This is a genomic window from Leisingera daeponensis (assembly GCF_019801465.1).
Lineage (GTDB): Bacteria > Pseudomonadota > Alphaproteobacteria > Rhodobacterales > Rhodobacteraceae > Leisingera > Leisingera daeponensis_A.
Genome location: NZ_JAHVJA010000010.1, coordinates 54,551 through 111,692, shown reverse-complemented (window position 1 = coordinate 111,692; position 57,142 = coordinate 54,551). Strand labels below are relative to the sequence as shown.

Below are 57,142 nucleotides of genomic sequence, written 5' to 3'. Positions count from 1 at the left end.
TCCAGCCGCGCTGCCTGGCGGCGACGCGGCTCAGGTCCTTGACGAAATCGATCGCTTCCGGATGGCCCCAGTTGCGGTTGCGGCTGAGCCGCATCGCCTGCCAGGTGGGACCGGTCTCTGGCAGCTGCGCGGCGCCGGCCACGCAGCCCTTGGCGTAGGATCCGAACGGCGCGGGCCGCTGCTGCGAGGCGCTCGGCTTGGCGCCGAACAGCGCCTTGGCGGGGGTCTGCGCGCTTGCCGGAACACTCCATCCCGCCACCGCCAGACAGATGGCTAGTAACAGTCTCAACTCTGATCTCCTTCTCCATGAACCCAGAATAACAGTACCAATCCGATCAGAAACAGCGCGATGACCGGGGTGATCCCCAGCCGGGCGCTGCCGGTAACAGTGGTGGCAACGCCGATCAGCATCGGCGCCAGAAAAGCGGTGGCGCGCCCCGACAGGCCATAAAGGCCAAAGCTCTCGGTCGCTTTCAGCGGGACGGTGTGGCGCACCATCAGGCTGCGGCTGGCCGATTGTAGGATGCCGCCGAAACCGCCGATCAGCACGCCGCAGCCGAAGAACACCGCATCCGGCAGTGTTGAGCCCTCAGCCAGGGGGATGCCGTAGATCTGCTCGCGCGACATGCTGACGATGGTCAGGCAGACACAGCTGAGGACCAAGATGGAGGCGATGATCACCGCCTTCGGCCCGAATTTCCGGTCCGCCTTGCCGCCGATCCAGCAGAACAGGGTGGCCGCCAGCGCCGCCACGATGCCGAACACGCCGATCAGGGTGATCTGCCAGCCCAGCACCAGCTTGGCGTAAACTCCGCCAAACCCGTAAAGCCCGTTCAGCGCGTCGCGGTACAGCATCGAGGAGCCGAGGTAGCTGGCGAGGCTGATCCGGTTGCGCAGGTTCTTCACCGATTGCACCACCAGCGCCACCGCCTGCCCGATCGTGCCGCGCCGGCCGGTGGCACGGCCTTCGCGCATCCACAGAAAATAGGGGATCATGAAGACGGCGAACCACAGCGCGGTGAAGGGGCCGACGGCGCGGGTGCCCTCGCGCGCCTCCGCGTCCAGCCCGAACAGCGGGCTGAGGCCGATCAGGGTCTTGCCGCTGGCCTGCTCGACAAACAACAGGAGCATGATGAACAGCGAAATCACCCCGCCCAGATAGCCAAAGGCAAAGCCGGAGCCGGAGACATCGCCGACGTCCTCCCTGCCGGCCAGCGACGGCAGTTGCGCATTGACGAAGATCAGCGCGAACTCCGCGCCGATGAAGCCGGCGCCGAAACTGATCAGCATCCACCACAGGTTGCTGCCGCCCGGGTCCATGAACCACAGGCCGCAGGCGCCCAGCACATACAGCAGCGAGAACATCATGATCCAGGGCCGCCGCCGTCCGGAGATATCGGCCAGCGCCCCCATGAACGGCGCGCCGAAACCGATGATCAGGCCGGTCACCGTCAGGCACATCGACCACACGGTCTGGGCCTGCGCCTTGGCGGCCTCGTCGTCCAGCCCCAGGTCCATGAAATGCTCTGCCGCCACCGCGGCAAAGAACGGGCTGAAGACAAAGGTGACCAGCAGCGTGTGATACGGCTGGCTGGCCCAATCGAAGAACCACCACCCCCAGATGCGCTTGCGCAAGGATACCTGCTGCATGCCCGCCCTCTTGTTATTGTTGCCTTCAGGTATGGCAGGCGGGCAGGGGCCTAGGCAAGCCTGTCCTGCATCGGCGGCCAGGGCCGGCCGGCATCCGCCGCGCACCAGTCCCGAATCCAGCCCGGCAGTTCGGGAGAGGCTTCCGCGTGCTGCCCCAGCGCCTCCAGCACCTTTTGCGGCGGCACGATGCCGCTTTTGTCCGTGACCGCGGTGCGCAGCATCACATGGCTGGCGCAGTCGCCGTTCTTTTTCCACATCGACTGCTCGACATAGATGAACTTGTCGTCCCAGCCGGCGGTGCGGCTGCGCATCTCGAACTTCTCAAAGCCGCGGATGCGGCGGCGGTAGCGGACCGAGGACCCCGCCACCGTCAGCCCCCAGCGGCGTTCGCGCAGGCAGCGGATCAGCCCCACCCGCTGCGCCAGCATGGTGCGCCCCAGATCATAGAGCGTCATGGTGCGGCCGTTGTTCAGCTCCATCCACATGTCGAGGTCCCAGGGCCAGCAGATGTGGCTGGACACATGCATGCCGGTGATCGGCAGCCGCTCCATCCGGCTGGCCAGAACGGTATCCTTGATCAGGCGGACAATCGGGTACATCGGCGCGCGCTCCTGTGCTGCATGTGCCCGTGATGCCACCCGTTTACAGCGCGTCAACCGCAACCTCGCGGAAGCCTTGCGCATTTCGCCGCGTCTGCTTACCTGTGAGGCTGTTCGAAAAAGGGAAATACCGATGGTCTCGCTGTTCCAAATCCTGATGCTGATCCTGGACGTGGTCTGGTTCTTCATCATTGCCCATGTGATCATGAGCTGGCTGATCAACTTCCAGGTCCTGAACCTGCACCAGCAGCTGGTGGGGCAGATCTGGTACGGCCTGAACCGCATTTTGGAGCCGCTTTACGCCCCGGTGCGCCGCATCCTTCCCAGCATGGGGGGCATCGACCTGGCGCCGCTGGCGGTGCTGATCGGCGTCTACGCGCTGCGCATCATTCTGGTGAACAACGTCTCGGCGTTCTATTGATCTGAAAATCCCCGGCCCGGCGTTTCCTGCCGGGCTTTTTACCTGCGGGCCTTGCCGCCCCATGCCTCCTGTGGGATTGTGCCTGCCAAAGAAGAGCAGCACTGACCGCGAGGCCCTCCGCCCCCATGACGGATATGACCGCCCTGACCGGCGCGACACCCATTCTGCGCGAGATTTTCGGCTTTGACGCCTTCCGCCCGGGGCAGGAGGAAATTGTAGACGCCGTGACCGCCGGGGAGAACGTGCTGGCGATCATGCCGACCGGCGGCGGCAAGTCGCTCTGCTACCAGCTGCCCGCCCTGCTGCGCGACGGCATCACCGTGGTGATCTCCCCCCTCATTGCCCTCATGCGCGACCAGGTCCGCGCCCTGCAGGAGGCCGGCGTCAATGCAGGCGCGCTGACTTCCGGCAATACCGACGAGGAAACCGAAGCCGTCTGGCAGGCAATCGAGGCGGGCCAGCTGAAGCTCCTCTACATGGCCCCGGAACGCCTCGCCTCGGGCGCGGCGATGGGCATGCTGCGCCGCATCGGCGTCAGCCTGATCGCGGTGGACGAGGCCCATTGCGTCAGCCAATGGGGCCACGATTTCCGCCCCGATTACCTGCGCATCGGAGAGCTGCGCCGCGCACTGGACGTGCCGCTGGCCGCCTTCACCGCGACGGCGGATCAGGAAACGCAGGAAGAAATCGTCCAGAAGCTGTTTGACGGCGAGGCCCCCCGCAGCTTCCTGCGCGGTTTTGACCGGCCTAACATCCACCTCGCCTTTGCCGCCAAGGACAGCCCGCGCCGCCAGATTCTGGAGTTCGCCGCCGCCCGCAAGGGCCAGTCCGGCATCGTCTACTGCGGCACCCGCGCCAAGACCGAGGCGCTGGCGGCGGCTCTGCGTGACGTCGGGCATTCCGCCTGTTTCTACCACGGCGGCATGGAGGCCGAGGACCGCCGCATCGTCGAAACCCGCTTTGCCCGCGAGGACGGCCTGATCGTGGTCGCCACCGTTGCCTTCGGCATGGGCATCGACAAGCCCGACATCCGCTGGGTCGCCCATGCCGACCTGCCCAAAAGCATCGAGGCCTATTACCAGGAAATCGGCCGCGCCGGCCGCGACGGCGCGCCTGCGGAAACCCTCACCCTGTTCGGCCCCGACGACATTCGCCTGCGCCGCAGCCAGATCGACGAGGGCCTCGCCCCGCCCGACCGCCGCGCCGCCGACCACGCCCGCCTGAATGCGCTCCTGGGCCTGGCCGAGGCGCTCCGCTGCCGACGCCAGAAACTGCTGGGGTACTTTGGCGAGGACGCAGAGCCTTGCGGCAATTGCGACCTCTGCGACACGCCTGCCGATGTGTTCGACGGCACCACCGTTGTGAGGAAGGCGCTGTCGGCGGTGCTGCGGACCGAGGAATGGTTCGGCTCCGGCCACCTGATCGACATCCTTTTGGGCGCCGATAACGACCGGATCCGCGCCAAGCGCCATGACGAGCTGTCGGTCTACGGCTGCGGCAAGGAATTCGGCAAGCGCCAGTGGCAGGCGGTGTTCCGGCAGATGATGGGCCACGACCTCTTGCGCCCGGACCCGGAGCGCCACGGCGCCCTGCGCTTTACCGAGGCGGCGCTGCCGATCCTGCGCGGCGAGCAGTCGATCGAGCTGCGCCGCGACACGATCAAATCCGCCGACCGCCGCCCGGCGGTGAAGGCGCTGGTGTCGGAGGAAGACGCGCCCTTGCTGTCGGCGCTCAAGGCCAAGCGCCGCGCGCTGGCCGAGGCTCAGAAAGTGCCGGCCTATGTGATCTTCCCCGACCGCACCCTGATCGAGATGGCCGAGATGCGGCCCGAAACCCTCGACCAGATGGCCCGCATCAGCGGCGTCGGCGCCAAGAAGCTGGAACGCTACGGCGATGATTTCCTGAGCGTCATCACCGGCGCGTCCGAACAGCTGCACCCGGCGCGGCGTAAGCTGGCGGGGCGCAATTCCGGCTCGGTTTACGACGGGCTGCTGGAGGTTCAGGCGCAGCTGGCACGCGGCGAATGCGGCACGCTGAAGCCGCTCACTTGCTCGGCGTCGCTGCTGGCCAAGGTGGCGCAGCTGCGCGAGGGCGACGAGGACGGTCTCGCAAGGCTGCTGGGGGAGCGCCGCGCGGAACGTTTCGCATCGGCGTTTCTGGACGTCCTGCGCGGCGCGGGATAGGATCGCGCCAAGCAACATAAGGCAGATATTCGGGGGCAGACATGCTGGTAGTGACCTCTCCGGCCAAGAAGCTGGACTGGGCGGAACGGGATCAGGACGTGACCTGGCCCGCGCTGCATGACGACGCGGTGGCGCTGGCCGAGGTGGCGCGCGGACAAACAGTGGCGGACCTGATGAAGCTGATGCACATCAGCGAGGATCTGGCCAAGCTGAACTATGACCGCTTTCAGGAATTTGCCGCCGACCCCAGGACGGACGCCACCCGCCCGGCGGCACTGGCTTTTGCCGGCGACACCTACCAGGGGCTCGAGGCGTCTTCTCTGGATGCCGATGAAATGGCTTGGGCGCAGGATCATTTCCGCATCCTTTCCGGCCTCTACGGCGTGCTGCGGCCGCTGGACGCCATGCAGCCCTACCGGCTGGAGATGGGGTCGCGGCTGAAGAACCCGCGCGGCAAGAACCTCTATGAGTTCTGGGGCCGCAAAATTTCGGATGCCTTGAACGCACAGGCCGAGGCAGTGGAAACGGATGTGCTGGTCAACTGTGCCAGCCAGGAATACTTCGGCGCGGTCGATCAGGCGGTGCTGAAGCCGCGGGTGGTGACGCCGGTGTTCATGGAAGACAAGAACGGCACACCGAAGGTGGTGAGCTTCTACGCCAAGCGCGCCCGCGGCGCGATGACGCGCTTTATCATCCAGCACCGTCTGACGGATGCGCAGAGTCTCAAGGACTTCGATGCCGGCGGCTATGCCTATCAGCCGCAGATGTCGGAACCGGACAAGCCTGTCTTCCTTCGCAAGGCCTGAGGCAGGGGGAAGGCTCGCCGCGCCGGGACCTGCCGGAAATTTTCGGCTCAGCTCGCGCCGCCCGCTGCGGCCTGGGCCGGCGGCGCGCCGGCCTCAAGCGGCTGGGTGCCGTCGGGCGCATGTGTCCGGATCTGATCGTGAATCAGCGCTTTTCGCAGCGGTTTGGTCAGGTAGTGGTCCAGCCCGGCCGCCAGAATGCCCTCGGAATCGCCGGCCATTGCATGGGCGGTCAGCGCCACCACAGGGACATGGCCGCCGCTCTCCGCCTCCAGCCTGCGGATCTCCATGGTGGCTTCTTTGCCGTCCATCATCGGCATCGAGATGTCCATGAAGATCAGATCCGGCTGAAAGGACCTGAAGGCCTCGACGGCCTCCAGCCCGTTGCCGGCGAACTGCAAGTCGATGTTCAGCTCCTTCACGATCTTGCGGAACACCAGCTGGTTGGTCTTGTTGTCCTCCGCGGCCAGCACCCGCATCTTGCGGGCAGCGGGAGCAGCGGGAGCAGGGGGCGGCTTTGGCGCCGCAGCAGCCGGCGCGGGGGCGGCCGCCGCAACCGCCGCAACTGGTGAAGCCGGCGCGGCCGCCGGAGCCGGGGAATCGCTGCCCAGCCGGGCCAGCTGGCTGAACAGATCGCTGCGCGGCGCGGGGCTTTGCAGCACGCCGCTGACCAGCTGCCGGACGTCCGGTCCGATGGCCGCCTGCGGGCTGGAATTCATCAGCAGCACCGGCACGCCGCCCCAGCCGCCGGATTTGAGTTCCCGTGCCAGCTGCAGCCCGTCCAGCCCGGGCAGGTTGTGGCCGCTGATCACCAGGCTGATGCTGTCGTGCATGGCTGCCAGCGCGGCCGCAGACGTGCCGGCCGTGGTGACCTTGATCCCTAAGATCAGCAGATGCTTCTGCAGGATCTCGCAGTTGAGCGGCACGTCATCCACCAGCAACACATGACGCAGGCTGGCAGGCAGCTTCGGCGGCGTCTGCTCCGCGGCGCTGCCTGCCACCGGCATTGGCAGGCGGAATCCGAAACAGGAGCCCTTGCCCTCTTCGCTGTCGACCCAGATCTCTCCGCCCATCATCTCGATCAGCCGCTTGGAGATCGCCAGCCCCAGGCCGGTGCCTTCGAACTTGCGGTTGCGCTCGTCCTCGACCTGGTTGAACTCGCCGAACACATGCTCCAGCTTTTCCGCGGGGATGCCGATGCCGGTGTCCTCAATGGTGACATGCACTGCGCACTGGCCGTCTTCGGGGGAGGAAATGCCGGTCACCCGCAGGGTCACATGGCCTTGCTTGGTGAATTTCACCGCATTGCCCGCCAGATTGGTCAGCACCTGCCGGATCCGGCCCGGGTCGCCGACGAAACGCGTCGGCAGGAACAGGTCGTAATCCACCAGCAGCGCCAGCCCCTTGTCGCGGGCGGTCGGCTGCAACAGCATCACTACCTCGTGCAGGCTGCGCTCCAGGTCGAACTCCTGCGGATGCAGCTCCAGCTTGTCGGCCTCGATCTTGGAGTAATCCAGCACGTCATTGATGATGACCAGCAGCGCTTCGCCGGAGTTCTTGATGGTATTGGCATAGAGCCGCTGCTCATCGTCGAGGCTGGTGTCGCTCAGCAGTTCGGCCATGCCGACCACGCCGTTCATCGGGGTGCGGATTTCGTGGCTCATGTTGGCAAGAAAGGCGGATTTGGCCCGGTTTGCTGCCTCGGCCCGGGCGCGGGCGTCCTGCAGCTCCTGCTCATAGCGCACGGACGAGGTGATATCGAGCGCCAGCGTCACCACGTCGCCGCCGTGGCCGCGCTGGTCGATCAGGCGCAGGTACCGTTCATCCCACAGCTGGATGACCACCGGCTCGGGGGCGTCGGACTTCCAGCGCTCGGTCATCATCGCGCGCCAGTCACGGGCTTTCATGCTGCCGGTATTGATCAGCCCTTCATCGGTCAGCAGTTGCAGGATGCGCCCGTAGGTGATGCCGGGCGTGACCTCCTCCAGCCCGTCGAAGATGTTGAGATAGGCGGTGTTGGCGCCGATCAGATGGCCCGCGGCATCAAAGAAGGCAAAACCGTCCTGGAACGCCTGAATCGAGTGCCACAGCCGCCGCTCGGCAGTCTCTATCTTCTCGTTGGCGGTGTGAAGGTCGGATTTCACCTTGGCGTTTTCGTCGCGCACCGTGGCGACCTCGGCCTGGGTCTGGCCGATCTGCTTGGTCAGCGCCAGCGCATGGCGGCCCAGCTTGCGGTTGGCAGCGGACAGTTCGGCCTGCTTGAGCTCAAGCAGCCGTTCTGCGGCGAGCCGCGCCCGCCTTTCCTCCGCCAGTTTGTCAGCAAGGCTCATCCCTGCAAACTCCGCAATACATCAATACAAAAACGGCGCGCAGCAATCTCTGCGCGCAGGGCAGCCGTGCCGCTCTCCCTTTTTGTTACGCGGAGGAATCTTGCTATGACGTTAAGCCCGTGCCAGCCTGCCTCCAGTATTGGAGGGTGCCATGCCGCGTCTGTTTGCTTCTGTTTTTCTCTACTTTATTGCTTTTCTTATGTTTCTGCCGGCTGCCCGGGCGCAGCAGGCGGTTCCTGATTTCCGCTACCGCGCCTATGCGGACACCGATTTTTTCGGCTCCGACCTGCAGCCGCTGTTCGACACGGATGCCGGGTCCTGCGCCCGCGCCTGTTCTGTCCAGGCGGATTGTGCGGGGTTTGTGTTCAATCAAAGGGCGAACGCCTGCTTTCCCAAATCCGCGCTGGGGCAATCCAGCTCCTATGCCGGCGCTTTGTCAGCCGTGAAACAGCCCGCCGCACCCGGTCTGGCAGCGGCGGCGGCACAGCGCGCCGCCCGGCTGGAGTTCATTCCGGAGCAGGAGCTGCAGCGCGCCGCTCATCTCGCCGCCACCCTCGGGCTGGATTATCCGCTGGCAACCGGCGATTCGTCGGAGGCCCGCGCCGCCGCCGGCAATTTGCTGCGGGGCGGCGAGACCCTGGCCGCGCTGCGCTGGATGGCGCAGGCGGCGGTGCTGAGCGACGCGGCTGAGGATTGGACACGGCTTTCCGGGTATCTGCTGCGCGCCGCCGGGGACAGCGGCAGCCGCAGCCAGCAGCGGCATTACCGCACTGAGGCGTATCTCGCCGCGTTGAACGGCTACCTGCGGGCCGCGGCCCCCGCGGCGCAGGCAGAGGCGCTGGCTGCAGCCGCCCGTGCGCAGGAGGTGCAAGGCCGGGGCCGCGCCATGCTGCCGCTGCTGCGGCTGGCGCAGGACACCGCGCCGGATGCCGCCCGCGCCGCGCAGCTGGAGGATGCCATTGCCAAATACGGCTTCCGGGTCACCTCCAGCACGGTTGAAAGCGACAGCGCCGCACCGCGCATCTGCGCCGAGTTCTCGGAGGATCTGGAACAGGCCGGCACCGATTACGAAAACTATGTCCGCCTGCCCGAGGACAGCCTCGCCGTGACTGCCCAGGGCCGCCAGCTGTGCCTGGACGGGGCGGAACACGGCAAGCGCTACCGCATCACCCTGCGCCGCGGCTTGCCGGCGGCCAGCGGCGAGCAGCTCTACAAGGACGTGGAGCTGACCCATTACGTGCGCGACCGCTCCCCCCTGGTCCGCTTCCCGGGCCGCGCCTATGTGCTGCCGACGGGCGGTCAGGCCGCGCTTCCGGTGGAAACGGTGAACCTGACGGAGCTGGACCTGCGCCTGCGCCGGGTCAGCAGCCGCAACGTGCTGCGCACCCTGCAGGATGGCTATTTCGCCAAGCCGCTCTCCCGCTGGGAGGACGAGCATTTCGCAGCCGACATTGCCGAGGAAATCTGGACCGGCAGCGCCGAAGTGGACACCGCGCTCAACCAGGCCATGACCAGCCGCCTGCCGCTGGATCAGGCTCTAACAGGGCAGAAGCCGGGACTGTATGCGCTCACAGCCCGGGTGCCGGGCTCCGATCCTTATGAAGATGCCGGTGCCACCCAGTGGTTTGTGCTGACCGGTCTGGGCCTCAGCACCATGTCCGGCAGCGACGGCCTCCATGTGCAGGTGCAATCCCTGGCGGATGCCAATCCGCAGGCGGGTGCCGAGGTCAGCCTGATCTCCGCCGCCAATGAGGTGCTGGCGACCCAGATCAGCGACGCCAGCGGCTATGCGCACTTTGTCCCCGGCCTCACCCGCGGCTCCGGCGGCGCGGCCCCGGCGCTGATCACCGCGCGGGCAGGGGAGGGCGACTTCACCTTCCTGCCCCTGAATGACGCCGCCTTTGACCTGTCGGACCGCGGCGTTGCCGGCCGCCCCGCGCCGGGGCCGGTGGACGTGTTCCTCGCCACCACCCGCGGCGCCTTCCGCGCCGGTGAAACCGTGCATGTGACCGCGCTGGCGCGCGACAGCCAGGCGCAGGCCATCGAGGGCCTGCCGCTGACCGCGGTCCTGCTGCGCCCGGACGGCGTGGAATACACCCGCCAGACCTCCGCCGCAGGCCATCAGGGCGGCCACGTCTTTGCGCTGGAAACCGGCCCCGCCGCCCCCCGCGGCACCTGGCGCATCGAGATCAGGAGCGACCTCAAGGCCCCCGCGCTCGCAAGCCGCCAGATCCTGGTCGAGGATTTCCTGCCCGAGCGCATCGATTTTGCGCAGCAGGTCACTAATGCGGATGCGCTTCAGCCCGGCAGCGCCGCCCAGATTTCCCTGCAAGCCGACTACCTGTTCGGCGCACCGGGCGCAGGCCTTAAGGTGGAGGGCAGCATCCGCCTCACCGCGGCAAACACACTGGAGCAATGGCCCGGCTTCCGCTTCGGCCGCCATGATGAGGCCTCTTCCGCCCAGACCGAGCACTATGGCGGCCAGGAAACCGGCCCCGATGGCAGCGCCGCCTTTGCGGCCAGCCTGCCCGCCGCCGTCCCGGCGGAAGGCAAGCCGCTGCTGGCCACCCTCACCACCCGCGTCGCTGACGGGTCTGCCCGGCCGGTGGAACGCAGGCTGGAGCTGCCTGTCCGCCCTGCCGGCCCCGTTCTCGGTATCAAGCCGCAGTTTGACGAGGCCGCGGCGGAAGGCTCCGAGGCAGGCTTTGAATTCATCGCCCTGTCGCCGGACCTGACGCCCATGCCGATGCGGGTCAAATGGACCCTGAACCGCGTTGAAACCCGCTACCAGTGGTATCAGCTCTACGGCAACTGGAACTGGGAGCCGGTCACCCGCCGCACCCGCGTCGCCACCGGCGAGGCGACGCTGGGCAGCGACCCGCTGCCGCTGTCGCAGCCCGTGGACTGGGGCCGCTATGAGCTGGTCGTTGAACGTCTCGACGGCGCATATGCATCCGCCGCTTATGACTTCTACGCCGGCTGGTACGCGCCCGAAGGCAGCACCGAGACCCCGGCGAGGCTGGAGTTGTCACTGGACCGCGACAGCTACACCCCCGGCGACACCGCCCGCCTGCGCATCGTGCCGCAGGCCGCAGGCACCGCGCTGGTCTCGGTGGTCTCCAACCGCCTGATCCACCGCCTGGCAGTGGAAGTTCCGGCAGGCGAAACCGTGATCCCGCTGGAGGTGACACAGGACTGGGGCAGCGGCGCCTATGTGACCGCAACCGTGATCCAGCCGGTGGCAGGCGACAGGGGCCGCACCCCGCTGCGGGCCCTGGGCTTGGCGCACGCCGCTGTCACCCAGCCCGGCCAGCAGCTGCAGGTCGCCATTGACGTACCCGAAGTCACCCGCCCGCGCGGCACCCAAGTGGCGAAACTCCGCGTGGATGGCGCGGCGGAGGGCGAAGAGGTCTGGCTGACGGTTGCCGCGGTGGACCTCGGCATCCTCAATCTGACAGGGTTCGAAAGCCCCGATCCCAGCGCGCATTACTACGGCCAGCGCCGCCTTGGGATGGAGCTGCGCGACGTCTACGGCCGTCTGATCGCCCCCGGCAACGGCGCGATGGGACGGATCCGTTCGGGCGGCGACGCGGACAGCGGCATGAAAATGCAATCGCCGCCGCCCACGCAGGATCTGGTGGCGCTGTTTTCCGGCCCGCTGAAAGCGGACGCCAACGGCGCGGCTGAGTTCCCGATGACGCTTCCCGCCTTCAACGGCACCGTGCGGCTGATGGCGGTCGCGTGGTCGGGCAAGGCCGTCGGCCAGGCCGAAGCCGACATGCTGGTGCGCGACCCGGTGGTGGTCACCGCCTCGCTGCCGCGCTTCCTGGCGCCGGGCGATGAAAGCCGCGCCCTCATTGAGATCGTGCACGCCGATGGTCCGGCTGGTGAGACGAAACTAACTGCAACCACCGCAGGCGGCCTCACGCTCGGTAGCCTGCCCGCCGCTGTCACCTTGCAGGAACAAGGCAAGACCGTGCTGGAACTTCCGGTCACAGCGGAAACTGTGGGCGACCACAAACTGACTTTGTCTCTCACCATCCCGGACGGGCAGGAACTGCGCCAAGACCTGCGCCTCCCGGTCCGCGCCAATGACCCGGTGACGTCCGAGACCCGCCGCTTCACCCTCGCGGCCGGCGACACCTTCCTGTTCAGCAAGGACGTCTTCGCGGGCTTGCGCCCCGGCACCGCACGGGCCACCATTTCCTCCGGCCCGCTGGCCAAGTTCGACGTGCCGGGCCTCTTGGCGGAACTGGACCAATACCCCTACGGCTGCACCGAGCAGGTGACCTCCAAGGCGCTGCCGCTCCTTTACCTCAGCAGCGTGGCGCAGGCCGCAGGGCTGGGTAACGGCCCGGCGGTGGACGCCCGCATCAACGCCGCCATCCGCCAGGTGCTGACCCGCCAGGCCCCCAGCGGTGCCTTCGGCCTCTGGCGCGCCGACAGCGGCGAGTTCTGGCTCGACGCCTATGCCAGCGACTTCCTCAGCCGCGCCCGCGCGCAAGGCTACGAGGTGCCGCAGCAGGCCTTTGCCCAGGCGATGGACAACCTGCGCAACCGCATCAACTACGCCCCGGATTTCGACAGGGGCGGCGAGGAGATTGCCTATGCTCTCCTGGTGCTGGCCCGCGAGGGGGCGGCCCGGATGGGCGATTTGCGCTATTACGCCGATGTGAAGGGCGGCGCCTTTGCCACGCCGCTCGCCGCAGCCCAAGTGGGCGCCGCCCTTGCGGCCTATGGCGACCAGCGCCGCGCTGACCGGATGTTTGCCCGCGCCGCGCAGATGATCGGCGCTGAAGGGCGGGACGAGGCCCGCCTCTGGCGCGCCGACTTCGGCACACGCCTGCGCGACTCCGCCGGTGTTCTGGCGCTGGCCGCCGAGGCCGGATCGGAAGCGGTGGACCGCGTGAACCTGTCGTCGCGGCTTTCGAACGCCAGCGGCTACCGCTCCCCGCAGGAGGCCGCCTGGACCCTGATGGCAGCCCACGCGCTGGCGCAGAACCCGGAGGCGTCTGGCCTGCTGGTCAACGGGCAGCCCGTCCAAGGCCCGTTTGTGCGGGCGGCTGACGGTCGGAATGCACCGGAACTGGCCCTGACCGCCGCCAGCGGGCGCACCGCGGAGATCACCCTCACCACGCTTGGCGTGCCCGAGGTCTCGCCCGCCGCGGGCGGCTTCGGCTACACCATCGAGCGCAGCTATTACACGCTGGAGGGCCAGCCGCTGGAGGTGCAGTCCGTTCAGGCCGGCGCGCGGTTTGTGGCGGTCCTGCGGGTGAAGCCGCAAGAGAAGACCGGTGCGCGGCTGATGGTCAACGACCCGCTGCCCGCGGGTTTTGAGATCGACAACCCCAACCTCCTGCGCTCCGGCGATCTGCGCGATCTCGACTGGCTGAACCCGGCCGAAGCTGAACACGCCGAATTCCGCAGCGACCGCTTCCTGGCGGCCGTGAATGTGCGCGATGCCTCCCCGGTTACGCTGGCCTATGTGGTCCGCGCGGTGACGCCCGGAGTGTTCCACCACCCTGCGGCCTCGGTCGAGGACATGTACCGCCCGGCTTACCGCGCCCGCACCGGCACCGGGCGTGTGGAAGTCAGGTGAAACGCTGGCGGACCAAAGCTAAGGGCAGCGCCCGGCCCGGCGGGGCGGGACGGGCGCTGCCGGGCCTTCGGCCAGGCAAAAGGCTGAAATGGTATGCCGCTGCTTTAGCGGTTCTGCTTATTGCAGTCTTTGCGGCCTATCGCGCTTTTGACACGTGGATCGGCAGCACTGACCTCCCCCTTACCCTTGCGGAAAGCTCCACCGAAGTCCTTGACCGCAATGGTAAGCTCCTGCGCGTCTACCCCGTCGGCGACGGCCTCTGGCGCCTCGCCGTCCGGCCCGCGGACGTCGACCCGCGCTTCCTCGAGATGCTGTTGCGCTACGAGGACAAGCGCTTCCGCTCCCATGCCGGCGTCGATCCCATCGCCCTTCTGCGCGCCGCGGGCCAGGCGCTGTGGAACGGCCGCGCGGTCTCCGGCGGATCCACCCTCACCATGCAGGTCGCGCGCCTGCTGGAAGACGGCACCACCGGCCGCTGGGCGGGCAAGCTGCGCCAGATGCGGGTGGCGCTGGCGCTGGAGCGCCGACTCAGCAAGGACGGGATCCTCACCCTCTACCTGACCCACGCCCCTTATGGCGGCGCGGCCGAAGGCATCCGCGCGGCAACCTACAGCTGGTTCGGCAAGGAGCCGAAACGCCTCACTCCGGCGGAAGCCGCGCTGCTGGTTGCCCTGCCGCAGAGCCCCGAACGCCGCCGCCCCGACCGCTTCCCCGAGGCTGCCGGCAATGCCCGCGACCGGGTTCTGGCGCGGATGCAGCGCCAGGGGCTTCTGAGCGACGAACAAACCGAGGCCGCCCGCCGCACTCCGCTGCCGCACCGGATGGCCGCCTTCCCGCGCCTCGCGCCGCATCTGGCCGACCGCGTTGCGGCACAGCACCCCGGCAAACGCCAGCTGCGCCTGACCCTCGACGCCGCTGTGCAGGCGCGGATGGAGATGCTGGCCGCCGACGCTGTGCGCAGCAGTCCGCGCCTTTCCGCCGCGCTGATCGCTGCCGATCACCGGACCGGGGAGGTGCTGGCGATGGTGGGCTCCCCCGGCTATGCCGGCGTGCAACGGCGCGGGTTTGTCGACATGACCCAGGCGGTCCGCTCCCCCGGTTCCACCCTGAAGCCGCTGATTTACGGCCTCGCCTTCGACCAGGGGCTGGCGCATCCGGAAACCTTAATCCGCGACGGGCCGGTCAACTTCGCAGGCTATGCGCCGCAGAACTTCGACGGAGAATTCCGCGGCGACATTACAGTGCGCGAGGCGCTGCAACTGTCCCTCAACATCCCGGTGGTGAAGCTGACGCAGGAACTGGGCCCGGCGCGGGTGCTGGCCTCGCTGCGCACAGGCGGCGCCCGGCCGGACCTGCCCGGCGGCGCGCCGGGGCTGGCGCTGTCGCTCGGCGGTCTCGGCATCAGCCTGCAGGACATGGTGCAGCTTTATGCCGGGCTGGCGGCAGGCGGGCAGGGGCCGAAGCTGCGGGTGATGCAGGGCGAGGCGCCGCACCCCGCAGGCCGCCTGAGTTCGCCCGAGGCCGCCTGGCAGGTCGCGGACATCCTGCGCGGCCTTCCGGTGCCCGCAGGCGCCCATGCAGGCACCATCGCCTACAAGACCGGCACCTCATACGGCCACCGTGATGCCTGGGCGGTCGGCTGGGACGGGCGCCACGTGATCGGCGTCTGGATGGGCCGCGCCGACGGCACCCCGGTTCCCGGTATCTTCGGCGGCGATCTGGCCGCGCCGGTGCTGTTCGAGGCCTTCGGCCGCCTGAAACCCGCACTCGACCCGCTGCCGCCGCCGCCGCCCGCCACGCTGATTGTCAGCTCCGCAGACCTGCCGCCGCCGTTGCAGCGCTTCCGCCCCCGCGATGCAGCTTTCTCTGAGCCTGCAGATGCGCCGGAGCTGATCTTCCCGCCCGACGGCGCTTGGCTGGCGCTGGAGGGCGCGGAGTTGACGCTTAAACTCCGCGGCGGCACTGCGCCGTTTCTGGTGATGGCAAACGGCCTGCCGGTTCTGTCGGGCCAGCGCCGCCGCGAGTTCTCCCTGCCCAGCCCTGGCCCCGGCTTCTCCTCGCTGGTGATTGTCGATGGCGCCGGACGTTCCGACCGGGTTACCCTGCGGATCGATTGATCCCTGTGTTCTGCCTCAAGGCCTTTTTCATGCTGAAATCACTCCTTGCCGCCTGCGCCCTGGCCCTCACGTCTCCCGCCGCCATGGCTGCTTGTGCCACCGATGCCGAAATCGCTGCCTTCGTGGACAGCTACCTGGCCAAGACCCCGGCGCAGGCGCTGTCGCCGGGAGGCAGCATGGAGGACGCGCTGTGCTCCCAGGCCAAACTCGCCGCGGCGCTGGAACCGCACTTGGGGGTGGTGATCGGATACAAGGCCGGCCTTACCAGCAAACCGGCGCAGGAGCGCTTCGGTGCCACGGAGCCAGTGCAGGGCCTGCTGTTCCAGAACATGATGCTGGAAAACGGCGCCACGCTGGACGCCCCGTGGGGCGCCATCCCGATGGTGGAAGCCGATTTGGTTCTGGTGGTCGCCGATGACGGCATCAACAGTGCAACCACGCCTGAAGAGGCACTGGCCCATATTTCCGCCATCCGTCCCTTCATCGAGTTGGCCGACCTCACTCTGGCGGGGGACCAGCTTTTTTCCGCGGAATCCATCACTGCCATGGGCGTTGGCACCCGGCTGGGGGTCCTCGGCGCGCCGGTGCCGGTGGAGGACCCGGCAGAGATGTCCCGGATGCTGGAAGAGATGTCCGTCACCCTGCGCGACGCGGCAGGCGGCGTGCTGGTGCAGGCGCCGGGCCGGGCGGTGCTGGGCAACCCGGTCAACGCCGCCCTCTGGCTGCGCTCCAAGGGGGTGGAGTTCAAGGCAGGCGACCTGATTTCCGCCGGCTCCTTCGGCCCGCTGTTCCCGCCGCGCGCAGGCAAGGGCGGGGTCAGCGTGACCTATGCAGGGCTGCCGGGCGACCCGGTGATTGAAGTGTTCTTCAAAGAATAATCTGCTGCCGCCGGGATGAGGTGTTTCGCTTCGGGCTGTGCCCGAAGCGACCCGCGCCGCGCCAATGGCGCGGCGCTTGGCCCAACCAGGACGGTTTCCGGCAGGAAGCCCGGACTGGGCGGGAGCACCCCGGCTGCGGGAGCTGCCTAACGACGCCCTTCACGCAGCCAGCCTGCGAGGATGAAGAAGGATGCCAGCAGCAGCGCCAGCCAGCCCGGCAGCAGCGGGCCCTGGCTCACTGAGAGCGTCTCATAGGCCTCCCGCGGGGTCAGCCCGATCCAGCCGCGCCCGGATGCCGGGCGCCCGGCCCGCACGCTGCGCAGCGACGGCATCCCGTCCTCCAGCCGCAAGACGCCGCCGCGCAGCGGTTCCAGCACCGGGGCCAGAACGGAACCGGTGGCAATGGTTTCTTCGAACTCCTTCGGCGCCGCGGGTCCAAGCCCCACCACCGTGGTCTCCTTGCCCTCTTCCAGCCGGTACAATCCCGGCTCCGGCCCTGTGTAGCGGGTTTCCCATTGCCCCGGCGCGGTCTGGCGCAGCTCCAGCTCCACGGTGGAACCGTCGGGAGCGGTCACCGTCACCGGCCCCACCTGTCCTGCCAGTGTCCGGCGCAGGATGCGCATCCGCTGGCCGGCGGCTTCCGCCCACAGCGCCTCCTCCTCCAGTTCCGGCTCCTTCATCATCCAATGGGCAAGGCGGCGCAGCAGCTCCAGCTGCGGCCCGCCGCCCTCATAGCCGCGGCTCCACAGCCAGGCGTGGTCCGAGGCCAGCAAGGCCACCCGGCCCTCGCCCACCCGGTTCAGCACCAGCAAAGGCCGCTCCCCGGCGCCGCTCATCAGCACATGGCCTTCCGGCGTCCTGAGCTCGATCTGGCGCAGCCAGCGGCCCCAGTCCGCGGCCCCTTCAAGGCCTGAGGTCACCGGATGCTGCTTGCCCAGGTCCGTAACCTCGGGGCGGAAGGCCTCCTCCAGCACCCGTGCCGAGGGTTCCGCAGGCAGGATCAGCGACAAGGGCGAGCGGTAGATGCTGTCGGCGCTGGCAAAATCCGGCCCGGCCGCCACCAGCACCGCGCCGCCGCCCATCGCGTAATTGGCGACATTGTCGAGGTAGACCGCCGGCAGGATGCCGCGCCGCTTGTAGCGGTCAAAGATGATCAGGTCGAAATCCTCGATCTTTTCCAGGAACAGCTCGCGGGTGGGGAAGGCGATAAGCGACAGTTCCTCCACCGGCACGCCGTCCTGTTTCTCCGGCGGCCGCAGGATGGTGAAATGCACAAGGTCCACCGCGCTGTCGGATTTCAGCAGGTTGCGCCAGGTGCGCCCGCCGGCATGCGGCTCGCCTGAGACCAGGAGCACCCGCAGCCGGTCGCGCACCCCGTTGATCTGCACCAGCGCCTGGTTGTTGCGCGCGGTCAGCTCGCCCGGCTCTTCCGGCACGTTGAACTGAATCACGTTGCGGCCGCCGTGCTTCAGCACCATCGGCAGTTCGAAATCGACGCCCACGGGCAGGGTAAAGCGCTGCGGCGGCCCGCCCGCCACCGAGACGTCGAGATCGGCAAAGCCGCCCTGCGCCGGCACCGCGCCCTGATCCTCGATCCGGAGCGTCAGCTTCACCGGCTCGCCGATGATGGCAAAGCCCGGGGCGTTTTTCACGATCAGGCGGCGGTCCCAGTCGTCCTCGCGCCCGGTCAGCAGCAGGTGCATCGGGGCGGGCAGGCTCACCGCCTGATCCGCGTCGTGCACCTGCCCGTCACTCAGCGCGATGACGCCCGCCACCCGCGCCCGAGGCTCGTCGGCCAGCGCCTGGGCCACCGCTGCCATCAGCCGGGTGCCCTCGTCGCCCTCGCCATCCGGAACGCTGACCCAGCGCACTTCTGTTCCCGGCCGCTCCGCCAGCGCTGCCGCCAGCTGGCTGCGGGCGCGGGCCATCTGCTCCGGGCGGTCCCGCAGCTGCTGGCTGGCGGTCTGGTCTTCGGCGACGATCACGATGTCTTCCAGCGGGGCGCGGTCCTCGCTCTGATGCACCGGGCCGGAGAGCGCCGCCAGCAGCACCAGCGCCGCCAGCGCCCGCAAGGCCCAGCCCGACAGCCCTTTCCACAGCCCCAGCAGCAGCGCCGCCAGGGTCACCGCCGCCGCGGCCCAGATCACCGGCCAGGGCACCAGCGGGTCGAACAGGATAGTCTGTGTCATCGCGCGCTCCTACTGCCCCAGCCGGTCCAGGAGGGCCGGCACATGCACCTGGTCGGATTTGTAGTTGCCGGTCAGCACATGCATCACCAGGTTGACGCCGAAGCGGAACGCCAGCTCCCGCTGCCGCTCGCCGGCATAGCCGCGCCCGACCGGCAGGAGCGGGCGGCCGTTCTCATCCACCGCCCAGGCCGCGGCCCAGTCGTTGCCGCCGATCACCACCGGCGTCACCCCGTCATTGAGATTGCGGAACGGGATGCCCTCGGCCTGCTCGGCATCCGGCGGCGCCGCTTCGACCCAGACCGGGCCGCGGCCATGGCGGCCGGGGAAATCCTGCAGCAGATAGAAGGCGCGGGTCAGCACATGGTCCTCCGGCACCACCTCCAGCGGCGGAATGTCCAGGGGCAGCGCGATCTGCTGCAGCCGCCGCGCCGCCGGGCTGGTGGCGCCCGAGGCAGCCAGATCCGCGTCGCGGGTGTCAAACAGGATCATCCCGCCTGCCCGCAGATAGGTATTGAGCTTCGCGTAAGCCTCGGAGGAGGGCAGCGGCTGGTCGCGGGTGACTGGCCAGTAGAGCAGGGGGTAGAAGGCCAGCTCATCGCGCTCAAGGTCCACCGCGGCCGGGTTGGCCGGCTCCACCGAGGTGCGGAAGAACAGCGTGTCCGACAGTCCGCGCAGGCCCGCCTCGGCAACCCGGTCGACCTGCGGATCGCCGGTCAGCACATGCGCCAGCACCAGTTCGGCCGCCAGTTCGGCCGCCCTGAAATCCTCCGGCGCCGGCACGTCCTGCGCCTGCAGGTGCTGCGGCGCCGCCAGCGCAGCCAGCCCGAGCGCCGCCGCCAGGGCGGCGGTCCGGGCGCGGCCCAGCAGGCCGGAGACCAGCAGCGTGCCCAGCACGTCCAGCGCCAGCAGCAGCAGCGCCAGCGTCAGCAGCGACCCGCCCAGCGGCAGTTCCTGCGGCGCGTCATAACTGCTGACCTCCACCGAGGCCGGCCAGCGCGCCGCCCGCAGCTCATCGCCGGGGCGCAGCACGTTGCGCGCCAGCATCCGCCGCCCGCCGTCATAGACACCGGGCCGCAGGTCCGGCCCGGCGGGCGCCGCCACCAGATCCGGGCCCGGCACGCCGGGCAGCGTTCCGGCAGCCTCGAGGCGGCCGAAACCGTCCAGCACCTCGACCGGTGTCCAGGTGGTGCCCTCCAGGTCCGCGGCATCCGGCTGCGCGGCAGAGGACGACACCGCCAGCCGCTCCAGCATCGACACGAACAGCCCGGACAGCGGCAGGCTGCTCCATTCCGCATTGGCGGTCACGTGAAACAGCACCACCTGGCCCTGGCCCAGCGTCTTTCGCGTCACCAGAGGAGTGCCGTCCGCCAGTTCCGCAATCACCCGCTGCGACAGTTCCGGATCGGGCTGCGCCACCACCTGCGAGCTGATCGAGACCTCCGCCGGCACCTCCAGCCCGTAGAACGGCGAACCCTCGGCAAAGGGCGCCAGCGTCTTCGGCTCGCCCCAGCTCATCGCGCCGCCGATGCTGCGGCCGCCAATGCGCAGGCGCACCGGCATCAGCGGCTCCTCGCCCGCGCGCGCGGTGTCGCTGGCGGCGAGCCGCGGCCCGGCGAAACGCAGCAGCAGGCCGCCGTTCTCGACCCACTCAATCACCGCCTCTTCCTGCGCGGGGGCCAGCCGCGCCACATCGGCCAGCACGATCACATCGGGATTCGCCGGCAGAAGATCCCCCAGCGCGCCCTCCAGCAGCTCCGCCGACGGCGCCAGGGCCTGGCGCAGGTAATGCAGCGGCGACAGCAGCGCGAGGCCTTCATCGGCGCTTTCGGAAGACACCAGCGCGACCTCGCGGCGGCGCAGGGAATCATCGGTCAGCGCCACCGCGCCGGCCGATTTCACGCCGCGGATCTCAAACCGCGACAGCCGCGCGCGCAGCTCCGCGGGCAGCGACAGCTCCGCCGAGGCGGTGAGGGCGCTATCGCCGAACCGCACCGGCAGCGAGGCCAGGCTGCGCTCGGTGCCGCCCGGATCCTTGCCCTGCGCCACCACAGAGACCTCCTGTGCCGGCCCGGCGAGGCTGCGCTGCACCGTCAGTTCGATTGCGCTGCCGGTATAGCTTGCAGGCATCAGACCCAGCACCGCCGCGGGCTGTTCATAGACCTCAATCTCACCGCGCCGCCCCAGCGCCCCGATCAGCTCTTCGCGGCCGGGAAATTCCAGCCCGTCGCTGAACCAGACGGTGTCAAAGCGGCCTTCGGCGCCGCCGATCGCCGCCAGCGCCTGTTCCAGCTGATCCGGCCCCGGCTGCCAGGGCAGCGGCGCGAGCCCGGCCAATTGCCGCTGCCAGTCGCTGGCGGCGCGGAACTGCAAGACTTCCGGGGCGCTGAGGCGCAGCACAGCCACCGGGCGCCCGGCCCGGCCGGCTTCCTCCAATTGCACTCCGGCCTGGGCGCTGGTCTGTTTCCAGCCCGCGGCGCCGCCCCAGCCGGCGTCCATCACGATCAGCAGCGGGCCGCTGCCGCCGCCCTCCTCGGTGGAAGGGTTCAGCACCGGCCCGGACAGCCCGATGATTGCCGCCGCCACCGCCATGAGCCGCAGCAGCAATAGCCACCAGGGCGTGCGGTCCGACAGGCTTTCGTCATCCTTCAGGCCCAGCAGCAGCGTCACCGCCGGGAACGGCTGGCGTTTCGGCGCAGGCGGGATCGCCCGCAGCAGCAGCCACAGCACCGGCAGGGCCAGCAAGCCCAGCAAAAGCCAGGGCGCGGTGAAGCCGATGCCTGCAATCATCGTCATGGCGCGGTTCTTTCCAAAGCATGATAGAGCCACATCAGCGCTGCCTGCGCCGCATCGCCCGTGTGATGCCGGCCGAACCGCCAGCCGGCCACGCGGCACAGCCGCTCAAGAGCCGCGCGGCGCTCCGCCAGCCGGTCCAGATAGCGTTCCTGCAGGGCTGAGGCCTTCAGTGTTTCATGTGTGACACCGCCCGCGATGCTTTCAAACAGGGTGCGGCCGGCAAAGGGAAAGGTTTCCTCGGCCGGGTCCAGCACCTGCAGCAGCACGCCCCGGACGCCGCGCGCGGCGGCCTTGGACAGCGCTTGCTCCACAGGCTCGAAGGGCCCCAGAAAATCCGAAATGAACAGCGCCCGGGCATGCGGGATCAGCGCCCGGTGCCCGGGCGGGGCGTAATCTTCGGCATCGTCCGCTGACAGCGCCTCCGCCAGCCGCAGGATCTGCACGCTGCCGCGCCGCGGCGGCAGGCTGCCGCCAGTGAGGCCCACCCGTTCGCCGCCCTGTACCATCAGCACCGCGGCAGCCAGGCCCAGAAGCCGCGCGCGCTCTGCTTTCTGCGGCAGCTTGGGGGAGGAGGCAAAGCGCATCGAGGCGCCGGCATCGACCCACAGATGCACGGTTTGGGCGATCTGCCATTCCCGCTCGCGCACATATTGCACATCGCCCATGGCCGAGCGCCGGTGGTCGATCATCCGGCGGCTGTCGCCGGCCTGAGCCGGGCGGTACTGCCAGAAATCATCGCCCGCGCCGGCCCGTCGGCGGCCGTGTTCGCCCATCAGGACGGACCCCGCCAGATGCCGCGCCTGCACCAGCAGGGGCGGCAGGGTGCTGGCCTCGGCCTCTGCCCGGTGCCGCAGTCCAACCGCAGCCTGAGAGGCGGCAGGCCTGGTCACGCGGCGGCCCCGGTCCGGGCCAGATCCGCTGCGGTTTCCTCGATCAGCGCCGTCAGGCTCTCACCGCGGGCCCGCGCGGCGAAGTTCAGCTGCATCCGGTGGCTCAGCACCGGCTTCGCCATGTCCAGAACGTCCTCCGCGCTGGGTGCCAGCCGCCCCTGCAGCAGGGCGCGGGCGCGGACCGCCAGCATCAGCGCCTGCGCCGCCCGCGGGCCCGGCCCCCAGGCCACGGTCTGCGCCACGTGATCGGACACCCCGGGTTCCTCGGGGCGGAAGGCCCGCACCAGATCCAGGATCATCTCCACCACCGACTCGCCCACGGGCATCCGCCGCAACAGGGTCTGGGCTTCGATCAGCTCACCGGCGGTGAACACCTGATAGGCTTGCGTCTCCCCGGCCCCGGTGGTGGCCAGCAGGATGTCCCGCTCGGTCTTGCGGTCGGGGTAATTCACGTCGATCTGCAAGAGGAACCGGTCCAGCTGCGCCTCCGGCAGCGGATAGGTGCCTTCCTGCTCGATCGGGTTCTGGGTCGCCAGCACATGGAACGGCGCGCCCAGGGCGCGGTCCTCGCCCGCCACCGTCACCATCCGCTCCTGCATCGCCTGCAGCAGCGCCGACTGGGTCCTGGGGCTCGCGCGGTTGATCTCATCCGCCATCAGCAACTGGCAGAACACCGGCCCCGGCACGAACCGGAACGACCGGTGCCCGTCGGCGGCGGTGTCCAGCACCTCGGAGCCCAGGATGTCGGCCGGCATCAGGTCGGGCGTGAACTGAATGCGGTTGCCGTCCAGCCCCATCACCGTGCTCAGCGTCTCCACCAGCCGGGTCTTGCCGAGGCCGGGCAGGCCGATCAGCAGCCCGTGGCCGCCGCACAGCAGCACCGAGAGGGTGAGGTCCACCACCCGCTCCTGTCCGATAAAGCGCTTGGTGATCGATGCGCGCGCCTCCTGCAGCTTGGCTTCCAGCGCTTCGATGCCGGCCAGCAGATCGTCCGTTTCAGGCATGACATTCCTCGTTTCCCGGATATATGCTGTTACTCTATCGTGCTGACTGGAAATGGCAAAAGCAATGAGCGGACAAAAACCTGTGACCCCCGATGCCGAAGGCATTGCCGCCGCGGCAAAAGCGGCCGGCAAAGGCAAGGGATTGCCGCCCGTCCACCTGTGGAACCCGCCGTTCTGCGGCGATCTGGACATCCGCATCGCCCGCGACGGCAGCTGGCATTACCTCGGCACGCCGTTCACCCGCTTCGAGCTGGTCAAGCTGTTCGCGTCGATCCTCAAGCTGGAGGAAGGCAAATACTACCTGGTGACCCCGGTCGAGAAAGTCGGCATCACCGTCGAGGACGCGCCCTTTGTGGCGGTGGATTTCGACGCGGCCGGGCAGGGGCGCGATCAGGTCATCACCTTCACCACCAATATCGGCGACACCGCCGCGGCGGGGCCGGATCACCCGATCCGGGTGGAGCGCGACGCGGGGACCGGCGAGCCGTCGCCCTATGTCATGATCCGTGCCGGGCTGGAGGCGCTGATCGACCGCAAGAGCTTCTACCGGCTGGCGGAGCTGGGAGAGCACCACGGCGGCTGGTTCGGCGTCTGGTCCGGCGGCCACTTCTTCCCGCTGATCCCCTCGGCAGAGCTGGACGGGGCGTAGGCTTTTGCACCTGCGCCACCCGGCCGGTAGCCGGGCAGCGCCCTTCCGCGGCCTCTGCAGCATTGCGCGCAGTCAGCGAATTCCAGCCCGCCTCTGGTTAATGAAAGTTTAATAGGAAAATTCTGCTCTTTTGACGCCTTGGCTGCTCCGCGGAGCGGGGTTAGACCAACGGTCAACAAGGAGAATCCTATGCCCCGCTTCGCGGCCAATATCTCGCTGCTGTTTGCCGAGCTGCCCTATCTCGACCGGTTCCAGGCCGCTGCCGCGGCGGGGTTCGAGGCGGTGGAGATCCTCTATCCCTATGAACTGGCCGCCAAGGAAACCCAGCGGGCGCTGCTCGCCAACGGGCTGCAGCTCCTGCTGATCAATGCGCCGCCGCCCAATTACACCGGCGGCATGCCCGGCTATGCGGCGGTGCCGGAAGGCACCGACCGCTTCCAGCGCGACATCCGCCGGGTGCTGCGCTACGCCGAGGCGCTGAAGGCGGGCAAGATCCACGTGATGGCCGGCTACGCCAAGGGCGAGGCGGCCCGGCAGACCTTCATCGAGAATCTGCAATGGGCCGCCGACCGCGCGCCGGAGCAGCAGTTCACCATCGAACCGCTGAACAGCGGCGACCAGCCCGGCTATTTTCTGGATGACTACAACCTTGCGGTCGAGGTGCTGGACGCGGTGGACCGCCCCAACGTCGGCCTGCAGTATGACGCCTACCACGCGCAGATGATCCACGGCGACGCACTCAAGGTGTGGGAGACCTTCGGCTCCCGCGCCGTGCATGTACAGATCGGCGCCGCCCCGGGCCGCTGCGAGCCGGGCACCGGGCCGGTGGACTTCCAGAAGCTTTTCGAAGCAATCGACGCCAGCGGCTACACCGGCTGGGTCAGCGCCGAATACACCCCTTCGACCCGGCGCACCGAGGACAGCCTGGGCTGGCTGGGCTGAGGCGGCGCTGAGCGCCCCGGCGTCGCCATCGGCCTCTGCTTGCAGGCCAGCCTGCGCAAACCGCATTCCGCAGACCATTGTGCGTCCGCGCAGTTTTGTTCTGTGCGCTTGCGCAGTTTTCTTCGGCCGCGCCATCCTGCATACCGTCTTCGCGTCTGCCGCGCTGAGGACGGGGGCCTGCCGTCAGGATGCTGCCGTCCGCCAGGCGGTCCTGTTACCGGCCCCGTCACGATACCGGCCCTGCCAGAAGGAAACCGCCATGCTGCCCGCCCGTTTTGCCCCGGTTCTGTTCGCTCTGCTGCTGTCGGGGATGATGTCCTGCATCGTCTCGGGGATTGCCACCCTGCGGGTGACCGGCCTGGAGGGATTCGCGGCGGCCTGGATGGCGGCCTGGAGCGTCAGCTGGCCGGTGGCCTTTCCCGCGGTGCTGGTGGTCGCGCCGGTGGCCCGGCGGCTGGTGGCGCGGCTGGTGCGCCAGCCGTCTGAGGGGTAACAGCGAAGGGGAGGGTTGCTCCCGCCCGCTGCAGGCGGCGTCGAAGATGCCGCAGCCGCGGTTGGGCCGGGCGCCGCTGTCGCGGCGCAGTTGCCGCACGCGGCAGCGTCAGTTCAGGCAGAGGAACAGGTCGTAATTCGTTCCGGCCGCGCCATCCTTGCGGGTGGAGGCATGTTCGGCTTGTTTCCCATGTCCCTTCCGGCAGATCCGGTCCGCTTCCTGGGTTGCCGCTTTCAGCGCCCAGTGCCGCGGGTGGTGCTGCGGGGTCGCGATAGTCACGCTGTCGCCGTTATACTCAGTGACCGAAGGCCTGATGTGATGCGCGCAGCCGCCAGCGGTGGCGAGAAGGCTGGCAAAAATGATCTTTTTCATTGTCTTGCACCGGAACGATTGGGTGAAAATGCACGGGTGAAATTCCGGCCCGGCCGGCAGCGCCGGCAGACCGGGCACAGACTTCCCCGCCGGCCCGCCGGAAGTCAATGCACCTTGGCCGAAGCGGGCAGTTGATTGCCTTTCGCCCTGTTGCAGCGCCGGCTGCACCCGGCGCTGCCGGTGCCGAGACTGGCGGTCCCCTTGACCCGGATCAGCAGCGCTGCGCCGCGCCAGCGGCGCCGGGCCCAACGGGATGAGACCGGCAGGTCGAAGCCTGGCGGGAGCGCTCCCCCGCCGCGGCGGACTGTTATTTTGGCTTAATGCGCTTCGGCCCAGTTCCGGCCGCGGCCTGCGTCCACCACCAGCTTCACGTCCAGATGCACCGCCGGATCGGCGGCGTTCTCCATCACCTGGCGGGCGGCTGCGATGGTCTCCTCCACCGCCGCTTCCGGCACTTCGAACAGGAGTTCGTCGTGCACCTGCAAGAGCATCCGCGCGGGCAGATGGGCGATGGCCTCAGGCATCCGGATCATTGCCCTGCGGATCACGTCCGCCGCGGTGCCCTGGATCGGCGCGTTGATCGCCGCGCGTTTAGCAAAGCCCGCCTTCGGCCCCTTGGCGTTGATCTCCGCGGTGTGGATCTTGCGCCCGAACAGGGTTTGCACATAGCCATGCTCCTTGGCGAATTCCACCGTCGAGTCCATGTATTTGCGGATGCCCGGGAAACGCTCGAAATAGCGGTCGATGAAGCCCTGCGCGTCCTTGCGCGGAATGCGCAGGTTGCGCGCCAGGCCGAACCCGGAAATGCCGTAGATCACACCGAAGTTGATCGCCTTGGCCTGGCGGCGGATTTCCGGCGTCATCTCCTCCAGCGGCACCTCGAACATCTCCGAGGCGGTCATGGCGTGGATGTCCTGCCCGTCGGCAAAGGCCTGTTTCAGCGTGTCGATTCCGGCCATGTGGGCGAGGATGCGCAGCTCGATCTGGCTGTAGTCGAGCGACAAGAGCACATTGCCCTCTTCTGCCACAAACGCCTCGCGGATGCGGCGGCCTTCCTCGGTGCGGACCGGAATGTTCTGCAGGTTCGGATCGGTTGAGGCCATGCGGCCGGTGCTGGCGCCGGTCTGCGCATAAGACGTATGCACCCGCCCGGTCTCGGGGTTGATGTGGTCCTGCAGCGCGTCCGTGTAGGTCGATTTCAGCTTCGAGAGCTGCCGCCAGTCCAGCACCCGGGCGGGCAGGTCGTGCTCGGTCGCCAGGTCCTCCAGGATATCCGCGCCGGTGGCATAGGCGCCGGTCTTGCCTTTCTTGCCGCCGGGCAGCGCCATCTTGTCGAACAGGATCTCGCCCAGCTGCTTGGGGGAGCCGACGTTGAAACTCTCGCCTGCCAGCTCATGGATCTCCGCCTCCAAAGCGGCCATCTTCTGGGCGAATGCATTGGACATGCGGCTGAGCGTGTCGCGGTCCACTTTGATGCCGTTGCGCTCCATGTCTGCCAGCACCGGCACCAGCGGCCGTTCCAGCGTTTCATAAACCGTGGTCACCCGCTCCTGATGCAGCTGCGGCTTGAACAGCTGCCACAGGCGCAGGGTGATGTCGGCGTCCTCCGCCGCGTATGGCACGGCGTCGTCAATGGCGACCTTGTCAAAGGTGATCGCTGATTTGCCGCTGCCCAGCAAAGGCTTGATCGGGATCGGCGTGTGGTCGAGATAGCGTTCGGACAGCGTGTCCATGCCATGGCCGTGCAGGCCTGCATGCAGCGCGTAGGACATCAGCATGGTGTCGTCGACCGGCGCCACCTCCACCCCGTAGCGGTGCAGGATCTTGGCGTCGTATTTCATGTTCTGGCCGATCTTCAGGATCGCCGGGTCTTCCAGAACAGGCTTCAGCATCGCCACCGCTTCCTCCAGCGGCATCTGCCCCTCTGACAGCCCCTCGCCGCCGAACAGGTCATCGCCCCCGGCCTTGTGCGCCAAGGGGATATAGCAGGCCTCGCCCGCCTCGACGCAGAGCGAGATGCCGACCAGATCCACCACCATTTCGTCGAGGCCGGTGGTCTCGGTATCCACCGCCACCCAGCCGCGCTGGCGGATGCGGTCCACCCATGTCTGCAGCCCGGCAGCGTCGCGGACGCATTCGTAGTTTTCCTTGTCAAAGGGCACCGCTTCCGGCGCCGCACTGGACGCTGCCGCTGCGGCGGGGGCCTCCGGGATGGCCGGCGCCTCCATGCCCAGCTGATCGGCCATGCGCTTGGACAGGGTGCGGAACTCCATTTCGCTCAGGAAGGTCAGCAGCGTCTCCGCATCCGGCTCCTTCACCTCCAGATCATCCAGAGTGAAATCCAGCGTCATGTTGCAGTCGAGCTGCACCAGCTTCTTAGACAGCTCGATCTGCTCCCGCTTCTCGATCAGCGTCTGCCGCCGCTTGGGCTGCTTGATCTCTTCGGCCCGGTCCAGCAGCTCCTCCAGCGAGCCGAACTCGTTGATCAGCAGCGCCGCGGTCTTGATGCCGATCCCCGGTGCGCCCGGCACGTTGTCGACGCTGTCGCCGGCCAGCGCCTGCACATCCACCACCCGGTCCGGGCCGACGCCGAATTTCTCCACCACGCCGTCGCTGTCGATGCGCTTGTTCTTCATCGCGTCCAGCATTTCGACGCCGCCGCCGACCAGCTGCATCAGGTCCTTGTCCGAGGAGATGATGGTGACCCGGCCCCCGGCCTCGCGCGCCTGGCAGGCCAGGGTCGCGATGATGTCGTCGGCCTCGAAGCCTTCAATCTCCTTGCAGGCGATGTTGAAGGCGCGGGTCGCCTCGCGGGTCAGCGGGAACTGCGGCACCAGATCCTCGGGCGCGGGCGGGCGGTTGGCCTTGTAGAGATCGTACATCTCGTTGCGGAAGGACTTGCCGGAGTAGTCGAAGATCACCGCCACATGGGTCGGCGCATCCGGGCCCTTGTTGTCCTCAACCTGCTTGAACAGCATGTTGCAGAACCCCGCCACCGCACCGATCGGCAGCCCGTCGGACTTGCGGGTCAAGGGCGGCAGCGCGTGATAGGCGCGGAAGATGAAGGCCGAGCCGTCGATCAGATGCAGATGGCAGCCCTTGCCGAATTGTGTCCCGCTCATAGCCTGTCTCGCCCCCGTTTTTGAGATCCGTTCGTGTTCTGTTTCCCGGTTATCGGTGATCCGGCAGGGAAGGGCAATTGGAGTTATCAACCGAAACAAAGGCCAAAGTGTGCGCGACAGCAAAGCTGGACGCGCAACTCGGCTATAGGTAGACGGTTTTCATGCAGGACTCCTCTGTGACAGCCGATTACGAAGTGGAACCGTTGGGCCAAAGCAATGGCGTTTGCAGCTGTTGCGGTAGCGAAACCCGTTTGGTTTGGGGATTTGTCCTTTCCCCGGCAGGCACGGTCGCCAGCTACCAGGTGCATTGGACTGCTGGGGCCGGGCTTGGTTGCCACCCGGCCAACTATGACTTTGTCATCGGGCCTTGGGGGGAAGGGGCGTCACCTGCTGACCGCATTGCCGTCTCTCTGATGCATTTTGAAAACGAGGACGGCCCGGGGGTCATGGTCATTGACGCTGGCGGGCGCCCGCCGGCCGGAAGTGGGCTGGCAGCCAGTGCACTTGATCGTGAAAGTGTCATTGGAACAGAGTTAGCCTCTACCGCATTCGCAATCTTTGATACGGTGTTTCTGCAGGACACACGGCTTTACAAGTAGCTGCCCGGTTGGGTGCCGGCGTTTCGCATGTTTGCGGGCAGAATCAAAACACCCCCATCGCCAGACCAGCCCCCAGGGCCAGCCCCAGCTCGCGGCAGGCCTCCAGCTCGTTCTCCGGGATAACCTTCTCCGCCAGAATGGCCTCCGGCGTCTGCGCATGGGTGCATATAATCAGCGGCTTCTGCACCTCTTTCAGGCGCCAGCCGGTGGCAATCCGCGCGCATTGGCGGGCGGCGTTCTCGCCGTCCGATCCGGCGCAGACCATCTGCGCATAGGGCCGCCCGTTGAGGCGCCCCAGAACCGGGTAATAACAGCGGTCGAAGAATTCCTTCATCTGGCCGGACAGCGCCGCCAGATTCTCTGGCGCGCAGAAGATATAGCCGTCCGCCGCCAGCAGATCCTCCGGGCCGGCGTCTTCGGCGCGTTTCAGGACGGTTTCAATTTCACCCCGCGCAGCCTCGGCCGCAGCCTCCGCCATCATGCGGCTGCCGCCGGTGCGGCTGTGATAGACGATCAGAAGCTTTGACATATCCGCTGCCCGCCCTTGCTCTTCGTCTCGGACACTGCCGGGCGCTGGCAAATTTCTTCAAGGGAACCAAGTTGGAAAGTTCGGATTTCCCGGGCCCCGGACCAGCCCTGGCGGCCTCACGCCCGCCGGATCACTCCGCCGCCTTGGCGGCCTCTTCCTGCGCGTCCGCAAGGACAAACTTGCAGTCGCAATAGGGGCATTCGACCCAGCCCTGATCTTCGGGAATATGCAGGTAAACCCGCGGATGCCCGAGGGCGCCTTCGCCGCCGTCACAGGCGACGCGGGTTGTGGTGACGATGCGCGTTTCGGGCGGGGCGATGGTCATGTCTGGCTGTGTCTCACTGGCTTTGCGCACCGCATTGGCACGCGTTTTGCCGAACCATAGCGGCGGCGCCGCAGACGGGCAAGGGGCCGCAGCGCTGCTTGACCGGGTGCGAAACCGCGCCATTTCGTTGCCAGAAGCACCGTCTGGTCAAGGAGATGCGAATGGAATCCGAAGACAGCGGCCTCGAGGAGATCGACGCCGACACCGGCAATTTCTTCGAGAAGCTGGATTCCTGGGTCGACGGCTTCTTCTCGCTCCTGCCCAACATCGGCATCGTCATCGTGCTGCTGCTGGTCTTCTGGTTCGCGGCGGGCGCCGTCGGGCGGCTGCTGTGCCGCATGGGCCACCGGCGCGGCCGCCCCAGCCTGGGCGAGGTTGGCGGCGCGCTGGTGCGCTGGGCCATCATCATCGTCGGCGTGATGCTGGCGATCACCGTCGTGGCGCCCTCGGTCACGCCGGGCGATCTGTTCGCCGGGCTGGGGATCTCCTCGGTGGCGATCGGCTTTGCCTTCAAGGACATCCTGCAGAACATGCTGGCGGGGATCCTGATCCTGCTGCGCCAGCCGTTCGAGGTCGGCGACCAGATCGTCTCCGGCGGCTACGAGGGCACGGTGGAGCGGATCGAGACCCGCGCCACCATGATCAAGACCTACGACGGCCGCCGCGTGGTGATCCCCAATGCCGACATTTACACCGACGCGGTTATCGTCAACACCGCCTTTGACAAGCGCCGCTCGCAATACGGGGTGCAGATCGGCTGCTCGGATGATTTCGACACCGCCTGCAAGATCATGGAAGAGACCTGCGCCGGCGTCGAAGGGGTGCTGGACGATCCTGCCCCCGAGGCGCTGCCCTGGTCGATGGATGCCGACGGCAATACGGTGCGGCTGCGCTGGTGGACCAAGTCGGTGCGTACCGAGGTCAGCCACACCTATGCCCGGGTGATCAAGGAAGTCTACAACGCGCTCGACAAGGCCGGCATCGACATGCCCTATCCCACCCGGGTGCTGTTGTTCCACGACCAGACCGAGGAAACCGACGGCATCCGCGGCAAGCAGCGCGAAGGCTGGCCGCGCGCACCTGAAGGCGAGCCGCCCGAAGCCGCCCGCATCGAAACCGCGCTGCGCCGCAGCCGTGCGGAGGATGACGGCCAGGGCCGGGACGGCCGGAGCGGCGATGGCCGGCAGGGCGAGGGCAGCGCTGGCTGATTTCCCGGTTTCCGCCGCTGCCGATGCAGGGTATCCCGTTTTCCGTCAGCGGCCGCGAGCCGCAGCGGTTTGTCACGGGAGCGATGGGAATGAACACGGCGGCGATTGAAATCCGGGGTTTGCGCAAGGTCTATGCGGCCCAGAAGAACAGCGCTGCCAAGGAGGCGCTGAAGGGCGTCGACCTCTCGGTGCCCCGCGGCTCTGTCTTCGGCCTCTTGGGGCCGAACGGCGCGGGCAAGTCGACGATGATCAACATCCTGGCAGGGCTGGTGCGCAAGACCTCCGGCGCGGTGTCGATCTGGGGCTTCGACCAGGACGAAAACCCGCGCCAAAGCCGTGCTGCCATCGGCGTGATGCCGCAGGAGTTGAACCTGGATCCCTTCTTCACCCCGCGCGGCGCGCTGGAGGTGCAGGCGGGGCTCTACGGCGTGCCCAAGCACGAGCGCCACAGCGACGAGATCCTGCGGATGATCGGGCTGCAGGACAAGGCGGAGGCCTATGCCCGCACCCTGAGCGGCGGCATGCGGCGGCGCCTGCTGCTGGGCAAGGCGCTGGTCCACCGCCCGAGCGTCCTGGTGCTGGACGAGCCGACGGCGGGCGTCGACATCGAGCTGCGCCAGATGCTGTGGGAGAACATCCGCAAATTGAATGCCCAGGGCATGACCATCATCCTTACCACCCACTACCTGGAGGAGGCCGAGGAGATGTGCGACGAGATTGCCATCATCAACCAGGGCCAGGTGGTCGCGCGCGACAGCAAATCCAGCCTCTTGGGGCGGCTCGACGCCAAGGCGATGGTGGTGCAGCCCGCCGCCCCGGTGACGGCGCTGCCGCAGGGGGAGGGGATCGAGGCCGCCCTGCGCGACGACGGCGCCGTGGTGCTGCGCTACCGCAGCCAGGTGACCAGCGCCGAGGAGGTGCTGGCCGCGGTGCATGCGGCGGGGATCAGCATCCGCGACGTGAAGACTGAGGAAGCGGATCTGGAAGACGTGTTCCTGTCGCTGACGAAATCCGCCTGAAGGCCCGGCCTGGCAGGGGAGGCGCGGCGCTCTGTATTCTGAGAGGCCAGGCGGAGCCATCCGCTTTCTCGTGAAGCTCCGCTCACCTGCGGTCAATCCGCGCCTGATAGCAGTTGTTGCGGGCGGAACGGATGTGGATGTAGCTGACCCGCTGATCCGCAAAGATCGCTTCGGCCTGCGCCATCATCTGCGCCTGCGGGGTCACGATGCCGGTGCCATAGACGATCCGGTGATTGGCGCTGTAGCCCTTGATCAGGTAATCGGGAGAGCCTTCCAGAGCCTCCGGCAGAGCTTCGCCGTCATGCCGCGCGCAATGATCCGCGCACAGGAAGATCGGCCCGGTCTCGGCATAGGGCTGCGCCTGCGGAAAGGGGCGGTGGGCGAGGATCAGCATGCCTGCGCCCTTGGGAATGTATCTCAGGCAGTGGCGGCAGGGATTGCCGCCGCCATCCGACACCGTGCGCTCCGGCCGCTGGCCGTGGGCATCCGGCCCGCCATTCTGCAGGGCGCGGACAATCTCTGTGGGCAGGGGGGTGATTTTCAGCATCGCGTGTCTCCTTGTTGCTGTCCCGATCCTGCCGGAAGCGGCGGTCCCGGATCGACCCGGATCCTGCGCATCCCGCAGAAAGGCGGGGGCGCTCCCGCCAGCCCTGCGGGCATTGAAAATGCCTTGGGCTTGTTGGGCCGGGCGCCGCGCTGGCGCGCGGCGCAGCACCGTATCCCGGCCGGCTTTTCGGCAAGACTCCACATGAGAACAAAACAAGAATATCATGCGACTCATGTTCGCCGAATTTGCCTGCCTTTCCAACTTCACCTTCCTCACCGGGGCCTCGCACCCGGAGGAGTATGCGGCCCGTGCGCTGGAGCTGGGGATCGCGGCGATCGCCATTGCCGATGAAAACTCGGTGGCGGGCATCGTGCGCGCCCATGCGGAATGCCGCGACATTGCCCGCCGGGTGCGCGAGCGGCTGGCCTGGGACCGCACGCACACGCCGATTGGCCCGCCGCGGCCCAAAGGTATTCCGCAGCCGGCCTCCTTCCCGGTCTATGACACCGTGCGGCTGATCCCGGCGGCAAAGCTGATATTCACCGACGCGCCGGAGGTGATCGCGCTGCCCGTGAACCGCACCGGCTGGGGCAGCCTGACCCGGCTGCTGTCCACCGGGCGGCTGAGGGCGGAGAAGGGCAGCTGCATTCTGCACCTCGCCGACCTTCTGGAGTTTGCGGACGGCCTCCACCTGCTCCTGCTGCCGCAGGCGGGACAGGACCCGCGCGGCGCGGATGGATGGGCACCGCATATGGACGCGCTGACGCGCCGCTTTGGCTCCCGCATGCACCTCTTGATGGCGCCCGCCTATGACGGCGGCGACCGGGCGCGCTTTGCGCAGCTGGCGGAGCTGGCAAAACAGCTGAACCTGCCCCCCTTGGCCAGCGCCGCGCCAAGGATGCACCACGGCAGCCGCCGCCGCCTCGGCGATGTGCTGACCGCCATCCGCCTGCGCCGCAAGGTGGAGGAACTGGGCCGCGCCGCCATGGCCAACGGCGAGCAGCGGCTGCGGTCCGAGGCGGAGCTGCGCCGCCTGTTCCGCGATCATGAGCAGGCGGTGGACAATGCCGCCCGGCTGGTGGAGCAGCTCACCTTCTCGCTGGATGAGCTGCGCTATGACTACCCGGACGAGGGCAGCGAAAACGAAACCCCGCCGCAGCGCCTGCGCAGGCTCGCCGAAGAGGGTCTCAGCTGGCGCTACCCCGGCGGTGCGCCGCAGCGGGTGCGCGCGCTGCTGGAGCATGAGCTCACCCTGATCGCCAAGCTGAAATACGACCCCTATTTTCTCACGGTGCGCGACATCGTCGCCTTTGCACGTTCCCGCGGCATCCTCTGCCAGGGCCGCGGCTCGGCGGCAAACTCGGTGGTCTGCTACTGCCTCGACGTCACCTCCGTCAGCCCGGAACTGGGCACCATGGTATTCGAGCGTTTCGTTTCCGAAGCCCGCGACGAGCCGCCCGACATCGACGTGGATTTCGAGCACGAGCGGCGCGAGGAGGTGATCCAGTGGATCTATGAGTGCTACGGCCGCCACCGCGCAGGCCTCTGCGCCACGGTGATCCACTACCGTGGCAAGCGCGCCATCCGCGAGGTGGGCCGCGCCATGGGGCTGACCGAGGACACCATCTCGGCCATGTCCTCGCAGCTCTGGGGCTTCTTCAGCGCCAAGGGCGTGGAGGCGGAGCGGATGCGCGAGATCGGGCTGGACCCGGACAGCCGCCGCCTGCAGCTGACCCTGCAGCTGGTCGAGCAGATCATCGGCTTTCCCCGCCACCTGAGCCAGCATGTTGGCGGTTTTGTCATCACCCAAGGGCGCCTGGACGAGCTGGTGCCGATCGAGAACGCCACCATGGAGGGCCGCACGGTCATCTGCTGGGACAAGGACGACATCGACACGCTGGGCATTCTCAAGGTCGATGTGCTGTCCTTGGGCATGCTCACCTGCATCCGCAAGGCGTTTGATCTGATGCGCCAGCACCACCAGCTGGACTACAGCCTCGCCACCCTGCCGCCAGAGGACCCGGAAGTCTACAACATGCTGTGCCGCGCCGACAGCATCGGCGTCTTCCAGGTCGAAAGCCGGGCGCAGATGAACTTTCTGCCCCGGATGCGGCCGCGCTGTTTCTATGACCTGGTGATCGAGGTCGCCATCGTCCGCCCAGGCCCGATCCAGGGCGACATGGTGCACCCCTATATCCGCCGCCGCAACAAGGAGGAGCCGGTGCATTTCCCCTCGGATGCGCTGGGCGAGGTGCTGGGCAAGACCCTCGGCGTGCCGCTGTTCCAGGAGCAGGCGATGCAGATCGCCATCGTCGGTGCGGGCTTCACGCCGGAGCAGGCCGACCGGCTGCGCCGCTCGCTCGCGACCTTCAAGAAACACGGCAGCGTCAGCGAGTTCCGCTCCCTGTTCCTGCGCGGCATGGCGAAGAACGGCTATGACGCGGAGTTCTCCGAGCGCTGTTTTTCCCAGATCGAGGGCTTCGGCTCCTACGGCTTCCCCGAAAGCCATGCCGCCAGTTTTGCCCTGCTGGTCTATGCCTCGGCCTGGATCAAGTGCCACCATCCGGGGATCTTTGCTTGCGCGCTGCTGAATGCGCAGCCGATGGGGTTTTACGCGCCCGCCCAGATCGTGCGCGACGCCCGCGCGCACGGGGTGGAGGTGCGCCCGGTCTGCATCAACAACTCCTACTGGGACAACGTGATGGAGCCGGACGGTCAGGGCGGCCTGGCGCTGCGGCTGGGGTTCCGCCAGATCAAGGGCCTGCGCGACGAGGACGCCGCCTGGCTGACTGCCGCCCGCGGCAACGGCTACCACGAGGTGGAGGACGTCTGGCGCAAGGCGGGCATCGCGCCGCCGGTGATCGAGCGGCTGGCGGAGGCGGATGCCTTTGCCGCCCTTGGCCTCAACCGGCGCGAGGCCTTGTGGGCGGCCAAGGCGATCACCGCCCGCAAGCCGCTGCCGCTGTTTGCCCGCGAACTGGAGGGCGAGGGGATTTACGAGCCCGCCGCCGATCTGCCGCAGATGGGGCTGGGCGAGGAGGTGGTGGAGGATTACGTCGCCATGCGGCTGTCCTTGCGCGCCCATCCGGTGGCGCTGATCCGGCATCTGCTGACGCCGCAGAACAGGGACGGCAGCACGGGGGACGGACCGGGGATTTGAGTATTTTGGGGAAAGATGAAGCGGCGGGGCAGGGTCCTGCCGCCGCCAGGGGCCCTGATAACGCCAACTGTGGCAGCAATGACGGTTCACCCCGGCGCGGCAAGGCGTTAGAAGGCTAGCGAACATTGCCTTGCCCGGAGCTTTTGACATGACCGTACCCAAACCCGTTGTCCTGTGCATCCTCGACGGCTGGGGCAGCGGCGAGCCGGGCAAGGCGAACGCGCCCTATCTGGCGCAGACCCCGGCCTTCGATGCGATCATGGCCAGGGGGCCGGCGGCGAAACTCATCACCCATGGGCCGGATGTGGGGCTGCCGACCGGGCAGATGGGCAACTCCGAGGTCGGCCACACCAACATCGGCGCGGGCCGGGTGGTGGCGATGGATTTGGGCCAGATCGACCTGGCGATCGAGGACGGGTCGTTCTTTGAGAACGAAGCCCTGCAGGCCTTCATCGCGCAGCTGAAGGAAAGCGGCGGCGCGGCGCATCTGATGGGGCTGGTCTCGGACGGCGGCGTGCACGGGCATATCAACCACATCCTGGCGGCGGCCAGGGCGATCACCGATGCCGGCGTGCCGGTCTGGCTGCATGCGATCACCGACGGCCGCGATGTGGCGCCGAAATCCGCGTTCCGCCATTTCCGGCGGCTGGAGGAGCGGCTGCCCGAGGGGGTGCGGATTGCCACCGTCACCGGGCGCTATTTCGCGATGGACCGCGATAACCGCTGGGGCCGCGTCAGCGAAGCCTATGACGCGATGATCCGCGCGTTGGGCCGGCCGGGGCAGACAGCGCACGGCGCGGTGGACCACGCCTATAACCAGTCGGAAACCGATGAGTTCATCGGCGCGACGGTGCTGCAGGGCTATGAGGGCGTGAAGGATGGCGACGGGTTCTTCTGCCTCAACTTCCGCGCCGACCGCGCGCGGGAGATCCTGCGCGCCATCGGCGAGCCGGGCTTTGCCGAGTTCGACGTGGGCGAGCGCCCGAAACTGGCGGCGCTGCTGGGCATGGTGGAGTATTCCGACAGCCACAACGAATACATGACCACTGCCTACCCCAAGGCGGCGATCGTCAACACGCTGGGCGCCTGGGTGGCCAAGCAGGGCAAGCGCCAGTTCCGCCTGGCCGAGACCGAGAAATACCCGCATGTGACCTTCTTCCTCAACGGCGGCAAGGAAGAGCCGGAGGAGGGCGAGGACCGCTATATGCCGAAGTCGCCGAATGTGGCGACCTATGATCTGCAGCCGGAGATGTCGGCGCCGGAAGTGACGGAGAAATTCGTCGAGGCAATCGAGGCGGGCTATGACCTGATCGTCACCAATTACGCCAACCCCGACATGGTCGGCCACACCGGCGATCTGAAGGCGGCGGTCCGCGCCTGCGAGGCGGTGGATCAGGGGCTGGCCAAGGTGGTGGCGGCGCTGGAAAAGGCGGGCGGCGCGATGATCGTCACCGCCGACCACGGCAACTGCGAGGTGATGGTGGACCCGGTGTCCGGCGGTGCCCATACCGCTCATACGCTCAACCTGGTGCCGGTGGCGCTGGTTGGCGGGCCGGAGGGCGCGAAGCTGCGCGACGGGCGGCTGGCCGACCTGGCCCCCACCATCCTGGAGTTGATGGGGCTGGAGAAACCAGCCGAGATGACCGGGGAGAGCCTGCTGTCATGATCCGCCGCGCGGGCCTGATGCTGCTGGCCGTGCTGGCCGCGCCGCTGCCGGCGGCCGCGGATCCGGCCGGGGCCGCGCGGGAGGCGGCGGAACAGCTGGAGCAGGCCTCGGTCCGGCTGCAGGACGCGGACAGCTCGCGCGACCGGGTGAAGGCGCTGACCGCCACTGTGAAGGCCTATGAGGCGGGGCTGGCCGCGATGCGCGACGGGTTGCGCCGGGTGGCGCGGCGCGAGGGTCAGCTGAGCGCGCAGCTGGCGGCGCGGCAGGAGGAAGTCTCGGGCCTCCTCGGCATCATCCAGACCATTGAAACCGCGCCGCCGCCGGTGCTGATGGTGCATCCGTCGGGGCCGCTTGGCGCGGCGCGCTCCGCGATGATGCTGGCGGAGGTGACGCCGGCGCTGCAAGCCAAGGCCCAGGCGCTGAAGACCGATCTGGACGAGGTGCAGAGCCTGCGCCTGCTGCAGCAGAACGCCGCCAGGACGCTGGAAGAGGGGCTGGCCGGGGTGCAGAGCGCGCGGGTGCAGCTGTCGACCGCGATTGCCGACCGCACCAGCCTGCCGAAACGCTTCACCGAGGACCCGGTGCGCACCGCCATCCTGATCTCCTCGACCGAGACGCTGTCGGGCTTTGCCGACGGGCTGGCGGAGATCGCCGGCGGCGAAATCGCCGCCAGCAAGGCCGACATCAGCGCGCTGCGCGGCAGCCTGCCGCTGCCGGTCGAGGGGCTGGTGCTGCGCCGCTACGGCGAGCGCGATGCCGCGGGCATCGCCCGCCCCGGCCTGCTGGTCGCGGCGCGGCCGCGGGCGCTGGTCACCGCGCCCACGGCGGCCACCATCCGCTACCGCGGGCCGCTGCTGGATCTGGGCAACGTGGTGATTCTGGAGCCGCAGCCGGAGACGCTGTTTGTGCTGTCGGGCCTGGCCGAGGTGTTCGGCGAGACAGGCCAGGTGATCCCCGAGGGAACCCCTGTCGGGCTGATGAGCGGAGAAAATCCGAAACCGGACGCGATTCTGTCAACAAGCGGTGAAGGGGGTGGAACTGACCGGACAGAAACGCTCTATATAGAAGTGAGAATGGACAACAGCCCGGTGGACCCCGAAACGTGGTTCCGCACTGGAAAAGGTGGATGAAGGCTTGATGAAAAAATTTGCGATGGCCGCCGTTGGCGGCACGCTGGCAGGGATCGTTGCAACAACCTATGTGGCGGGGCCCTTGCTGGCGCAGGAAGAGGCGCGCGAGGCGAACGTCTATGAGCAGCTGGACCTGTTCGGCGATATCTTCGAGCGCATCCGGGCGCAGTATGTCGAGGAAGTTGACGAGAAGGAGCTGATCGAGGCGGCCATCGGCGGCATGCTGGCGTCGCTGGATCCGCATTCCAGCTACCTGTCGCCGGATGATGCCGACAAGATGCGGGTGCAGACCCGCGGCGAGTTCGGCGGCCTGGGCATCGAAGTCACCCAGGAGGAGGGCTTTGTCAAAGTGGTCTCCCCGATCGATGGCACCCCGGCGGACGAGGCCGGGATGGAAGCCGGAGATTTCATCACCCATGTCGATGGCGAAAGTGTGCTGGGCCTGTCTCTGGACGATGCGGTGGAGCTGATGCGCGGGCCGGTCGGCTCGGAGATCGTGATCACCGTGGTGCGCGAGGGCGAGCCGGAGCCGTTCGACGTGTCGATCATCCGCGACACCATCAAGCTGACCGCGGTGCGGGCCCGCACCGAGGGCGACACCGTGGTGATGCGGATCACCACCTTCAATGACCAGACCACGCCGAACCTCGAGGAAAACCTCAAGAAGCAGATCGAGGAAGCCGGCGGCATGGACAATGTCAACGGCATCGTGCTGGACCTGCGGAACAACCCGGGCGGCCTGCTGACCCAGGCGATCAAGGTGGCCGACAGCTTCCTGGAATCGGGCGAGATCGTCTCCACCCGCGGCCGCGATCCGGAAGACGGCGAGCGTTTCAACGCGACCCCGGGCGACCTGGCCAAGGGCAAGCCGATCGTGGTGCTGATCAACGGCGGTTCGGCTTCGGCCTCGGAAATCGTCGCGGGCGCGCTGCAGGACCACCGCCGCGCCATCGTGGTGGGCACCAAGTCCTTCGGCAAGGGCTCTGTCCAGACGGTGATGCCGCTGAAGGGCGAGGGCGCGATGCGGCTGACCACGGCACGTTATTACACGCCGTCGGGCCGCTCGATCCAGGCGCTGGGCGTCTCCCCCGACATCGTGGTGGCGCAGCCGCGCCGCACCCCTGCAACCGAGGAAGAGGACGGCCCGTCCCGCCGGTCGCGCTCGGAAGCGGATCTGCGCGGCAGCCTGAACAATGACAGCCTGTCCGAGGACGAGGTCCGCCAGATCGAGGAAGAGCGCGAGAAGGCCGAGAAAGCTGCGGAACTGCGCGAGCAGGACTATCAGCTGGCCTATGCCATCGACATCCTGAAGGGGATGGTGGCGCTGGGGCCGAAGTAAGGCCCGCGCAAGCGCGCAGCACGAAAGGGGCCGTCCGGTTGGGCGGCCTTTATTTCATTTCCGGCATCCCGCCGGGTCCGGCGGGATGGTGCTGTGCCGATATGCGCTGTGTCCCAGTGAAGGGGGCGGCGCCGCCGGATGGAGGTGGACAGACCCCACAGGAGGCCTGCTCGGGCAGGATTTCCTGAACGACCCCCTTTTTTTATCAGGGCCGGTCTCCTTGTGTCGCGCAGGCAGCCACACAGATGCCTGCGCCTCGTGTCATGGCCCGTGCGCTGAACCATGGCGGGGGATCGATCAGGAGGCAGTCTGGCACCGGGAAATGAGGATCTCGTGAAGGCGGCGTACGGTGGGGGCGCAACACCTGCCTGATCGCGTTCGGCGCGGTGCCCGAAAACCTGTTGACTGCACAGCCAGCGTCCGCCCAACGTACGGCATTATTCAACACAAGTATTTTTGCGGGGGCCGGCTGCCGGCCCAATGCGCGCCAGGAAATCGGAGAAATCCATGGACAAAATTCTGCTGATGATCATTTCCCTCTTCGCCGGGGCTGCGGGTGTGTACTTCTTTCTGCAGGGCAAACAGCCGGGGGTGACCGAAACGACGCCGGTGGTCTCGGAGCCGCGGCTGATCAATGCGCTGGAAACAACCGAAGCCTATTCCGCCAATGCGCTGGTTCTGGTCAAGGAACGGAATTTTTTCGGAAAGGAAAACAACGCCGTCTACGTTTCTCAATGGCAGCAGAAGGTGGTCATCGGGGTGGATTTCACCGGGTTCGACTGGAAAACCGTCAGCGGCATCGGAGAAGAGCTGAAAGAGGGCGGCAATACCGTCAGCGGGACCATCCCTGAGCTGAAGGTGCTGCATGAATACATTGTCAAAGGCAGCGAGAAGAACGAGGTCGCCAGCCGGATCGTCAATTTTGACGAGGATAAGGTTCTGGGGGCTGCAGCGGCTGCTCGCCGCGGGGCAGCCGACAGCTGCAGCCGCGACATGATCCTGTACCGGGATGAGGTGGTGCAGCATGCGATGGATACGGTGGTTCGCAACCTGTCGGCCGCAATGCCGTTGGATGCCGGGGGCGCGCCCTTGGTGACCTTCGACCTGCATTTCGAGAACGAGGCGGCGCTGCTGGCCGGGATCGCGGCGCGCAAGGCAGGCGGTCAGGGGCCGCAGTCCTGCAGCGGAGTTGAATACATCAACTGAGGCGGCTGGCCGGGGAACCTCGGACCCGGCGCATCTCGCGCCATCGTGACAATAAACGCCCGATATCCGGCGTACTGGCGGGGCGGGCTGGGCTATGGTCGCCGCATGATGTTTGACCTGCCTGATTCCCGGACGCTCTACCAAGCTTTGCTGGACCGCGACGCCGCATTTGAGGGGCGCGCCTATGTCGGCGTGACCTCCACCGGCATCTTTTGCCGGCTGACCTGCCCGGCGCGCAAACCCAAGTTCGAGAACTGCCGGTTCCACGCCACGCCGGGCGACTGCATCGAGGCGGGCTTCCGCGCCTGCAAGCGCTGCAAGCCGCTGGCGGCGGCGGCCGGGGATGATCCGATGGTGCAGGACCTGCTGGCGCGGCTGGAGGCGCGGCCCGCTTACCGCTGGGGCGAGGGCGACCTGGTGCGGCTGGGGCTGGATGCCTCCACCGTGCGGCGCGCCTTCAAGCGGCATTTCGGCATGACCTTCCTGGAGATGGCGCGGCAGCGCCGCCTGCGCGAGGGGTTCACGGCACTGAAGGCGGGCGAGCCGGTGATTGCGGCGCAGCTCGATGCGGGGTTCGAAAGCGCCAGCGCCTTCCGTGCGGCCTTTGCCAAGCTGGTGGGGATTGCACCCGGCGCGTTCCGCAAGGATGCGCTGCTGCTGGCGGATTGGATCGATACGCCCTTGGGTGCGATGATTGCGATCAGCTGCGCCCATCAGCTGCATCTGCTGGAGTTTGCCGACCGCAAGGCGCTGCCGCGGGAGGTGGCCAAGCTTCAGAAAGCGCAGCCCGGCGGCCTGGGCTTCGGCCGCCCCGCGCCGACGGAGCAGATCGCCGGGGAGCTGCGCCGGTTCTTTGCCGGGGAGGGCGCGGATTTCCGGACCCCGCTGGCGCTGCACGGCACCGGGTTCGAGCGCGAGGTCTGGCGCTATCTGCTGACCATTCCGGCGGGCGAAACCCGCAGCTATTCGCAGGTGGCGCAGGAGCTGGGGCGGGCTACGGCCACGCGGGCGGTGGCGCGGGCCAATGGCGCCAACCAGCTGGCGCTGGTGGTGCCCTGCCACCGGGTGCTGGCGGCGGACGGATCGCTGACCGGCTACGGCGGCGGCCTTTGGCGCAAGCAGCGGCTCATTGAGATTGAAACAGGCTACAGACAGAGGATTTCAGCATGACATATTCCGACCGCGCCAAGGCATTTGCGGCGCTGCACCAGCCGGGCAATCCGGTGGTTTTGTACAACATCTGGGACGCGGGCAGCGCCAGGGCGATTGCCGGGGCGGGGGCCAGGGCGCTGGCGACCGGCAGCTTCCCGGTGGCCGCGGCGCAGGGGTTTCCGGACGGCGAGCAAGTGCCGCTGGAGTTCGTGCTGGGCAATGCGGAACGCATCGTGGCCGCCACGGAGCTGCCTGTCACCATTGATTTCGAGGGCGGCTATGCCCGCGAGCCGGACCAGCTGACCGCCAATGCGAAGCGGCTGGCAGAGACCGGCGCGGTCGGCCTCAATTTCGAGGATCAGGTGGTCGGCACCGCGGAGTTCTACAGCATCGAAGAGCAGGCCCGGCGGGTGGCCGCGGTGCGGGCGGCCCATGCGGATCTGTTCGTGAACGCGCGCACCGATCTGTTTCTGAAGGAAAAGGACGCTGCCAAACACGCCGCCTTGCTGCCGGAGGCGCTGGAGCGCGCGGCGGCCTATGCAGAGGCCGGCGGCAACGGGTTCTTTGTGCCGGGCCTGACGGACCCAGATCTGATCGCGCGGGTCTGCGAGGGCTGTTCGCTGCCGGTCAACACGATGATGCGCGGCATCACGCTGGAGACCGCCCGGCAGGCCGGGGTGGCGCGCTGCAGCTATGGCCCGATCCCGCATGACAGGCTGATGCAGGTGCTGGCCGAGCATTTCCAGGCGCTGGAGTAAGCCGCCGCTTACATGGTTTCCAGGCAGTGGCGGCGGAAGGCGCGCTTCAGCATGTCGAGCTCGGCGCGCAGCAGTTCGACCTCGGCGCGCAGATCGTCCGCCACCGCCTCACCCGCGATCAGAGTGAAATCGCCCAGCCGGGTGCTGTCCGCGGCATCAAAGATCACGAAGGTCTGCACCCCGTCGGCCAGTGCCTCCGCCGGGACCGGTATGGCGACCAGCCAGTCGCCGTCTGCCTGGCCTTCGCTGAGGATCACGTTTTCGACCGGCTGATCCTGGAACATCACGGTGATATCGGGCCGCGCGCCGCTGGCCGGGGCATTGCCGATCTTGCCTTCCCAGATGCCGTTGCGGAAACGGATTTTGGTCAGTGTCAGGTCGCTCATGTCAGGTTACTCATCGGGCTGGGCTCCTCAGATCGCCGCGCGGCGGTGGCGCGAGAAGGTCAGGTCGCGCAGGATGACCTGGTTCAGGTCCGGCGCCTCGAAGATCAGGTCGAGCCAGATCTTCTCGATCCGCTTTTCGTTCAGCTTGGAATAGGCGAGGTCGAATTCCACCACGATGTTCTTCTCCTCCTGCGGCAGCTCGCGCACCAGCTGTTCGGTGTTGGGGCCGTGCTGGATGTTGAGGCGGGCGAAGATCTCAATCGGTTTTTCGGATTCGATGATGCTGTCGATGCGCAGCAGGTGCTGGCGGGTGATGCCTTCGGCGGCTGCCGGCGGCAGGTCGATCACCAGCGACAGGAAGGAGCCGTCGAACTTGAACACATCCATGCGCAGGCCGAAGGGGGCGAGGTCCTCCTCGCGGGTGTTCCTGAGCTGGCGCAGGGTCAGTTCGGAGAAGGCGCAGTCGTGGAACAGCTGCACCTCATTGCCCAGCCGGGCCTTGGGCGGCACCGAGGCCATGCCGCGCTCCGGCAAGGGGCCGCGCCACATTTCGGGTCGCCAGGACCAGTCGGTGCCATGCGGGCGCGGAAAGAAGGAGGAACCGATCTGGGGCAGCGCCAGGCGGCCGTCGGCGGTGTGGATCAGCCGGTCCAGATGGGTGCGCAGCTGGCGGGCCTGGTTGCGCTGGCGGCGCAGCTCCGACAGCGGCGCGCGGGAGGATTCCTCTGCCGCGGCGCGCCAGCGGCGCAGGCTGCGCAGGTGAAGCAACCGGTCCATGATCCTGCCCATCGTGCTCTCTCTTGCCTGTTGTTCGGTCTTGCTTGCCGGTGCGGCCCCGGTGCAGGGCCGGCCGCAGTGTAACCGGGGGCGGCTATTGAAATAAACCGGCAATCCGCTGCCCGAGCCCGCGTTTTTTGCGCGGGTCCGCCCCGGTGCCGGCGGCTTGCGCCGGCCCGGATGCCGGGCGGGGCTGCGGCCGCAGGCCGGGTGCGGCGGCTGCGGGCGGCAGCGCCGCCGCGGTTTCCAGCGACGGCAGGGTGGAGGCCTCCAGCGTGCGGTGGGTCATCTCGTTCAGCAGGGCGGCGCCGTGGCTGCCCAGGGTGCGGCTGTCCTCGGGGGCGTAGAGCGCCAGGGCCACCAGGTGGCGGTCCAGCACAAAGGCGCCGCGCCAGTGGACCGGGCTGGCGCTGTCGGCGACGGCGCCGGGGAACTCCAGCTTGACCAGCGGCAGCAGCTGGTCCTCGCTGCTTTCCAGCACCCTGGCGTCCGGAAACATGGCGGCGATATCAGCGGCGCGCGGGGCGGCGGCTGCGGGCCTGGCGGGGCCGATAGACGCGGTGAGAACCGCCGATTTGCGGGCGCCGAACCAGTTCTGGCGGCCCATGCGGCTGCAATGGGCCAGGAGGGCGAAGCCGCCGCTGCTGTCGGGCTGGCTGCTGCGGCGGTCAAAGCAGTAGCCCCCGGGCGCGGCCAGCAGCACATCGCCGCCGGCAAAGGACATCACCTCGACGCCGGCCTGCGGCGCCTGCCCGGCGGTGCGGGCGGAAAAGGGCATGTTCCGGGGCGCCGGGCTGCATCCGGCCAAGGCCATCGCTGCCAGCACAATTGCCGCCGCCGCGCCGCGCCGCATGGGCGCGTTTCCGCCGGGTGCGGGAAAAGGCACGGATTTCCCGTTGCTTGTTCTGATCACTGCTGTTCCTGCCGGTCTTGTTTTTTAAGGGAAACATTACGGAGCGGGGGGCAGGGCGGCAAGCCTGAACCGCCAGGGCGGGTGCCCGGCTTGCCTTGGCGTTGCAGCAATGCATAACGTGGGCCGGATTGCCGCCTGCGCGGCCCGGAGGAAACATGCACGACAGGTACAGCTACAGGGCGCATGAGGCATTGGTGCGCTTTGCCCGTCTCCGGCCGGCGCTGTGGCGGCTGATGCTGGGGCTGGTGCTGGTGGCATCGGTCAGCCTTGCGATGACGGCGGCGCTGCAGGTGATCCTGGCAGGGCTGTTTCCCGGCGACTGGCTGCAGGGACTGGCGGATGGCAGCACGCCCGGCGCGATGCTGGTGCTCCTGGGCAGTTTCGCCTTTCTGTCGCTGGGAGTGGCGATGGCGGCGCGGCTGTTCCATCAGCGCGGCTTCGCCACCGTGACCGGCCATCTGCGCCCGCTCATGCACCAGTTCGGGCGGGTCTGTCTGTATCTCTTGGGCCTCAGCCTGCTGCTGGTGGCGCTGCCGCCCTACGACATGGGGCCGCCGATGACACAGAACCTGCCGTTCTGGACCTGGCTCGGCATCCTGCCTGTGTCGATCGCTGCGGTGCTGGTGCAGACCGGTTCGGAGGAGATCCTGTTCCGCGGCTACATCCAGCAGGCTCTGGCGGCGCGGTTCCGGCATCCGGCGGTCTGGCTGCTGGTGCCCTCGGCGCTGTTCGCGTTCGGCCACTATCTGCCGGCCGAGGCCGGGGATAATGCGCTGGTGATCACCGCCTGGGCGGGGCTGTTCGGGGTGCTGATGGCCGACCTGACGGCGCGGGCCGGCACACTGGGGCCGGCGATGGCGGTGCATTTCTTCAACAACGTCACCGCGCTGCTGCTGTTCGGCTCGCCCAGCAGCCTGAACGGGCTGGCGCTGTACCTGATCCCCTTCGACCTGGCGGACGTGCAGGCGCTGCGGCCGTGGATGGCGGTCGACTTCGCCCTGATGCTGGTCAGCTGGCTTTGCGCAAGGCTTGCCATACGCCGCTGATTGCAATTGCGGCCAAGGCGTCTTATCTGGGGGGCAAACCGCGCCCCCGGAGAGGCAAGCTATATGAACTGGATCACCAACTACGTCCGGCCCAAGATCAACTCGATCTTTTCGCGCCGTGAAGTGCCCGAGAACCTTTGGCAGAAATGCGATGAATGCGGCACGATGCTGTTTCACCGCGAGCTGAGCGACAATCAGAACGTCTGCACCAGCTGCGGCCATCACATGCATATTTCGCCGCGCGACCGTTTCACCGCGCTGTTTGACGGCGGCGTGTTCACCGAGGTCGCGGTGCCGGAGCCGCTGGCCGACCCGCTGAAGTTCAAGGATCAGAAGAAATACCCCGAGCGGATCAAGGCCGCGCAGAAGAAGACCGGCGAGAAAGAGGCGATGCTGGTGGCTGCCGGCGAAATCGGCCGCACCCCGATCATCGCCGCCGCGCAGGACTTTTCCTACATGGGCGGCTCGATGGGCATGTATGTCGGCAATGCGATCATCGCCGCGGCTGAGGAAGCCGTGAAGCTGGGCCGCCCGCTGGTGCTGTTCTCGGCGGCCGGCGGCGCCCGGATGCAGGAAGGCATCCTGTCGCTGATGCAGATGCCGCGCACCACCGTTGCGGTGGAGATGCTGAAAGAGGCAGGCCTGCCTTATATCGTGGTGCTGACCCATCCGACCACCGGCGGCGTGACCGCCTCCTACGCGATGCTGGGCGACGTGCATATCGCCGAGCCGAACGCGCTGATCTGCTTTGCCGGCCCGCGGGTGATCGAGCAGACCATCCGCGAGAAGCTGCCGGAGGGTTTCCAGCGCGCCGAGTACCTGCTGGACCACGGCATGCTGGACCGGGTGACCCCGCGCACCGAGATGCGCGAAGAGCTGATCACCATCATCCGGATGCTGATGGGCCTGCCGCCGCAGGTGGTGGGCGACCTGCCGGTGCCGGAGAAGCAAGACGCCGCCAAGGCCGCAAACGCGCCGGCGGATGGCGCAGTCAGCGAAGAAGCGGCCGAGTAATCCGGCCTATAGTGACTCGCCCGGCCGCGCGGCCGGGCCGCGCCCGTCCTCTCAAGGGCGGGCGCTGTTCTTTGCCCCGCAAGAAACTCCGACCTGACAGGACCAGGCTGATGACCCAGACCTCCGACGCGATCCTCGCCCGCATGATGGCGCTGCACCCCAAGATCATCGACCTGACGCTGGACCGGGTCTGGCGGCTGCTGGCCGCACTGGACAACCCGCAGGACAAGCTGCCGCCGGTGATCCATCTGGCAGGCACCAACGGCAAGGGCTCGACCCAGGCGATGATCCGGGCGGGTCTTGAGGGCATGGGCAAGAGCGTTCACGCCTACACCTCGCCGCATCTGGCGCGCTTTCACGAGCGGATCCGGCTGGCGGGCGAGCTGATCTCCGAGCCGCATCTGACTGAGGTGCTGGACGAGTGCTATGCCAGGAACGGCGGCGAGAACATCACCTATTTCGAGATCACCACGGTGGCGGGTCTCCTGGCGTTTTCGCGCACGCCCGCGGATTACACCCTGCTGGAGGTCGGTCTGGGCGGGCGTCTGGACGCCACCAACGTGATCACGCCCGAGGTGTCGGTGATCACCCCGATCTCCATCGACCACGAGCAGTTCCTGGGCAACACGCTGGCCAAGATCGCCGCGGAGAAGGCAGGCATCATCAAGCGCGGGGTGCCGGTGGTGGTCGGCCCGCAGCCCGAGGAGGCGATGGAGGTGATCGAAGCCACCGCTGCCCGCCTTGGCGCGCCGCTGATTGCCCATGGCCAGCACTGGCACGTCTATGAGGAACGCGGCCGCCTGGTGTTCCAGGACGAGAACGGCCTCTTGGACCTGCCGCTGCCTGCCCTGCTGGGCGCGCATCAGATCCAGAACGCCGGCGCGGCGCTGGCGGCGCTGCGCCACCTGGGCGCCGACGAGGCCGCCTGCGAGGCCGCCATGCTGAACGCCGAATGGCCTGCCCGGATGCAGAAGCTGAAAACCGGCCCGCTGATCGAGGCCGCGCCGGAGGCAGAGCTGTGGCTGGACGGCGGCCACAACGCCGCGGCCGGGGTGGCGCTGGCGGATGTGCTGGCCAAGCTGCCGGAGCGCCCGACGCATCTGATCTGCGGCATGCTGAACACCAAGGACGTGAGCGGCTACATGGCGCCGCTGGCGCCGCATGTGGCCAGCCTGACCGCGATCTCGATCCCGGATGAGATCAACACGCTCAGCGCTGAAGAGACCGAGGCCGCGGCCAAGTCGGTCGGCATCGAGGCCGGCACGGCGGACAGCACCCTTGCGGCGCTGAAGGCGATTGCTGCGAAAGACCCGCAGGCGCGGGTGCTGATCTGCGGTTCGCTCTATCTGGCGGGCCATATCCTGCGCGAAAACGGCTGAACCCTGCAGCATGGGCGGGGGAGGTTCTCCCGCCCGGTTTCGACCTGCCGGTCTCACCCCGTTGGGCCAGGCGCCGCTGGCGCGGCGCGGCCGCTTTTCATCTTTCCGGAAATACTCCGGGGGGGAGGCCGCGAGGCCGAGGGGGCAGCGCCCCCTTCCTGCTGCCAGCCGCTAGTCCAGAACGTAGTTCACCGGTTCCAGTTTCGGCGGCACATCGCGCCCCAGAGCGTTGCAGACCGAGATTTCCATCACCCGGCACATGGCGCTGAGCGGCACCGAATTGGCCTGTTTGCGGAACGGGTGCTCCAGTTCGTGCGTCACCTCAGCCAGGCCGAAGAACACATAGGCCACCACCGCCGCCACCAGCGGCTCGAACCAGCCGGCGCTGTCCAGGAGGGCAAAGGGCAAGAGCAGGCAGTAGAGATACGTGGTGCGCCAGACCAGCAGCGAATAGACGAAGGGCAGCGGCGTGGTCAGCAGCCGCTCATTGCCGGCCTGGGCGGCCGGAAATGCCGCCAGGCGTTCGGCCAGGGCGCGCTGGCCGAAACCGTCGATGCGGCCGTCCTCTGCCATTTCCCGCAGGCGGGCGGCGATGTCGCGCAGGGCGGCGTTGGGGCTGTTTTCCGTCTGCATCAGCTGCTCTGCCGCCTCCGGCCCGACCCAATGGCGCACCGTCTCCGCGACCTCATCGCCGCGCAGCTGGGCGCGGTGCAGGTGGTGGAAGGCAAGGATGCGGGTGAGGATGTATTCCTCGTCCGGGCCGTTGCCCGCAAAGATCCTGAGCTCCTGCGCCAGGCTGCGAACGTCGGAGACCATGCGGCCCCAGATCCGCCGCGCCTCCCACCAGCGGTCATAGGCGGCGTTGTTGCGGAAGCCGAGAAACAGCGACAGAGACAGGCCGAAGACGCCCATCGCGGCGATGGAAATCTGCGGCATCGCAACGACATAACGGTCCAGCACCAGCACCAGCAGCGCCCAGAGCGCGGCGCCGATGATGTTGGGCAGGATGCGCGGCACCACCGATCCGCTCAGGATCAGGAAGATCTCCCGCCGCCGGGGCGTGTCGCGGACGATCATGGGGCGCCGCTCTCCCCGCCGCTCCCCCAGTCCTTGTCCTGCATCTCGCGCAGGCGGGAGGCAGTGCGTTCGAACTCGAACGTGCCCTCGCCCTCGACATAGAGCATCTCGGGCTGGGCCGCGGCGGAGCAGATCAGCCGCACCTTGGCCTCATACAATGCGTCGATCAGGGTGACGAAGCGTCTGGCCTCGTTGAAGTTGTTGCGGCTGAGGCGGGGAATGTCCTCCATGATCAGCACTTTCACCTCCCCGGCGAGGGCGAGGTAGTCGCCCGGCCCCAGCATCTTGCCGCAGAGGTCATAGAAAGTGGCCCGCGCCACCCCGTTGCGGAAGGCGGGCAGGGTCACTTCGCGGCCCTTCACCTCCAGCGTCAGCGGCGGGGCATCGCCGCCGCCGGTGAGATCCTGCCAGATCGCCCGGATCTGGGCGCGGGCCTCGGCGTCCACCGGGGCGAAATAGACCTGCGCGCCGGTCAGCCGGTGCTGGCGGTAGTCGATGGGGCTGACCATCTCATGCACCTCCATCTGCGCCTTGATCAGATCGATGAAGGGCAGGAACAGCTGCCGGTTGAGGCCGTTCTTGTAGAGGTCGTCCGGCACCCGGTTGGAGGTGGTGATCACGGTGACGCCGGCGGCAAACAGCGCCTCGAACAGGCGCCCCACGATCATCGCGTCGGTGATGTCGGTGATCTGCATCTCGTCAAAGGCCAGCAGCCGCACCGACTCAGCCACCTCTGCCGCCACCGGGGCCAGCGCATCCTCAACTCCGTTCTGGCGGGCCTCATGCATTTTGGCGTGGATTTCCTGCATGAAGGCATGGAAATGCACCCGCCGCGACGGGATGCCGTCGAGGCTGTCGACGAACAGGTCCATCAGCATCGACTTGCCGCGCCCGACCCCGCCCCAGAGGTATAGCCCCTTGACCGGCTCATAAGCCGCCTTGCGGAAGAAGCCGCGCTTCACCGGCGGCGCCATCAGGCCTTCGGCGATGCGGTCGAAATGCGGAAGGACGGCTTCCTGGGCCGGATCGGGCTTCAATTCGCCCGCGTCGATCTTCTGCCGGTAAAGCGTGCTCAAATGGGTCATAGGAAAGGGATAGCGCGGGGCGCAGGGGATGGGAAGCGGGGGATTGGCGGCGGCTGCCCGGCGGTTCAGCCGAAGCGCTCCCGCGTCAGTTCCACGAAATTCTCCACCGTGCGCCTGCCGCGGTCCTCCTGCTCCTGCAACAGGTCCGCGACCAGATGCCGGGTCGCCTTTGCGTGCTCCAGTTCAGCCGGGCTGGTGCCATAGGCAATGCCGTAGCGCCCCGGCGCGTGGTTCTCGTTCCACTCCGCACGGCTGGCGTAGATCCCCGGGATCACCACGCTCTGGCAGCCGCAGATGGCAGCGTACTGGGAATAGAAAGTCGCCTCGTCATAGGAATAGAAAGTGTCGCAGCGGTTGAAGATGTCCGCGATTTCCTCATGCGAGAGGCCGTCAATTTGGATGGCGTTTTCGGTCTCCGGGATGCGGTCCTTGTGCGCGCCCTTGCGCACGATGTAACAGGCGCCGCTGCGGTCCGGGCGGTTCTGGTTGTGGTAGACCGGGTTGCGCCGCCACATGAACAGATCAGTGGCCCCGCCAGTGATTTCCGGAATGTCGCAGATGCTGCCGGCCCGGAAGAACATTTCCCCCTCGGTGAACTCATACGGGTTCTCGACGCCAGGTTTATACAGCAGCCAGCGGGCCACGTTGCGTGCCTGCATCGGATTGCCCAGGGTGACCTCGGGGTAGACGACGATGCTGGACTGCGTGAAATCGGCAGGCCGGGCCACCGGGGTGTCGAGGGCCGGGTTGGTGCCGTAGGGGCGTGCCCAGCGGGAGCCGGGCAGTCGCAGCCGCGACAGCACCTCTGCCCGCAGACCGGAGGCCGGCAGGCGGCGCCATGGCCACAGGAAGGCCTGCTCGCCCAGACCGTTCAGCGTGTTGACCAGCTCATGCAGGAATATGCTGCCGCCGCTGTCGGGGTCGAAGGCGGGGGCATAAACGATGTAGTTCGGCCGCTCTGTCATCTGAGGTCCTGTCAATGGCTTGGCGCGTGGCAGCTTAGTCCGCTTCGGCGGCGAGATACTGCTGTTCCAGTTCCAGAAGATCGCGCTTGCGGTCTTTCAGCCGCCGCGCCGGGCTGCCTGCGTAGATGGTCCAGGGGCTGGTGGATTTCAGCACCAGCGAGGCCGAGCCGACCGAGCAGCCCTCTGCCAGTGTCACGCCGGGCGAGATCAGCGAGCCTGCGCCCACGATGCAATGGCGGCCGATGTGCACCGGCTCCTTGATTTCCGCCTTGTAGGCGGCAGGAACCGTGGGGTTGGTCATGGTTGCGCCGCTGTAGTCGTCGGACTGTGAAAACACCGACACCCGGTAGGCCAGGGTTGCGAAATCCTCCATCGTGATGCCGGGGGTGCCGCCGGCCAGCAGGCAGAAGGGGCCGATATAGACATTGCGCCCCAGGCTGATCTTGCCCGAGACCACGCAGAAATCGTCGATCCGGCAGTTGTCGCCGATGTGCATCTTGTGCACCTCGTAGAGCGACGCCTTGTCGCTGATTTTCACGTTTCGGCCGAGGGAGGCAAAACCCATCTGCGCCAGGGCGTCCTGCGTGTAATAGGCCATCAGGGGTTCTGCTGCAGCCAGCTGCGGGCTGTCTCGATGACGGTTTTGATGCTGCTGCCGAGCGCGAAGAACATCGGCAGGCGCACCAGCCGGGCGGAGATATCGTTGGTCACCGGCAGGTCGCCGGCGCTGCGCCCGTAGCGCAGGCCCGCGGGCGCCGAATGCAGCGGCACATAGTGGAACGGGGCGATGATGCCCGCCTCGCGCATGCCGCCGATGAAGGCATCGCGGTCGTCCAGGTCGCGCATCAAGAGATAGAACATATGGCCGTTGCCGGTGGTGTCCGGCGGCGTCTTGGGCAGGGTGACGCGGCCTGCGGCCCCAAGATCGGCAAAGGCCGCGCAGTAGCGGTCGTAGAGCGCCAGCCGGGTTTCCAGGATCGCGTCCGACTGCTCCAGCTGGCCATAGAGGAAGGCGGCGATCAGCTCCCCCGGCAGGAAGGAGGAGCCGATGTCGACCCAGGTGTATTTGTCCACCTGGCCGCGCAGGAAGCGGGACCGGTTGGTGCCCTTCTCGCGGATGATCTCGGCGCGTTCCACCAGGTCGGGGCGGGTCAGGGTCAGCGCGCCGCCCTCGCCGCTGATGATGTTCTTGGTCTCATGGAAGCTGAACGCCGCCATATCCCCCAGCGACCCCGCCGGACGGCCCTTGTAGGTGGAGCCGAAGGCCTGCGCGGCGTCCTCCACCAGCACCAGATCGCGAGCGCGGGCGATCTCTGCCAGCCGGTCCATGTCGGCGGGGAAGCCCGCGTAATGCACCGCAAAGATGGCGCGGGTGCGGGTGCTGATGGCCGCGGAGACTTTCTCCGGGTCAATATTGAGCGTTTCGGGGTCGATATCGACAAACACCGGCACCGCGCCGCGCAGCGCCACGGCATTGGCGGTGGAGACAAAGGTGAACGAAGGCATGATCACCTCGTCGCCCGGCTGCAGATCGCAGAGCAGAGCCGCCATTTCCAGCGCCGCGGTGCAGGAATGGGTCAGGAGCGCCGCATCGGCGCCGGTCTTGTCCGCGATCTGGGCGTTGCACAGATGGGTAAAGCGGCCGTCGCCGGACAGCTGCCCGAACTCCAGCGCTTCCTGGATATGCGCCAGCTCCCCGCCGATCATCGAGGGTTTGTTGAATGGGATTTTCGCTGTGGCCATGTGCCAGCCCGCCTCGTTTGATCTTCGCGGACCTTTATATTGGCTTTGCCGGAAGCCGCAAGGGAACCGGATGCGGGGCCCGGCGGACTGGCGGCTGTATGCAAGAGCACCGGCAGCCCCGGGGGCGGCCCTGCACTCACATCAATATTTCTTAATGATGCGCCCAGAATTCCTGATTTGACCGGATGGCCAAATTCCTTAAGGGTTGCGCAGCCTGTCAGGAGAGACCCAATGGACCGTTCCGCGCCGCTGTTTACCCCCGTTCTGATCGTGGGCTGCATCATCATCATGGTGAGCTTTGCGGTGCGCGCCTCCTTTGGCGTCTTCCAGATCCCGATTGCCGAGGAGTTCGGCTGGCTGCGCTCGGAATTCTCGCTGGCGATTGCGATCCAGAACCTGGCCTGGGGCATCGGGCAGCCGGTTTTCGGCGCCATTGCCGAGAAGATCGGCGACCGCAAGGCGATTATCATGGGGGCCATCGTCTATGCCGCGGGGCTGGTGCTGAGCGCCTGGTCAACGACGCCGTTCGAGATGCAGTCCTATGAATGGCTGGTGGGCTTCGGCATCGCCGGCACCGGGTTCGGCGTGGTGCTGGCGGTTGTGGGGCGGGCGAGTTCCGATGAAAACCGCTCTATGTCGCTGGCGATTGTCACTGCGGCCGGGTCCGCCGGGCAGATTTTCGGCGCGCCGACAGCAGAGTGGCTGCTCGGCTTCCTGCCCTGGCAAACGATTTTCCTGCTGTTTGCAGGCGTGGTGCTGGCGCTGATTGCGCTGCTGCCGCTGATGCGGGCGCCTGAGGCGGCGTCGAAGATGGAACTGGAAGAGAGCATGGGGTCGATCCTGAAGAAGGCCTTCAAGGATCCGTCGTACACGCTGATCTTCCTCGGCTTCTTCAGCTGCGGCTATCAGCTGGCCTTTGTCACCGCGCATTTCCCGGCCTTTGTCACCGAGATGTGCGGGCCGATTCTGCCGGGCGGTGCGCTGCATTCGATCGGTATCACCACCACGTCTGCGCTGGGCGCGGCGGCGATTTCGCTCATTGGCGCGGCCAATGTGGGCGGCACGCTGCTGGCGGGCTACCTGGGCAAGCGCTATTCCAAGAAATACCTGCTGGCGGCAATCTATGCCGGCCGCACGATTGCGGCTGCGGCCTTCATCATGTTCCCGATCACGCCGATGAGCGTCATCATCTTCTCGGTGGCCATGGGGTCGCTGTGGCTGGCGACAGTGCCGCTGACCTCGGGTCTGGTCGCGCACATCTATGGCTTGCGCTACATGGGCACGCTTTACGGCATCGTCTTCTTCAGCCACCAGCTTGGCAGTTTCCTGGGCGTGTGGCTGGGCGGGCGGATGTATGACGCCTACGGCGATTACACCTTTGTCTGGTGGGTCGGCGTGGCGGTCGGGGCGTTCAGCGCGATTGTGCATCTGCCGGTCAAGGAGCGGCCGCTGGGGCGGGCCGCGGCACCGGTGGCGGCGTAACGCCGGCGGGCAGCCCCCGGTGCGCGTTTCCAAAGAAGAAGTCCGGCCCCCGGCGCGGGTGTCAGATCAGGCCGCGGCGGTGGTTTTGCGCGATGATCTCCAGTACCTCCTCGGTGTGGGTATAGGGCAGCCCGTGGCCGGCGCCGGCGATTTCCTCCTGCCGGACAGAGCGGGCGCGTTCGGCCAGGCGGCCGGCTGAGTTTGGCGGGATCACCGTATCCTCCCCGCCCCAGATCGCCAGCGCGGGCACGCCTTTCTGGTGCAGACTGCGCAGTTCTTCGGTGAAATCCTCGTCCAGGATGCCGCGCAGCGAGGCGAGCACGGCGGGGATGAAGCCCCGGTAGCCCAGTTCCTGCTGCTGCAGGTCGGTGATGCCGGGGACGGAGGAGGGCAGATTGCGCTCTGCTTCGGTGCCGCGGATGTGCAGGGCGGGGTAGATGGCGTGCATCAGCCAGTCGCCGATCAGGGGGACATGGCGGATGATACGGGTCACCCGGTCCGGGCTGCGGCCGAAGCCGGCCGGCGCCAGCAGGATCAGCTCGCGCAGGCGGTCAGGATGGGCGGCGGCAAAGGCGGTGGCGATGGCGCCGCCCATGGAATAGCCGATCAGGGTGACATCCCCGCCCACTTCCTGATCTTCCAGCAGCTCCTCCAGCTGGATGAGAAAGAAGGCGCGGTCCTGCGGGCCTGCGGGGCGGTCCGAGTAACCGCGCCCGTAGAGATCGTAGGTCAGCACCCGGTAGCCCATGGCACCCAGCCCCTTGGCGATGCCGTTCCAGACGAACGACGGCGTGGTGAGGCCGTGCACGCAGACCGCGACGGGACCGCGCAGGGGGCCGGTCCAGCGGTAGTGGGTGCAGCCGCCGGGCAGCTGCGCCAGCGCGCCGGGGGCGGTTTGCCGGGCCTTGGCGTTGATCGGCTTGCGCAGGCGCTCGCGCAGGAACGGCGCAAGGGCGATAGCCAGAACGGCAAGGGCCGGCAGCCAGATCATGCCTGGGCCTTCCACTTCTGCAGGATGTGGTGGCTGGTCATCAGGTCGAGATGGGCGCCGCCGCCGTTCTTGAACAGGGTGATCTGCGCCGCGTCATAGGAGGGGAATTTGCCAAGGTTGTAATAATCCGCCAGCACATCGCTGCGCTGGATGGTGCCTGCGGCGAGCGGGATCTTGAATTCGCCGATGTGGTCCAGGGTGGTGTCGAAGCTGTCGCAGTAAATCTGCGCCCGCTTCAGGGCCGCGTCGTCGGCCTCGCGCATGTCGGGGCGGTAGGCGCCGATCATGTTGAGATGCTGGCCGGGGCGCAGCCACTCGCCCTTGATCACCGGGTCGGAGGACATGGTGCAGGTGACGATGATATCGGCGGCGCGCACCGCCGGTTCCAGATCGGCTGCGTGCAGGGTGCCGGGGTACTGGTTGCAGAGTTCCTGCGCCTTAGCGCCGGTGCGGTTCCAGACCCGGATCTGCGCCTGCGGGAAGCCGGCCCCGAAGGCCTCGATCAGGGAGGCGCCGACGGTGCCGGCACCGACGATCAGCACTTCCTGTGCGTCCGGGTTGGCCAGCCGCAGCGCGCCCAGCAGGCTGTCGCCGGCGGTCTTCCACTTGGTC

At 67.5% G+C, this 57,142-nt stretch carries 46 protein-coding genes (2 of these 46 cut by a window edge); 23 read left to right on the top strand and 23 right to left on the bottom strand.

The genetic code is table 11. From position 1 onward, the window contains the following. The 3 genes in view from mepA to KUV26_RS18480 are tightly spaced (at most 17 nt apart) and all read right to left on the bottom strand, a layout consistent with a single transcriptional unit that may run on beyond the window. Positions 1-289, bottom strand: the 5' end (the start) of a protein-coding gene (mepA, locus tag KUV26_RS18490; protein WP_222509476.1) for a penicillin-insensitive murein endopeptidase. 581 nt of this gene lie to the left of the window's left edge; the window shows 289 of its 870 coding nt (coding positions 1-289); its start codon is at positions 287-289; its stop codon lies beyond the left edge, outside the window. Then, positions 286-1,683 carry an MFS transporter gene (locus KUV26_RS18485; RefSeq protein WP_409996953.1) on the bottom strand — a complete coding sequence of 466 codons (1,398 nt, stop codon included), beginning with the start codon at positions 1,681-1,683 and terminating at the stop codon, positions 286-288. Before KUV26_RS18485 ends, mepA begins: the two co-directional genes overlap by 4 nt. 17 nt (positions 1,684-1,700) lie before the next feature. Next, positions 1,701-2,249: an acyl-CoA thioesterase gene (locus KUV26_RS18480; RefSeq protein ID WP_222509474.1), complete on the bottom strand. Its 549-nt coding sequence runs from the start codon at positions 2,247-2,249 to the stop codon at positions 1,701-1,703. 133 nt (positions 2,250-2,382) lie between these two features. Here KUV26_RS18480 and KUV26_RS18475 point away from each other — a divergent pair, with 133 nt between their 5' ends. From KUV26_RS18475 to yaaA, 3 genes are all read left to right on the top strand, one after another. Continuing rightward, entirely contained in the window at positions 2,383-2,670 is a 288-nt protein-coding gene (locus KUV26_RS18475) for a YggT family protein (RefSeq protein ID WP_222509473.1), read from the top strand. A 125-nt stretch (positions 2,671-2,795) separates the two neighbouring features. After that, entirely contained in the window at positions 2,796-4,853 is a 2,058-nt protein-coding gene (gene recQ, locus KUV26_RS18470) for a DNA helicase RecQ (RefSeq protein WP_222509472.1), read from the top strand. Between the two features lie 41 nt (positions 4,854-4,894). Continuing rightward, positions 4,895-5,659, top strand: coding sequence for a peroxide stress protein YaaA (yaaA, locus tag KUV26_RS18465; protein WP_222509471.1), 765 nt, complete (start codon positions 4,895-4,897; stop codon positions 5,657-5,659). 47 nt (positions 5,660-5,706) lie between these two features. On the opposite strand, the gene KUV26_RS18460 is transcribed toward yaaA, so the two are convergent. Further along, complete coding sequence (locus tag KUV26_RS18460; RefSeq protein WP_222509470.1) at positions 5,707-7,986, bottom strand: ATP-binding protein; 2,280 nt, start codon at positions 7,984-7,986, stop codon at positions 5,707-5,709. Positions 7,987-8,137: 151 nt separating this feature from the next. Here KUV26_RS18460 and KUV26_RS18455 point away from each other — a divergent pair, with 151 nt between their 5' ends. The 3 genes from KUV26_RS18455 to KUV26_RS18445 all read left to right on the top strand — a co-directional run bounded on the left by KUV26_RS18455 (position 8,138) and on the right by KUV26_RS18445 (position 16,580). After that, positions 8,138-13,585, top strand: coding sequence for an alpha-2-macroglobulin family protein (locus KUV26_RS18455; RefSeq protein WP_222509469.1), 5,448 nt, complete (start codon positions 8,138-8,140; stop codon positions 13,583-13,585). Positions 13,586-13,668: 83 nt separating this feature from the next. Beyond that, a complete protein-coding gene (gene pbpC / locus KUV26_RS18450; protein WP_409996952.1) occupies positions 13,669-15,702 on the top strand; it encodes a penicillin-binding protein 1C in 2,034 nt (677 codons plus the stop codon). Positions 15,703-15,731: 29 nt separating this feature from the next. Next, complete coding sequence (locus tag KUV26_RS18445; protein WP_222509468.1) at positions 15,732-16,580, top strand: 2-keto-4-pentenoate hydratase; 849 nt, start codon at positions 15,732-15,734, stop codon at positions 16,578-16,580. A gap of 146 nt (positions 16,581-16,726) precedes the next feature. Here the strand turns inward: KUV26_RS18445 and KUV26_RS18440 are convergent, their stop codons facing one another. The 4 genes from KUV26_RS18440 to KUV26_RS18425 are packed head-to-tail and all read right to left on the bottom strand — an operon-like array spanning position 16,727 to position 23,456. Then, positions 16,727-18,769, bottom strand: coding sequence for a hypothetical protein (locus tag KUV26_RS18440; RefSeq protein WP_222509467.1), 2,043 nt, complete (start codon positions 18,767-18,769; stop codon positions 16,727-16,729). A gap of 9 nt (positions 18,770-18,778) precedes the next feature. Next, positions 18,779-21,562 carry a DUF4159 domain-containing protein gene (locus KUV26_RS18435; RefSeq protein ID WP_222509466.1) on the bottom strand — a complete coding sequence of 928 codons (2,784 nt, stop codon included), beginning with the start codon at positions 21,560-21,562 and terminating at the stop codon, positions 18,779-18,781. After that, positions 21,559-22,452: a DUF58 domain-containing protein gene (locus tag KUV26_RS18430; protein WP_222509465.1), complete on the bottom strand. Its 894-nt coding sequence runs from the start codon at positions 22,450-22,452 to the stop codon at positions 21,559-21,561. Before KUV26_RS18430 ends, KUV26_RS18435 begins: the two co-directional genes overlap by 4 nt. Further along, positions 22,449-23,456, bottom strand: coding sequence for an AAA family ATPase (locus KUV26_RS18425; RefSeq protein ID WP_222504699.1), 1,008 nt, complete (start codon positions 23,454-23,456; stop codon positions 22,449-22,451). The genes KUV26_RS18430 and KUV26_RS18425 overlap by 4 nt, the downstream gene beginning before the upstream one ends. 64 nt (positions 23,457-23,520) lie before the next feature. Here KUV26_RS18425 and KUV26_RS18420 point away from each other — a divergent pair, with 64 nt between their 5' ends. The 3 genes from KUV26_RS18420 to KUV26_RS18410 all read left to right on the top strand — a co-directional run bounded on the left by KUV26_RS18420 (position 23,521) and on the right by KUV26_RS18410 (position 25,540). Beyond that, on the top strand, positions 23,521-24,105 hold the full coding sequence (locus tag KUV26_RS18420) for a DUF1285 domain-containing protein (RefSeq protein WP_222509464.1): 585 nt from the start codon (positions 23,521-23,523) through the stop codon (positions 24,103-24,105). A gap of 189 nt (positions 24,106-24,294) precedes the next feature. Then, on the top strand, positions 24,295-25,047 hold the full coding sequence (locus KUV26_RS18415) for a hydroxypyruvate isomerase family protein (protein WP_222504697.1): 753 nt from the start codon (positions 24,295-24,297) through the stop codon (positions 25,045-25,047). Between the two features lie 259 nt (positions 25,048-25,306). Further along, positions 25,307-25,540, top strand: coding sequence for a DUF2798 domain-containing protein (locus KUV26_RS18410; protein ID WP_222509463.1), 234 nt, complete (start codon positions 25,307-25,309; stop codon positions 25,538-25,540). Positions 25,541-25,648: 108 nt separating this feature from the next. Here the strand turns inward: KUV26_RS18410 and KUV26_RS18405 are convergent, their stop codons facing one another. Both KUV26_RS18405 and polA read right to left on the bottom strand, forming a co-directional pair. Continuing rightward, positions 25,649-25,912, bottom strand: a complete 264-nt coding sequence (locus KUV26_RS18405; RefSeq protein ID WP_222509462.1) for a hypothetical protein — start codon at positions 25,910-25,912, stop codon at positions 25,649-25,651. Between the two features lie 317 nt (positions 25,913-26,229). Continuing rightward, positions 26,230-29,034 (bottom strand): DNA polymerase I, encoded by a 2,805-nt coding sequence (polA, locus tag KUV26_RS18400; protein ID WP_222509461.1) that lies wholly within the window; start codon positions 29,032-29,034, stop codon positions 26,230-26,232. A gap of 161 nt (positions 29,035-29,195) precedes the next feature. On the opposite strand from polA, the gene KUV26_RS18395 reads away from it, so the two are divergent. Beyond that, complete coding sequence (locus tag KUV26_RS18395) at positions 29,196-29,633, top strand: hypothetical protein (RefSeq protein ID WP_222509460.1); 438 nt, start codon at positions 29,196-29,198, stop codon at positions 29,631-29,633. Positions 29,634-29,676: 43 nt separating this feature from the next. Here KUV26_RS18395 and KUV26_RS18390 read toward each other — a convergent pair whose 3' ends face one another. Next, entirely contained in the window at positions 29,677-30,162 is a 486-nt protein-coding gene (locus KUV26_RS18390; RefSeq protein WP_222509459.1) for a flavodoxin family protein, read from the bottom strand. A gap of 130 nt (positions 30,163-30,292) precedes the next feature. Further along, entirely contained in the window at positions 30,293-30,487 is a 195-nt protein-coding gene (locus tag KUV26_RS18385; RefSeq protein WP_222504691.1) for a zinc-finger domain-containing protein, read from the bottom strand. Between the two features lie 161 nt (positions 30,488-30,648). On the opposite strand from KUV26_RS18385, the gene KUV26_RS18380 reads away from it, so the two are divergent. Together KUV26_RS18380 and KUV26_RS18375 are read left to right on the top strand one after the other, a co-directional pair. Beyond that, positions 30,649-31,695, top strand: coding sequence for a mechanosensitive ion channel family protein (locus tag KUV26_RS18380; protein ID WP_222509458.1), 1,047 nt, complete (start codon positions 30,649-30,651; stop codon positions 31,693-31,695). An 89-nt stretch (positions 31,696-31,784) separates the two neighbouring features. Beyond that, on the top strand, positions 31,785-32,714 hold the full coding sequence (locus KUV26_RS18375) for an ABC transporter ATP-binding protein (protein WP_222509503.1): 930 nt from the start codon (positions 31,785-31,787) through the stop codon (positions 32,712-32,714). Between the two features lie 82 nt (positions 32,715-32,796). Here the strand turns inward: KUV26_RS18375 and KUV26_RS18370 are convergent, their stop codons facing one another. After that, positions 32,797-33,261: a DUF1203 domain-containing protein gene (locus KUV26_RS18370; RefSeq protein WP_222509457.1), complete on the bottom strand. Its 465-nt coding sequence runs from the start codon at positions 33,259-33,261 to the stop codon at positions 32,797-32,799. Between the two features lie 232 nt (positions 33,262-33,493). Here KUV26_RS18370 and KUV26_RS18365 point away from each other — a divergent pair, with 232 nt between their 5' ends. The 7 genes from KUV26_RS18365 (at position 33,494) to KUV26_RS18335 (ending at position 43,672) form a co-directional block, all read left to right on the top strand. Then, complete coding sequence (locus KUV26_RS18365) at positions 33,494-36,421, top strand: error-prone DNA polymerase (protein ID WP_222509502.1); 2,928 nt, start codon at positions 33,494-33,496, stop codon at positions 36,419-36,421. Positions 36,422-36,569: 148 nt separating this feature from the next. After that, complete coding sequence (gpmI, locus tag KUV26_RS18360) at positions 36,570-38,087, top strand: 2,3-bisphosphoglycerate-independent phosphoglycerate mutase (RefSeq protein ID WP_222509456.1); 1,518 nt, start codon at positions 36,570-36,572, stop codon at positions 38,085-38,087. After that, positions 38,084-39,217 (top strand): murein hydrolase activator EnvC family protein, encoded by a 1,134-nt coding sequence (locus KUV26_RS18355; protein ID WP_222509455.1) that lies wholly within the window; start codon positions 38,084-38,086, stop codon positions 39,215-39,217. The genes gpmI and KUV26_RS18355 overlap by 4 nt, the downstream gene beginning before the upstream one ends. Positions 39,218-39,224: 7 nt before the next feature. Continuing rightward, positions 39,225-40,556 (top strand): S41 family peptidase, encoded by a 1,332-nt coding sequence (locus KUV26_RS18350; RefSeq protein WP_222509454.1) that lies wholly within the window; start codon positions 39,225-39,227, stop codon positions 40,554-40,556. A 507-nt stretch (positions 40,557-41,063) separates the two neighbouring features. Further along, positions 41,064-41,762 carry a hypothetical protein gene (locus tag KUV26_RS18345; protein ID WP_222509453.1) on the top strand — a complete coding sequence of 233 codons (699 nt, stop codon included), beginning with the start codon at positions 41,064-41,066 and terminating at the stop codon, positions 41,760-41,762. A gap of 105 nt (positions 41,763-41,867) precedes the next feature. Beyond that, positions 41,868-42,932, top strand: a complete 1,065-nt coding sequence (locus tag KUV26_RS18340) for a bifunctional transcriptional activator/DNA repair enzyme AdaA (protein ID WP_222509452.1) — start codon at positions 41,868-41,870, stop codon at positions 42,930-42,932. After that, entirely contained in the window at positions 42,929-43,672 is a 744-nt protein-coding gene (locus KUV26_RS18335; RefSeq protein WP_222509451.1) for an isocitrate lyase/phosphoenolpyruvate mutase family protein, read from the top strand. The genes KUV26_RS18340 and KUV26_RS18335 overlap by 4 nt, the downstream gene beginning before the upstream one ends. A gap of 8 nt (positions 43,673-43,680) precedes the next feature. On the opposite strand, the gene KUV26_RS18330 is transcribed toward KUV26_RS18335, so the two are convergent. The 3 genes from KUV26_RS18330 to KUV26_RS18320 form a co-directional block, all read right to left on the bottom strand. Next, positions 43,681-44,058, bottom strand: coding sequence for a hypothetical protein (locus tag KUV26_RS18330; RefSeq protein ID WP_222509450.1), 378 nt, complete (start codon positions 44,056-44,058; stop codon positions 43,681-43,683). Between the two features lie 27 nt (positions 44,059-44,085). Continuing rightward, the gene (locus KUV26_RS18325) at positions 44,086-44,847 is read right to left on the bottom strand and encodes a DUF6478 family protein (RefSeq protein WP_222504680.1); all 762 of its coding nucleotides are present in this window, start codon (positions 44,845-44,847) and stop codon (positions 44,086-44,088) included. Between the two features lie 82 nt (positions 44,848-44,929). After that, positions 44,930-45,613: a hypothetical protein gene (locus tag KUV26_RS18320; protein WP_261399978.1), complete on the bottom strand. Its 684-nt coding sequence runs from the start codon at positions 45,611-45,613 to the stop codon at positions 44,930-44,932. Between the two features lie 290 nt (positions 45,614-45,903). Between KUV26_RS18320 and KUV26_RS18315 the strand changes: the two genes are divergently transcribed. The 3 genes from KUV26_RS18315 to KUV26_RS18305 all read left to right on the top strand — a co-directional run bounded on the left by KUV26_RS18315 (position 45,904) and on the right by KUV26_RS18305 (position 49,187). Then, positions 45,904-46,794, top strand: a complete 891-nt coding sequence (locus KUV26_RS18315) for a CPBP family intramembrane glutamic endopeptidase (RefSeq protein ID WP_222509448.1) — start codon at positions 45,904-45,906, stop codon at positions 46,792-46,794. Positions 46,795-46,857: 63 nt separating this feature from the next. Then, positions 46,858-47,808 (top strand): acetyl-CoA carboxylase, carboxyltransferase subunit beta, encoded by a 951-nt coding sequence (accD, locus tag KUV26_RS18310; RefSeq protein WP_222504677.1) that lies wholly within the window; start codon positions 46,858-46,860, stop codon positions 47,806-47,808. Between the two features lie 110 nt (positions 47,809-47,918). Further along, positions 47,919-49,187 carry a bifunctional folylpolyglutamate synthase/dihydrofolate synthase gene (locus KUV26_RS18305; protein WP_222509447.1) on the top strand — a complete coding sequence of 423 codons (1,269 nt, stop codon included), beginning with the start codon at positions 47,919-47,921 and terminating at the stop codon, positions 49,185-49,187. 171 nt (positions 49,188-49,358) lie between these two features. Here KUV26_RS18305 and KUV26_RS18300 read toward each other — a convergent pair whose 3' ends face one another. The 5 genes from KUV26_RS18300 to rffA all read right to left on the bottom strand — a co-directional run bounded on the left by KUV26_RS18300 (position 49,359) and on the right by rffA (position 54,057). After that, positions 49,359-50,264 (bottom strand): bestrophin family protein, encoded by a 906-nt coding sequence (locus KUV26_RS18300; RefSeq protein WP_222509446.1) that lies wholly within the window; start codon positions 50,262-50,264, stop codon positions 49,359-49,361. After that, positions 50,261-51,349, bottom strand: coding sequence for a cell division protein ZapE (zapE, locus tag KUV26_RS18295; protein ID WP_222509445.1), 1,089 nt, complete (start codon positions 51,347-51,349; stop codon positions 50,261-50,263). Before zapE ends, KUV26_RS18300 begins: the two co-directional genes overlap by 4 nt. 65 nt (positions 51,350-51,414) lie before the next feature. Beyond that, entirely contained in the window at positions 51,415-52,314 is a 900-nt protein-coding gene (locus tag KUV26_RS18290; RefSeq protein WP_222509444.1) for a hypothetical protein, read from the bottom strand. 34 nt (positions 52,315-52,348) lie between these two features. Next, the gene (locus KUV26_RS18285; protein WP_222509443.1) at positions 52,349-52,912 is read right to left on the bottom strand and encodes an acyltransferase; all 564 of its coding nucleotides are present in this window, start codon (positions 52,910-52,912) and stop codon (positions 52,349-52,351) included. Continuing rightward, entirely contained in the window at positions 52,912-54,057 is a 1,146-nt protein-coding gene (gene rffA / locus KUV26_RS18280; protein ID WP_222509442.1) for a dTDP-4-amino-4,6-dideoxygalactose transaminase, read from the bottom strand. Before rffA ends, KUV26_RS18285 begins: the two co-directional genes overlap by 1 nt. Before the next feature lie 231 nt (positions 54,058-54,288). Here rffA and KUV26_RS18275 point away from each other — a divergent pair, with 231 nt between their 5' ends. After that, on the top strand, positions 54,289-55,539 hold the full coding sequence (locus KUV26_RS18275) for an MFS transporter (protein ID WP_222509441.1): 1,251 nt from the start codon (positions 54,289-54,291) through the stop codon (positions 55,537-55,539). 61 nt (positions 55,540-55,600) lie between these two features. Here KUV26_RS18275 and KUV26_RS18270 read toward each other — a convergent pair whose 3' ends face one another. Together KUV26_RS18270 and KUV26_RS18265 are read right to left on the bottom strand one after the other, a co-directional pair. Further along, complete coding sequence (locus KUV26_RS18270) at positions 55,601-56,530, bottom strand: alpha/beta fold hydrolase (RefSeq protein WP_222509440.1); 930 nt, start codon at positions 56,528-56,530, stop codon at positions 55,601-55,603. Continuing rightward, positions 56,527-57,142: the 3' portion of an ornithine cyclodeaminase family protein gene (locus tag KUV26_RS18265; RefSeq protein WP_222509439.1), read on the bottom strand. 302 nt of this gene lie beyond the right edge of the window; the window shows 616 of its 918 coding nt (coding positions 303-918); its start codon lies beyond the right edge, outside the window — the gene reads right to left on this strand; it ends in the stop codon at positions 56,527-56,529. Before KUV26_RS18265 ends, KUV26_RS18270 begins: the two co-directional genes overlap by 4 nt.

Excerpts from the sequence above, each read along its gene's own strand:
- KUV26_RS18335 (WP_222509451.1), top strand. The coding sequence starts at position 42,929 with ATGACATATTCCGACCGCGCCAAGGCATTTGCGGCGCTGCACCAGCCG.
- KUV26_RS18275 (WP_222509441.1), top strand. The coding sequence starts at position 54,289 with ATGGACCGTTCCGCGCCGCTGTTTACCCCCGTTCTGATCGTGGGCTGC.
- KUV26_RS18290 (WP_222509444.1), bottom strand. The coding sequence starts at position 52,314 with ATGACAGAGCGGCCGAACTACATCGTTTATGCCCCCGCCTTCGACCCC.
- KUV26_RS18435 (WP_222509466.1), bottom strand. The coding sequence starts at position 21,562 with ATGACGATGATTGCAGGCATCGGCTTCACCGCGCCCTGGCTTTTGCTG.
- zapE (WP_222509445.1), bottom strand. The coding sequence starts at position 51,349 with ATGACCCATTTGAGCACGCTTTACCGGCAGAAGATCGACGCGGGCGAA.
- KUV26_RS18370 (WP_222509457.1), bottom strand. The coding sequence starts at position 33,261 with ATGCTGAAAATCACCCCCCTGCCCACAGAGATTGTCCGCGCCCTGCAG.
- KUV26_RS18455 (WP_222509469.1), top strand. The coding sequence starts at position 8,138 with ATGCCGCGTCTGTTTGCTTCTGTTTTTCTCTACTTTATTGCTTTTCTT.
- KUV26_RS18395 (WP_222509460.1), top strand. The coding sequence starts at position 29,196 with ATGCAGGACTCCTCTGTGACAGCCGATTACGAAGTGGAACCGTTGGGC.
- polA (WP_222509461.1), bottom strand. The coding sequence starts at position 29,034 with ATGAGCGGGACACAATTCGGCAAGGGCTGCCATCTGCATCTGATCGAC.
- KUV26_RS18440 (WP_222509467.1), bottom strand. The coding sequence starts at position 18,769 with ATGACACAGACTATCCTGTTCGACCCGCTGGTGCCCTGGCCGGTGATC.
- KUV26_RS18315 (WP_222509448.1), top strand. The coding sequence starts at position 45,904 with ATGCACGACAGGTACAGCTACAGGGCGCATGAGGCATTGGTGCGCTTT.
- KUV26_RS18410 (WP_222509463.1), top strand. The coding sequence starts at position 25,307 with ATGCTGCCCGCCCGTTTTGCCCCGGTTCTGTTCGCTCTGCTGCTGTCG.
- KUV26_RS18285 (WP_222509443.1), bottom strand. The coding sequence starts at position 52,912 with ATGGCCTATTACACGCAGGACGCCCTGGCGCAGATGGGTTTTGCCTCC.
- KUV26_RS18380 (WP_222509458.1), top strand. The coding sequence starts at position 30,649 with ATGGAATCCGAAGACAGCGGCCTCGAGGAGATCGACGCCGACACCGGC.
- KUV26_RS18425 (WP_222504699.1), bottom strand. The coding sequence starts at position 23,456 with ATGCCTGAAACGGACGATCTGCTGGCCGGCATCGAAGCGCTGGAAGCC.
- KUV26_RS18375 (WP_222509503.1), top strand. The coding sequence starts at position 31,785 with ATGAACACGGCGGCGATTGAAATCCGGGGTTTGCGCAAGGTCTATGCG.
- KUV26_RS18320 (WP_261399978.1), bottom strand. The coding sequence starts at position 45,613 with ATGCCCTTTTCCGCCCGCACCGCCGGGCAGGCGCCGCAGGCCGGCGTC.
- KUV26_RS18445 (WP_222509468.1), top strand. The coding sequence starts at position 15,732 with ATGCTGAAATCACTCCTTGCCGCCTGCGCCCTGGCCCTCACGTCTCCC.
- KUV26_RS18325 (WP_222504680.1), bottom strand. The coding sequence starts at position 44,847 with ATGGGCAGGATCATGGACCGGTTGCTTCACCTGCGCAGCCTGCGCCGC.
- KUV26_RS18475 (WP_222509473.1), top strand. The coding sequence starts at position 2,383 with ATGGTCTCGCTGTTCCAAATCCTGATGCTGATCCTGGACGTGGTCTGG.
- KUV26_RS18340 (WP_222509452.1), top strand. The coding sequence starts at position 41,868 with ATGATGTTTGACCTGCCTGATTCCCGGACGCTCTACCAAGCTTTGCTG.
- KUV26_RS18480 (WP_222509474.1), bottom strand. The coding sequence starts at position 2,249 with ATGTACCCGATTGTCCGCCTGATCAAGGATACCGTTCTGGCCAGCCGG.
- accD (WP_222504677.1), top strand. The coding sequence starts at position 46,858 with ATGAACTGGATCACCAACTACGTCCGGCCCAAGATCAACTCGATCTTT.
- KUV26_RS18330 (WP_222509450.1), bottom strand. The coding sequence starts at position 44,058 with ATGAGCGACCTGACACTGACCAAAATCCGTTTCCGCAACGGCATCTGG.
- KUV26_RS18460 (WP_222509470.1), bottom strand. The coding sequence starts at position 7,986 with ATGAGCCTTGCTGACAAACTGGCGGAGGAAAGGCGGGCGCGGCTCGCC.
- yaaA (WP_222509471.1), top strand. The coding sequence starts at position 4,895 with ATGCTGGTAGTGACCTCTCCGGCCAAGAAGCTGGACTGGGCGGAACGG.
- KUV26_RS18305 (WP_222509447.1), top strand. The coding sequence starts at position 47,919 with ATGACCCAGACCTCCGACGCGATCCTCGCCCGCATGATGGCGCTGCAC.
- gpmI (WP_222509456.1), top strand. The coding sequence starts at position 36,570 with ATGACCGTACCCAAACCCGTTGTCCTGTGCATCCTCGACGGCTGGGGC.
- KUV26_RS18390 (WP_222509459.1), bottom strand. The coding sequence starts at position 30,162 with ATGTCAAAGCTTCTGATCGTCTATCACAGCCGCACCGGCGGCAGCCGC.
- KUV26_RS18415 (WP_222504697.1), top strand. The coding sequence starts at position 24,295 with ATGCCCCGCTTCGCGGCCAATATCTCGCTGCTGTTTGCCGAGCTGCCC.
- KUV26_RS18420 (WP_222509464.1), top strand. The coding sequence starts at position 23,521 with ATGAGCGGACAAAAACCTGTGACCCCCGATGCCGAAGGCATTGCCGCC.
- KUV26_RS18365 (WP_222509502.1), top strand. The coding sequence starts at position 33,494 with ATGTTCGCCGAATTTGCCTGCCTTTCCAACTTCACCTTCCTCACCGGG.
- KUV26_RS18355 (WP_222509455.1), top strand. The coding sequence starts at position 38,084 with ATGATCCGCCGCGCGGGCCTGATGCTGCTGGCCGTGCTGGCCGCGCCG.
- KUV26_RS18300 (WP_222509446.1), bottom strand. The coding sequence starts at position 50,264 with ATGATCGTCCGCGACACGCCCCGGCGGCGGGAGATCTTCCTGATCCTG.
- recQ (WP_222509472.1), top strand. The coding sequence starts at position 2,796 with ATGACGGATATGACCGCCCTGACCGGCGCGACACCCATTCTGCGCGAG.
- KUV26_RS18385 (WP_222504691.1), bottom strand. The coding sequence starts at position 30,487 with ATGACCATCGCCCCGCCCGAAACGCGCATCGTCACCACAACCCGCGTC.
- KUV26_RS18345 (WP_222509453.1), top strand. The coding sequence starts at position 41,064 with ATGGACAAAATTCTGCTGATGATCATTTCCCTCTTCGCCGGGGCTGCG.
- KUV26_RS18405 (WP_222509462.1), bottom strand. The coding sequence starts at position 25,912 with ATGAAAAAGATCATTTTTGCCAGCCTTCTCGCCACCGCTGGCGGCTGC.
- rffA (WP_222509442.1), bottom strand. The coding sequence starts at position 54,057 with ATGGCCACAGCGAAAATCCCATTCAACAAACCCTCGATGATCGGCGGG.
- KUV26_RS18350 (WP_222509454.1), top strand. The coding sequence starts at position 39,225 with ATGAAAAAATTTGCGATGGCCGCCGTTGGCGGCACGCTGGCAGGGATC.
- KUV26_RS18270 (WP_222509440.1), bottom strand. The coding sequence starts at position 56,530 with ATGATCTGGCTGCCGGCCCTTGCCGTTCTGGCTATCGCCCTTGCGCCG.